The organism is Psychrobacillus antarcticus, assembly GCF_029533155.1.
In the GTDB taxonomy this organism is placed as follows: Bacteria; Bacillota; Bacilli; order Bacillales_A; family Planococcaceae; genus Psychrobacillus; species Psychrobacillus antarcticus.
In genome coordinates this window covers 1-43068 of record NZ_JAIZDB010000026.1, presented here as the reverse complement: position 1 = coordinate 43068, position 43068 = coordinate 1, and the positions used below count along the sequence as shown (strand labels likewise).

Annotated in this window: 38 protein-coding genes, 4 pseudogenes, 1 riboswitch and 1 other annotated feature; of the genes and pseudogenes, 10 read left to right on the top strand and 32 right to left on the bottom strand. The window is 36.7% G+C overall.

Translation table 11 applies throughout. The features are described from left to right. Positions 1-40 precede the first annotated feature (40 nt). From LDK52_RS14560 to LDK52_RS14525, 8 genes are all read right to left on the bottom strand, one after another. On the bottom strand, positions 41-637 hold the full coding sequence (locus tag LDK52_RS14560; RefSeq protein WP_277586684.1) for an XTP/dITP diphosphatase: 597 nt from the start codon (positions 635-637) through the stop codon (positions 41-43). Positions 638-744: 107 nt separating this feature from the next. Beyond that, positions 745-1542: a glutamate racemase gene (racE, locus tag LDK52_RS14555; protein ID WP_277586683.1), complete on the bottom strand. Its 798-nt coding sequence runs from the start codon at positions 1540-1542 to the stop codon at positions 745-747. A gap of 9 nt (positions 1543-1551) precedes the next feature. Beyond that, a complete protein-coding gene (locus LDK52_RS14550) occupies positions 1552-2007 on the bottom strand; it encodes a MarR family winged helix-turn-helix transcriptional regulator (RefSeq protein ID WP_277586682.1) in 456 nt (151 codons plus the stop codon). 78 nt (positions 2008-2085) lie between these two features. Beyond that, on the bottom strand, positions 2086-2310 hold the full coding sequence (locus tag LDK52_RS14545) for a helix-turn-helix domain-containing protein (protein ID WP_277586681.1): 225 nt from the start codon (positions 2308-2310) through the stop codon (positions 2086-2088). A 61-nt stretch (positions 2311-2371) separates the two neighbouring features. Beyond that, positions 2372-2824 carry an acyl-CoA thioesterase gene (locus tag LDK52_RS14540; protein WP_277586680.1) on the bottom strand — a complete coding sequence of 151 codons (453 nt, stop codon included), beginning with the start codon at positions 2822-2824 and terminating at the stop codon, positions 2372-2374. Between the two features lie 105 nt (positions 2825-2929). Then, positions 2930-3706, bottom strand: a complete 777-nt coding sequence (gene sdhB, locus LDK52_RS14535) for a succinate dehydrogenase iron-sulfur subunit (RefSeq protein WP_277586679.1) — start codon at positions 3704-3706, stop codon at positions 2930-2932. Positions 3707-3708: 2 nt separating this feature from the next. Next, positions 3709-5466 (bottom strand): succinate dehydrogenase flavoprotein subunit, encoded by a 1758-nt coding sequence (gene sdhA, locus LDK52_RS14530; protein ID WP_277586678.1) that lies wholly within the window; start codon positions 5464-5466, stop codon positions 3709-3711. A 49-nt stretch (positions 5467-5515) separates the two neighbouring features. Then, the gene (locus LDK52_RS14525) at positions 5516-6127 is read right to left on the bottom strand and encodes a succinate dehydrogenase cytochrome b558 subunit (RefSeq protein ID WP_277586677.1); all 612 of its coding nucleotides are present in this window, start codon (positions 6125-6127) and stop codon (positions 5516-5518) included. Positions 6128-6410: 283 nt separating this feature from the next. On the opposite strand from LDK52_RS14525, the gene LDK52_RS14520 reads away from it, so the two are divergent. Next, on the top strand, positions 6411-6824 hold the full coding sequence (locus LDK52_RS14520; protein ID WP_277586676.1) for a YslB family protein: 414 nt from the start codon (positions 6411-6413) through the stop codon (positions 6822-6824). A 903-nt stretch (positions 6825-7727) separates the two neighbouring features. On the opposite strand, the gene LDK52_RS14515 is transcribed toward LDK52_RS14520, so the two are convergent. From LDK52_RS14515 to zapA, 13 genes and pseudogenes are all read right to left on the bottom strand, one after another. Continuing rightward, positions 7728-8957: an aspartate kinase gene (locus LDK52_RS14515; protein ID WP_277586675.1), complete on the bottom strand. Its 1230-nt coding sequence runs from the start codon at positions 8955-8957 to the stop codon at positions 7728-7730. A 143-nt stretch (positions 8958-9100) separates the two neighbouring features. After that, positions 9101-9280, bottom strand: a riboswitch (Lysine riboswitch). 190 nt (positions 9281-9470) lie between these two features. Next, complete coding sequence (gene uvrC / locus LDK52_RS14510; protein ID WP_277586674.1) at positions 9471-11261, bottom strand: excinuclease ABC subunit UvrC; 1791 nt, start codon at positions 11259-11261, stop codon at positions 9471-9473. 50 nt (positions 11262-11311) lie between these two features. After that, positions 11312-11635 (bottom strand): annotated as a pseudogene (gene trxA / locus LDK52_RS14505) (thioredoxin); the annotation flags it as partial. Between the two features lie 107 nt (positions 11636-11742). Continuing rightward, a complete protein-coding gene (locus LDK52_RS14500; protein ID WP_277586673.1) occupies positions 11743-12720 on the bottom strand; it encodes an electron transfer flavoprotein subunit alpha/FixB family protein in 978 nt (325 codons plus the stop codon). Positions 12721-12808: 88 nt separating this feature from the next. Further along, positions 12809-13582, bottom strand: coding sequence for an electron transfer flavoprotein subunit beta/FixA family protein (locus LDK52_RS14495; RefSeq protein ID WP_277586672.1), 774 nt, complete (start codon positions 13580-13582; stop codon positions 12809-12811). Positions 13583-13607: 25 nt separating this feature from the next. Further along, positions 13608-14381 carry an enoyl-CoA hydratase gene (locus tag LDK52_RS14490; RefSeq protein WP_277586671.1) on the bottom strand — a complete coding sequence of 258 codons (774 nt, stop codon included), beginning with the start codon at positions 14379-14381 and terminating at the stop codon, positions 13608-13610. A 23-nt stretch (positions 14382-14404) separates the two neighbouring features. Continuing rightward, a complete protein-coding gene (locus LDK52_RS14485; RefSeq protein ID WP_277586670.1) occupies positions 14405-14986 on the bottom strand; it encodes a TetR/AcrR family transcriptional regulator in 582 nt (193 codons plus the stop codon). Positions 14987-15112: 126 nt separating this feature from the next. After that, positions 15113-16801 carry an AMP-binding protein gene (locus tag LDK52_RS14480; protein WP_277586669.1) on the bottom strand — a complete coding sequence of 563 codons (1689 nt, stop codon included), beginning with the start codon at positions 16799-16801 and terminating at the stop codon, positions 15113-15115. Between the two features lie 307 nt (positions 16802-17108). Beyond that, entirely contained in the window at positions 17109-17522 is a 414-nt protein-coding gene (locus LDK52_RS14475; RefSeq protein ID WP_277586668.1) for a DUF350 domain-containing protein, read from the bottom strand. A 68-nt stretch (positions 17523-17590) separates the two neighbouring features. Then, positions 17591-19954: an endonuclease MutS2 gene (locus tag LDK52_RS14470; RefSeq protein WP_277586667.1), complete on the bottom strand. Its 2364-nt coding sequence runs from the start codon at positions 19952-19954 to the stop codon at positions 17591-17593. A gap of 16 nt (positions 19955-19970) precedes the next feature. Next, positions 19971-21674 (bottom strand): DNA polymerase/3'-5' exonuclease PolX, encoded by a 1704-nt coding sequence (gene polX, locus LDK52_RS14465; RefSeq protein ID WP_277586666.1) that lies wholly within the window; start codon positions 21672-21674, stop codon positions 19971-19973. 641 nt (positions 21675-22315) lie between these two features. Next, positions 22316-22853, bottom strand: a pseudogene (locus tag LDK52_RS14460) (CvpA family protein). 4 nt (positions 22854-22857) lie between these two features. Further along, entirely contained in the window at positions 22858-23118 is a 261-nt protein-coding gene (gene zapA, locus LDK52_RS14455) for a cell division protein ZapA (protein ID WP_277586665.1), read from the bottom strand. Between the two features lie 77 nt (positions 23119-23195). Here zapA and rnhC point away from each other — a divergent pair, with 77 nt between their 5' ends. Beyond that, the gene (gene rnhC / locus LDK52_RS14450; protein ID WP_277586664.1) at positions 23196-24128 is read left to right on the top strand and encodes a ribonuclease HIII; all 933 of its coding nucleotides are present in this window, start codon (positions 23196-23198) and stop codon (positions 24126-24128) included. Between the two features lie 78 nt (positions 24129-24206). Beyond that, on the top strand, positions 24207-24698 hold the full coding sequence (locus tag LDK52_RS14445) for a hypothetical protein (RefSeq protein WP_277586663.1): 492 nt from the start codon (positions 24207-24209) through the stop codon (positions 24696-24698). Between the two features lie 3 nt (positions 24699-24701). Here LDK52_RS14445 and LDK52_RS14440 read toward each other — a convergent pair whose 3' ends face one another. The 4 genes and pseudogenes from LDK52_RS14440 to LDK52_RS14425 form a co-directional block, all read right to left on the bottom strand. Next, complete coding sequence (locus LDK52_RS14440; RefSeq protein ID WP_277586662.1) at positions 24702-25802, bottom strand: NAD(P)H-dependent flavin oxidoreductase; 1101 nt, start codon at positions 25800-25802, stop codon at positions 24702-24704. 113 nt (positions 25803-25915) lie between these two features. Beyond that, the gene (locus tag LDK52_RS14435) at positions 25916-26437 is read right to left on the bottom strand and encodes an NUDIX hydrolase (RefSeq protein ID WP_277586685.1); all 522 of its coding nucleotides are present in this window, start codon (positions 26435-26437) and stop codon (positions 25916-25918) included. A 3-nt stretch (positions 26438-26440) separates the two neighbouring features. Further along, positions 26441-26914: pseudogene (locus LDK52_RS14430) on the bottom strand (GrpB family protein); the annotation flags it as partial. A 6-nt stretch (positions 26915-26920) separates the two neighbouring features. Continuing rightward, positions 26921-27472 (bottom strand): ribonuclease FAU-1 family protein, encoded by a 552-nt coding sequence (locus LDK52_RS14425; RefSeq protein WP_277586661.1) that lies wholly within the window; start codon positions 27470-27472, stop codon positions 26921-26923. Positions 27473-27712: 240 nt separating this feature from the next. Here LDK52_RS14425 and LDK52_RS14420 point away from each other — a divergent pair, with 240 nt between their 5' ends. The 4 genes from LDK52_RS14420 (at position 27713) to LDK52_RS14405 (ending at position 31240) form a co-directional block, all read left to right on the top strand. Further along, the gene (locus LDK52_RS14420) at positions 27713-28858 is read left to right on the top strand and encodes an MFS transporter (protein WP_277586660.1); all 1146 of its coding nucleotides are present in this window, start codon (positions 27713-27715) and stop codon (positions 28856-28858) included. Positions 28859-28963: 105 nt separating this feature from the next. Next, positions 28964-29158, top strand: a complete 195-nt coding sequence (locus LDK52_RS14415) for a hypothetical protein (RefSeq protein ID WP_277586659.1) — start codon at positions 28964-28966, stop codon at positions 29156-29158. A 185-nt stretch (positions 29159-29343) separates the two neighbouring features. After that, on the top strand, positions 29344-29673 hold the full coding sequence (locus LDK52_RS14410; protein ID WP_277586658.1) for a hypothetical protein: 330 nt from the start codon (positions 29344-29346) through the stop codon (positions 29671-29673). A 49-nt stretch (positions 29674-29722) separates the two neighbouring features. After that, the gene (locus LDK52_RS14405) at positions 29723-31240 is read left to right on the top strand and encodes a CotH kinase family protein (protein WP_277586657.1); all 1518 of its coding nucleotides are present in this window, start codon (positions 29723-29725) and stop codon (positions 31238-31240) included. A gap of 680 nt (positions 31241-31920) precedes the next feature. On the opposite strand, the gene pheT is transcribed toward LDK52_RS14405, so the two are convergent. The 3 genes from pheT to LDK52_RS14390 all read right to left on the bottom strand — a co-directional run bounded on the left by pheT (position 31921) and on the right by LDK52_RS14390 (position 36512). Further along, positions 31921-34332, bottom strand: a complete 2412-nt coding sequence (pheT, locus tag LDK52_RS14400) for a phenylalanine--tRNA ligase subunit beta (RefSeq protein WP_277586656.1) — start codon at positions 34330-34332, stop codon at positions 31921-31923. Positions 34333-34345: 13 nt separating this feature from the next. Further along, on the bottom strand, positions 34346-35383 hold the full coding sequence (gene pheS, locus LDK52_RS14395) for a phenylalanine--tRNA ligase subunit alpha (RefSeq protein ID WP_277586655.1): 1038 nt from the start codon (positions 35381-35383) through the stop codon (positions 34346-34348). Positions 35384-35461: 78 nt separating this feature from the next. Further along, positions 35462-35695: a binding site (T-box leader), on the bottom strand. Positions 35696-35747: 52 nt separating this feature from the next. Continuing rightward, positions 35748-36512 carry a TrmH family RNA methyltransferase gene (locus tag LDK52_RS14390; protein ID WP_277586654.1) on the bottom strand — a complete coding sequence of 255 codons (765 nt, stop codon included), beginning with the start codon at positions 36510-36512 and terminating at the stop codon, positions 35748-35750. A gap of 90 nt (positions 36513-36602) precedes the next feature. Here LDK52_RS14390 and sspI point away from each other — a divergent pair, with 90 nt between their 5' ends. From sspI to LDK52_RS14375, 3 genes are all read left to right on the top strand, one after another. Further along, a complete protein-coding gene (gene sspI / locus LDK52_RS14385) occupies positions 36603-36812 on the top strand; it encodes a small acid-soluble spore protein SspI (RefSeq protein ID WP_277586653.1) in 210 nt (69 codons plus the stop codon). A 251-nt stretch (positions 36813-37063) separates the two neighbouring features. After that, positions 37064-38458 carry an FAD-binding oxidoreductase gene (locus LDK52_RS14380; protein WP_277586652.1) on the top strand — a complete coding sequence of 465 codons (1395 nt, stop codon included), beginning with the start codon at positions 37064-37066 and terminating at the stop codon, positions 38456-38458. Position 38459: 1 nt separating this feature from the next. Next, positions 38460-39440: a bile acid:sodium symporter family protein gene (locus LDK52_RS14375; RefSeq protein ID WP_277586651.1), complete on the top strand. Its 981-nt coding sequence runs from the start codon at positions 38460-38462 to the stop codon at positions 39438-39440. Positions 39441-39562: 122 nt separating this feature from the next. Here LDK52_RS14375 and LDK52_RS14370 read toward each other — a convergent pair whose 3' ends face one another. From LDK52_RS14370 to LDK52_RS14355, 4 genes and pseudogenes are all read right to left on the bottom strand, one after another. Next, entirely contained in the window at positions 39563-40873 is a 1311-nt protein-coding gene (locus tag LDK52_RS14370) for a DUF4179 domain-containing protein (protein WP_277586650.1), read from the bottom strand. Further along, positions 40866-41390, bottom strand: a complete 525-nt coding sequence (locus tag LDK52_RS14365; protein WP_277586649.1) for a sigma-70 family RNA polymerase sigma factor — start codon at positions 41388-41390, stop codon at positions 40866-40868. The genes LDK52_RS14370 and LDK52_RS14365 overlap by 8 nt, the downstream gene beginning before the upstream one ends. Positions 41391-41738: 348 nt before the next feature. Then, the gene (gene argF / locus LDK52_RS14360) at positions 41739-42704 is read right to left on the bottom strand and encodes an ornithine carbamoyltransferase (RefSeq protein ID WP_277586648.1); all 966 of its coding nucleotides are present in this window, start codon (positions 42702-42704) and stop codon (positions 41739-41741) included. 145 nt (positions 42705-42849) lie between these two features. Next, a pseudogene (locus LDK52_RS14355) lies at positions 42850-43068 on the bottom strand (peptidase M28); the annotation flags it as partial.

Genomic DNA, 43068 nt, shown 5'->3' with positions numbered 1-43068 from the left:
ATCACTCATAATTAATAACTTCATTTCCCACACCTATCCTTCAGAAAATTAAATCTTCCAAAACCAAAGAAAGTTTTTTAATAGCATTACCTCGATGAGAAATAGCTCCCTTTTGCTCTGCAGTTAGTTCTGCCATCATTTTTAGTTCAGAAGGAACATAAAAAATGGGGTCATATCCAAATCCATTGGTGCCTTTTCTTTCGGTCCCAATTACACCCTCACATGTTCCTCTGACAGTGTATGGTTCTTTGTTTGGTGATGCAACAGCTATAGCGCATACAAACCGAGCTGTTTTTTCCGATTCTTTCATACCTTCTAGCTCTTTAAGCACTTTATCTATGTTTGCTTCGTCACTTTTCTCTTCTCCTGCATAGCGCGCAGAATAGATGCCTGGGCGTCCATCAAGTCCATCAATCTCTAAACCGCTATCATCCGCAATGACCATTGTTTGTAAATGGTTTGCTAGGGCAGTAGCTTTAAGTAATGCATTTTCTTCAAAAGTGGTCCCTGTCTCTTCCACATCTATATCTTCCGCTACATCATGGAGCGTTTTAACTTCATATCCTAGTGGGTTAAACAAAGCCTCAAAGTCTTTGGCTTTTCCTTTATTTTTAGTTGCTATAATAATCTGTTTCAATTGATATCGCACCCTTCTTCGAAATTTTAGAAGCTAGCAGCTCCTATTAACAATAACTAGTAAGCAAAAGAAGACCCCGCTATTCGAGGATTCTCAAGCTAACAGGGTCAGTTAAATGAAATTGTTCGAACATCTGCACTCGGTATTTCCAGCCACTTCTCTACGATCGTTTTAAATATTGGCACAGAGCCCGTTGTATAAAATATGGGTAATTCTTTTTGTTCCATCGGATTATTAAGTTCATGGTAAGCTAAATACTCTTTTACATCTTGAGCAGTTTCTTCTGCCGATGAAAGTACATTCACATGATTCCCAACTGCCTCTTCTATATGCTTTTGCAAAAGCGGATAATGTGTACAACCTAAAATGACGGTATCAAATTGCTCTTTCTTCAGTGGTGTTAATGTTTCCATTACCATATTTCGAGCAAAATCACCTTCGTATTCATTACTTTCTACCAGTGGCACAAACGTGGGGCATGCCAGAGGAATCACTTTACTAGAAGTATTTAAAGAAGCAATTGCTTTCTCATATGCGCCACTTTTAATAGTACCGCTTGTACCTAGCACTACAATTTCATTACTTTTTGTTGCTTTAATCGCTGCTCTTGCACCCGGAAAAATTACTCCTATAACAGGAAAAGGCATCTTTCTACTTAACGAATTCAGTGCGACTGCAGTTGCGGTATTGCACGCAATTACAAGCATTTTTATGTTCATTTTTGCTAAAGCATTAGCCAATTGCCAGGTAAATTTTCTTACCTCTTCGCTTGTTCTCGGACCATACGGGCATCTGGCTGTATCACCTATATAAATTATTTTTTCATTTGGTAATAATTGCATTATTTCCTTCGCAACCGTTAACCCACCAACTCCAGAGTCTATAACACCAATTGGGGCTTTCACGTCAATTCCTCAGTTCTTCATCTCTTGATGTAGTTTTTCTAATAATATGGATAAATTTGCAACTTCAACTTGATTGAATTGTTGAAGTACATCCTGTAAATACTGTTGTCGTTTATCTATGACTTCTTCTATAATTCGTGCGCCCTCTTCTAACAAATGTATACGAACAACACGACGGTCTTGTTCATCCCTCACACGCTTAACAAGGTCACTTTTTTCCATACGATCGATTAAATCCGTCGTTGTACTAAAAGCTAAATACATTTTATTGGATAAATCTCCGATTGTCATATCACCAAGTTCAAGTAGCCATTGAAGTGCTACAAACTGTGGAGGCGTTATAGTATAGGTACTTAAAATCTGTCGACCCTTTTGTTTAATGATTCCGGATATATGTCGAAGCTCTTTTTCTAAAAAAGCAACTTGATCTTGATCTAATATTTTCTTTTTTATATCCTCTGCCATCTATTCCTTCACTCCTCAACACAATAAGCTTCTTTCTATTATTGTGACGTGTTATGAGGAAAATGGCAAGGATTCATATTAATTCAATGATAGTTCACCTAATCGTAATAATTCTACAATCGCTTGTGACCTACCTGAAACTCCCAGTTTTTGTATTGTATTAGAAATATGGTTCCTAACTGTTTTCTCGCTTATCGTTAACAAAACTGAAATATCTTTCGTAGAATTATCTTCTACTAATAATTGAAAAATTTGACGCTCTCTACTTGTTAAAATCGAACGATGCTGATTATTGTCGTACAATGCCATAGCCCCCTATCCACTCTCCTACTAACGTATGTAGGACGGGGATGGTAGGTGACGGCTAGTTAATACTCTTTTGAAAAACTTCTCGCTCTTCTTCAGACCATTTTGTACCACGACCAGTTTTTTTATCAATTTGAACAATGGATCCACGACCAGTAAAGACAATGTCCCCTTTTTCGTTCTTCGCCATGTAGTGTATATCTACCGAGGACGTGCCGACGGAATTTGCTTTCACATAAATGCGGAGCTTTTCATCAAAGAATACTTGCTTTACATAGTCACATTGCAAATCAGCGACTACTGGGATTTTTTCTCCCTTTGTATTTAACCAGTCATTCATAAGTTGGATATGCTTGAAGTATTCTATTCGCGCGTATTCAAAATAAGCAAATGTAACTGTATTATTCAAATGTCCATACATATCCGTTTCTGAAAAACGTACACTCACTTCTGAATAAAAATGGAAATCCCGCTCCCATAACGCAATATCTTCTATGTATTTAGCTTTCATAAATTAAACTCCCCCTAAATGAATGGATATTCATTTATTGTAACAGAGAAAGAAAAAACCTGCATAGAATAGTAATATTCTAAACAGATTTTCTTACAGCATTTATTAGTCAACCATATGGTCGCTTCCGAAGAAATCTTTGAACATTTGAACAGTAGTATCACGGTTCAATGCTGCGATAGAAGTTGTAAGTGGAATTCCTTTTGGACAAGCAACAACACAGTTTTGTGCGTTACCACAATTCGCAAGGCCACCGTCTCCCATAATTGTATTTAAACGTTCATCCTTGTTCATAGAACCAGTTGGATGTGCGTTAAATAAACGTACTTGTGAAAGTGGTGCTGGTCCCATAAAGTTAGAACCACTGTTTACGTTTGGACAAGCTTCCAGACATACTCCACAAGTCATACATTTAGACAATTCATATGCCCATTGACGTTTGCGTTCTGGCATACGTGGACCTTCTCCAAGATCGTATGATCCATCGATAGGAACCCATGCTTTTACTTTTTTCAAAGAATCAAACATGCGAGAACGGTCCACTTGAAGATCACGAACAACCGGGAACGTTTTCATTGGTGCTAATTGAATCGGTTGTGTTAATTGATCTATCAAAGCAGAACATGATTGACGTGGACGACCATTGATCACCATTGAACATGCTCCACAAACTTCTTCCAAACAGCTCATGTCCCAAGTTACAGGAGTCGTAGCTTTGCCGTCTACATTTACCGGGTTTTGTCGTATTTCCATTAGTGCAGAAATAACGTTCATATTTGGACGATAATTTACTTCAAACTTTTCAAAGTAAGGTTCAGATTCTGGTGTATCTTGACGTAAAATTTCAAACTTTACTTTTTTTGTTTCCGTTGCTGTTACCATTATTAATTGTCCCCTTTCGCAGAATAATCGCGTTTACGAGGTGTAATAATTGACACGTCTACTTCTTCGAAATGGAAAACAGGAGCCCCTGTAGACGGTTCAAATTTAGCCATCGTTGTTTTCAAGAATTCTTCATCATTGCGCTCTGGGAAGTCGGGTTTATAATGCGCTCCACGGCTTTCATTACGATTAAGCGCCCCTAATGTAATAACGCGTGCTAAATATAACATATTTTTGAGCTGACGAGTAAATGATGCACCTTGGTTTGACCATTGTTGTGTATCATCCATATTTATATTCTCATATCGTTCAAGTAATTCTTGGATTTTCTTATCTGTCGCTTCTAGTCTGTCATTATAACGAACAACAGTTACGTTATCTGTCATCCATTCACCTAGTTCTTTATGAAGTAAGTACGCGTTTTCCGTACCTTTCATCGAAATAGTTCTGTCCCATTTCTCTTGCTCTAGTTTCAACTCAGCTTCAAATATAGAATCATCCATATCAATTGCATGGGTTTTTAGTTTGCTCATGTATTTAACTGCATTTGGTCCTGCAACACTTCCGCCGAATACAGCTGAAAGTAGTGAGTTTGCACCTAAACGGTTTGCACCATGTTGTGAGTAATCACACTCACCAGCAGCGAATAATCCAGGAATGTTGGTCATTTGGTGATCATCTACCCATAGTCCGCCCATTGAATAGTGAACTGCCGGGAATATTTTCATCGGTACTTTACGAGGGTCATCACCAGTGAATTTCTCGTAAATTTCAATAATACCACCAAGTTTAACATCTAGTTCATGTGGATCTTTATGTGAAAGATCTAGATAAACCATGTTTTCTCCGTTGATACCCAGTTTTTGGTTAACACATACGTCAAAGATTTCACGTGTCGCAATATCACGTGGAACTAAGTTACCGTATGCAGGATATTTTTCTTCTAGGAAATACCACGGTTTGCCGTCTTTGTAAGTCCAAATACGACCACCCTCACCACGAGCAGACTCGGACATTAGTCTTAGTTTATCGTCACCAGGGATTGCTGTAGGATGAATTTGGATAAATTCCCCGTTTGCATAATAAGCTCCTTGTTGATAGACGATAGATGCAGCAGAACCAGTGTTAATAATAGAATTAGTAGTTTTCCCGAAAATAATCCCAGGGCCACCAGTAGCCATAATAACAGCATCTCCGCGAAATGCACGAATTTCCATTGTTAGAAGGTTTTGCGCTTTAATACCACGACATATGCCTTCGCTATCTTTAATTATTCCAAGGAATTCCCATCCTTCAAATTTTGTCACAAGACCATCTACTTCAAAACGACGAACTTGCTCGTCCAGTGCATAAAGAAGTTGTTGACCAGTTGTTGCACCAGCAAATGCTGTACGATGCATTAGAGTTCCCCCGAAGCGACGGAAGTCTAACAAACCTTCTGGAGTACGGTTGAACATAACACCCATACGGTCAAACAAACTAATAATTCCAGGTGCAGCATCAGCCATTGCTTTTACTGGTTTTTGGTTAGCTAGGAAGTCACCACCGTATACAGTATCATCTAAATGTACTGCTGGAGAATCCCCTTCACCTTTTGTATTTACAGCCCCGTTAATACCGCCTTGTGCACAAACAGAGTGCGAACGTTTTACAGGTACTATTGAAAATAGATCTACATGCGTGCCATCCTCGGAAGCTTTCATTGTTGCCATTAAGCCAGCTAATCCACCGCCGACAACAATCAGTTTACTTTTTGCCATGCTATTCTCACTCCTCAATATAATAGTAGTTGAACGTCTTTAAAGTTTCTTAAACGAATGCTAGAAGAGCTTGAACGCCAACTACAGATAACGCTAAGAAGATTAGTAATGTTACATAAGTTACAATTTGTTGTGATCTTGCTGATTGTGTAATACCCCAGCTAACTAAGAATGACCAAATACCGTTTGCTAAATGGAATGTAGCTGAAATAACCCCTACGATATAGAAACCTAACATCCATGGGTTAGATAAAATCTCTGCCATCATGTTGAAGTTAACTTCTTTTGCTCCAATAGCAGCTTGGAAACGTGTTTCAAAAACATGCCAAACGATGAATACAACTAAGAAAATACCAGTAAAGCGTTGTGCAATGAATAAATAGTTTCTTAAAGTACCAAAGCTTTTCGGATTATTTTTCGCAGTGAATGCAATATAAATTCCGTAAAATGCATGGAACATTAATGGTAGGTAGATTACGAAGATTTCTAACAACAATTTAAATGGGAGACTCTCCATAAAATGAGTTGCATTATTAAATGCTTCTGGACCTCTTGTGGCAAAATGGTTAATTACTAAGTGTTGCGCTAAAAACAGACCTACAGGAACTATTCCCAGTAAGGAATGCAGTCGACGCCAATAAAATTCGCGCTCTTTCGACAAAAAAATTACCCCCTCAAATTTCCGACCAAAAGGTATGAAAACTATGTCAAAAAAACAATTGTTCTCAAAACTTTCACATCATCAAGTTACGTATTTATGACATATCCATTGTACTCTCATCATTTTAGAGCGTCAAGGTATCTTTCTGAATTTTCATTTCGATTCATACCCCTTAACAGGATAATAGATTGAATAATTAATCACAATCTAATCGGGTCCTTATTACTATTATTTATGCTAAAATAAATAGGCATTAATGATTTTTGGAAAGAAGGGTTGCTACTTGAATGAAAAGGAACATTCACATGTAACTTCCTTTGGATATGAGTTAATAAGAGATCACGTGCTTACTTCTATTCTCGGAAAACATGAAAAAGATATATTATATTGGGCTGGAAAAGATTTAGCTCGTAAATTCCCCCTTTATTCAATGGAAGAAGCTGTCACGTTTTTCAATGAAGCTGGATGGGGCACTTTACATTTAGAAAGGACGACAAAAGATTCGACTTTCTATTTATTAAGTACATATAATCTACCTCAGAGTGGACAAAGTAGAAGTCATCGATTAGAAGCAGGTTTTTTAGCAGAACAACAACAAAAGATTACTGGATATTTAACCGAATGTTACGACGAAGAAGTTAAAAAGAACGGAATAGTTTCTTTGCAAATAAAATGGGATGCTAAAACTAAGGGGTAACGGGATAGTCAGCTATTGACTTTTCCTGTTACCCTTTTTGAAAAGTAAGTATATGGGTTATCATGCCTCGACCTCGGCGTCCATAGTATATAAAAAATTTAAATATACCTACTGATTTCCGTTTCAGGTGGGGTACAAAGGCTAAGAACGCCACATCGCAAAAGGAAGGCAATCTAAGTTCGCCGCGTCCTGCGGTAACGATTGCATAACCCACCTCCTGTGGGCCTCAACGCCTTCGTGACCAACATCCTATTGGCATCCTCGGATTAGTACAATGCTAGTTACGAATTGTCGACACATGATGTGAAGTTCTTGTCCTTCGTCTCTAATACGCTGCCTGCGGGGTCTCGACTTTCTCGCTTATCCTGCTGGAGTCGCCACCTTCCACTGCAATCAATATTACGTGTAGTACTTAACTATTTGATATATTATAGCTTATCGCTTGGATAATAAAATTGGTATAAGTTAATATAGTGATAAATTCATCTTTTGATTAAGAAATACTATGTTGTAATGAGGAAGAAAAAGTAAATTTTCTTTTATTCAAGTGGAAATAAAAGAAATACTAAATGTTCCCTAAATAAAGAAGCGAGAAAGCGAACGAAATTTCATCTTCGTGAGCTTCTATTATGAATAGGAAAGGTCCTTATCTCTAGTTTTCCAAAACGCACTTACCTGTTTCTAAGAGTTGTAGGAGGGTGATGGACAGACAACTACCGTAAGATTACAAAAAAAACAGTGATATTGGTTGTGACGGATGTCACAACCAATATCACTGAAAATTCACTTGGTAATCATATAGTAAAATGTCTGTCAAAGCACTGCGAAAACTACAGAAACAGGCTTTATCCTTAATGAACGGCATCTTTTTACATGGTTTTTCTTAACTATTAGGACAAATATCTACACTTGTTGGTGGGATAACGCAAGCTCGAATTCGTCATGCAATGCATTGGCAGCAACTATCATATGTTGCTGAGGAATAACTACCGACACTTTTATCTCAGATGTACTTACCATCTTCACAGGAATATTTTCTTTTCTTAATCGGTCAAACATTTGAGCAGCAACCCCTGGGTTCGATACCATCCCTGAACCAACAATAGAAACCTTTGAAAGGCCAACTTCAAAATCTGCAAACGTAAAGCCAAGGTCTTGTTTATGTGTTTCTAAAACTGTTATCGCTTCAGCCAAAGATTCCTTTTTAATAGAAAAAGAAACTGCTGGTTTAACTCCATCTACTATTGACTGAACTATTATATCCACATTTATATGATTTTTAGCTAAAGTTGTGAAAATAGAAGCTAAAGAACCATTAAATGGCACTTCGTATTCTATCGTTAATCGGACGATATCGGATTCAAATGCTACCCCACGAACTACTAAATTATTTTCCACGTCTACTTCCTCCTTCAAAATCGTTCCTTCTCCATCTTTATAGCTCGGACGTACTCTTAACGGCACTTTATAATTTTTAGCAAATTCAACTGCACGTGGATGCAATACCCCTGCACCCAAATTAGCTAGCTCTAACATTTCGTCATATTCAAGCTGCTCCAGTTTTCGCGCATTCTCAATATAGCGCGGATCGGACGTATAAATACCATCAACATCCGTATAAATATCACAAATTTCGGCTTCGATGGAAGCAGCAATAGCTACAGCAGTTGTGTCAGACCCCCCTCTTCCAAGAGTTGTTATCTCTCCTGCTTCGGATATACCCTGGAAACCTGCTACAATAACGACTTTGTTTGTTGCTAGTAAATCATCAATTTTAGAAGGATCAAGTTTCATTATTTTTGCGTTTCTATGTACACCATCTGTTATGAGACCTGCCTGAGCACCTGTTAGAGAAATTGCATCTATCCCCAATGCGTTTAACTTAATAGAAAGTAAAGCCATCGTAACTTGCTCCCCATTAGATAAAAGCATATCCATTTCTCGTTTTGATGGTGATTCCGTTAATTCGAAAGCAAGGTTAGATAATTCGTCCGTTGTTTTCCCCATTGCAGATACAACAACTACAATATCATGCCCTTTATCTTTCTCACATTTTACCCGATTCGCAACTTCCGTAATTTTTTCAGTTGATCCAACTGAAGTACCACCAAATTTCATTACAATTTTAGTCATGATTATCCGCTCCCTATTTTATCCCGCTTTAACGCGCAGTAAAACTCCCAACGAGTGAAGTTTCTCTTTTCTGTAAGGATTAAAAAATGCTTTCCACATATTGTGAAAAGCATTGTCTCATACACGGCTCAAAAAATCTGTCCATCTGAGATAGCCCTCCAGAATAACAAATTCTGACAATTCTACATCTATTAAATGCAGAACCAACAATAGAATAGGAAAAGCTATTCCATGTTTCGGCGAAAAACCCTTTCCTCAGCCATTCTAGGAACTTTCCTTCCTCCTGCTGAGTACTAATGTCTAATCGCACCTCTATCTTCACTATTAATCAGTGAATATTAAATTACGCCTCGGCGTAATTACGTCCAGATTTTGAATTGCGATTGCGCAATTAACTCCTTTCAAAATCTGTGAAATCCGCCGGAGGCTTAACTTGAATCAACAGTTTCTATTTGCATATTTGCAACGTTCTTGTGTTGATTCAAGTTAAATTCAATTAACCTTAACATATGATTATTCAGAAGACAATATATTTTTCTGATAATTGTTAATAACTAAATCCGCTTGCTTACTTGGTAATCCCGCCGCTATTAACTCATCTTTGGTGGCAGCTTGTATTTTCTTTACGGAACCAAAATGCTTTAACAATAGCTTTTTTCGCTGAGGTCCGATACCTTCAATACCATCTAACGAAGATGCAATTGTATGCTTTCCACGCTGTTGTCTATGGAATGTAATAGCAAAACGATGGACTTCATCTTGAATTCGTTGGAGCAAATAAAAACCTTCACTAGTCCGCTTCATCGGTATTAGCTCCAAAGGGTCACCGTAAATTAGCTGAGAAGTTTGATGCTTGCCATCCTTTGCTAGACCTGCAATCGGAATATCAAGCCCAAGTTCATCCTCTATAATTTCGCGTGCGGCCTCAATTTGCCCTTTCCCTCCATCAATGATTATTAAATCAGGTAGGGGCAAATTTTCCTTGAGGACACGAGTATATCTTCTACGTACAACTTCACGCATTGCTCCGTAATCATCATGTTTAGCTGCAGTTTTTGTTTTATATTTACGATAATCCTTTTTACTTGCCCTGCCATCAATAAAAACAACCATTGCAGAAACAGCATCTGTCCCATGTATATGCGAGTTGTCAAAAGCTTCAATACGCATGGGCGTTGCGATCCCCATCGAATCTCCTAGCTGCTCTACTGCTCCAATCGTCCGTTCCTCTTGTCTTTCGATTAAGTGGAATTTCTCCGTCAGGGCTATTTTGGCATTTTTTTCTGCTAATTCGACTAGATTTTTCTTCGTACCTCTTTGTGGAACGAAAATCTTCATCTCCAAAAGGCTGGAAGCCAAGTCGATGTCCGTACTTAATGGAACATAAATTTCTTTTGGTTTTATATGCTCTGATTTCGCATAAAATTGCCCTAAAAACGTGATAAATTCCTCTTCAGGATCCCGGAAAATAGGAAACAACGAAACATCTCTTTCAATCAGTTTCCCTTGCCTTATAAAGAATACTTGAACACACATCCAGCCCTTATCTACATGGAAACCAAAAATATCTCTGCTTGTGAAATCATTCATCGTCATTTTTTGTTTTTCCATTACTTGTTCGATATGTGAAATTTGATCACGATACTCTGTTGCTCGTTCAAATTCAAGTGTTTCTGCAGCTGAATTCATTTTCGCAACCAATTCTTTCTTCACCTGGGTATGCCCGCCATTCAAAAAACTAACTATTTCATGAATGATTGTGTCATAGGCATTCTCTTCAATCTTTTTCACACATGGAGCTAAACATTGTCCCAAATGATAGTACAGACATACTCTATTAGGCATTTTTTGACATTTACGAAGTGGATATAAACGATCTAACAGTTTTTTCGTTTCATGTGCTGCATGGGAATTCGGATAAGGTCCAAAGTATTTCCCTTTATCCTTTTTTACCTGTCTTGTAATGATTAATCGAGGATCTTTTTCAGCGGTAATTTTTATATATGGATACGTCTTATCATCTTTTAACATAATATTATATTTTGGATCATGCTTTTTAATAAGGTGGAGCTCTAGTATTAAAGCTTCCAGCTCAGATGATGTGACGATATATTCAAAGTCAACAATTTCTTGCACTAATCGGAGCGTTTTTCCATCATGTGCTCCTTTGAAATAAGAGCGCACTCGATTTTTTAATATCTTTGCTTTGCCGACGTAGATTATAGTTCCTTGTCGGTCTTTCATTAAGTAACATCCAGGCTCATCTGGTAGGATGGCACATTTTTGTTCGATCAACTCATTCATATTATCACCTGTTTAAAAAAACCGGGCACTCTGTAGCACCCGGTTTTATATTATACGTTTTTTTCTACAAATTGTACTAAAGCTTCTTTTGGTTGGAAACCTACTGCTTTGTCCACAGGTTTACCATCTTTAAATAATACTAGGGTTGGGATAGACATAATACCGAATTCACTTGCAGTAGCTTGGTTTTCATCAACATCTACTTTTACGATTTTAACTTTGTCGCTCATTTCAGCGTCCATTTCTTCTAAAACAGGAGCAATCATTTTACAAGGTCCGCACCATGTTGCCCAAAAATCTACTAATACTAAACCTTCTTCTATATCCGTGCTGAATGTTTGATCTGTTGCGTGAACTATTGCCATTTTAAAATTCCTCCTTTGTCTACTATGTACTGATTATAACAGACAGAAATATCAACATCTACAAATTAGCTTGAGAGAAAAAACTCGACTCCTTCATAGGAGTCGAGCACATATTATTAAGCGTTTACTTTAAGTTTTTTGAACTCTTCTGTAAGCATTGGAATTACTTCGAACAAGTCTCCAACAATACCGTAGTCTGCCACTTTGAAAATGTTTGCTTCTGGATCTTTATTGATTGCTACAATTATTTTCGAGTTAGACATACCAGCTAAATGCTGAATTGCTCCTGAAATACCAGCTGCTATATAAAGGTCCGGAGTTACCACTTTACCAGTTTGACCGATTTGCAATGAATAATCACAATAATCCGCGTCACAAGCTCCACGAGAAGCTCCAACAGCTCCACCAAGTACGTCTGCAAGCTCTTTTAAAGGTGCGAACCCTTCTTCACTCTTCACGCCACGACCACCAGCAATAACCACTTTTGCCTCTGATAAGTCTACGCCTTCTGTAGTTTTACGTACTACTTCTTTAATAATTGTACGAAGGTTTGTAATATCTACTGACAAGGAAGAAACGACCGCTGACTTACTGTCATCTTTTGCAAGAGGCGCAATATTGTTTGGACGGATCGTGATAAATTCAATACCAGCCTTCACTTTAACTTTTTCAAAAGCTTTACCAGAATAGATTGGACGGATAAATACAGCTGAATCGCCTTCACCTTCAATAGAAGTTACGTCGGATACTAAACCAATTTGCAATTTACTCGCAATTTTTGGAGATAAATCTTTCCCAAGTGCTGTATGACCAAATACGATTGCATCTGGATTCTCTTGCTCAATTACAGCTAACAAAGCTTGTCCATAACCATCTGAAGTATATTGCTTTAAATGTGGATGCTCCACAGTAATTACGCGATCTGCTCCATATTTCCCAAGCTCAGTAGCTAACTCTCCCACTGAATCTCCTAATAGAACACTAACAACTTCTCCGCCGCTTGAAATTTGTTTAGCAGCAGCGATTGCTTCATATGATACATTACGAAGAGCACCTTCACGCGCTTCTCCTAATACTAATACTTTTTTAGACATGTATTTTCCTCCTAATAATAAAATTAATTCGGATCAAATATGCTTAGGCATATCTGATTCTGTGGATAAATAATCTTTTCTGAATAAGTTAAACGACTTTCGCTTCCGAATGTAGTAAATGAACTAACTCTTTTACTTGATCAGCTAGCTCGCCTTCTAATACTTTTCCAGCTTCCTTTTTAGGAGGTAAATAAATTTCGATTGTTTCTGTTTTTGCTACTACATCATCTTCATCTATATCTAAATCATCTAATTCAACTTCTTCTAAAGGCTTTTTCTTTGCCTTCATAATTCCTGGAAGAGATGGATAACGTGGTTCATTTAGACCTTGTTGAGCAGTAACTAATAGTGGCAATGAAGTTTCTAATACTTCCGTATCTCCTTCCACATCACGTTTAATAGTTACTGTAGTGCCATTAATCTCTAAGTTTGTAATAGTAGTAACATAGTTAATACCTAAGCTTTCAGCAACACGTGGTCCAACTTGTCCTGATCCACCATCAATTGCTACATTTCCTGCCAATATTAAATCAGGATTTTTGTCTTTTAAGTATTCAGAGATAACATGTGCAGCTGTAAATTGATCCATCTCTTCTACATCATCTTCAATGTTAATAAGGACCGCTTTATCGGCACCCATCGCTAGTGCTGTACGAAGTTGTTTCTCAGCGTCTTCTCCACCCATTGTAAGGACGGTTACTTCTCCACCTTGAGCGTCACGGACTTGGATTGCTTCTTCAATTGCATACTCATCGTATGGATTAATGATGAATTCTGCACCATCTTCTTGAATTTTACCCCCGCTTACTACGATTTTCTCCTCAGTATCAAACGTACGTTTTACTAATACATAAATGTTCATTTAGATATCCTCCCAATGTAAAATATTATTTCCCTTTAAATATAGGCTCTCTTTTTTCAATAAATGCAGAAATACCTTCTTTAGCATCTTCTGAAACAAAAACTGTTCCAAAAGCATTTGCTTCTGCCTTCACACCTTCATGATAAGAAGCTGGTTTAGAATACTGCAGCATCTCTAAAGCATTTTTTACAGCAATAGGACCCTTCTTCGCAATCTTAACTGATAGCTTATTGGCCTGTTCAAATAATTCTTCTTCCGGGTAAGCATGATTAGCAAGTCCTAATCTGGCTGCCTCTTTTCCACTAATCGGATCACTTGTTAACAGCATTTCTGCCGCTTTTGCAAATCCAACATAACGTGGTAGTCGTTGAGTACCAGCAAACCCTGGTATTAAACCTAATTGTAACTCCGGTAACCCTAGCTTTGCATTCTCTGATACAAGGCGGATATGACAACTCATTGCAAGTTCAAGTCCTCCACCAAGTGCAGCACCATGAATTGCAGCGATTACGGGTTTGGAGAAAGTTTCCACTCGTTCGAAAATTGCTTGCCCACTTGCTGCAAGCTCTGAGAATGCAGCTCCCGATGTAATGGAAGTGAACTCTTTTATATCTGCCCCTGCGGAGAAAAATCTACCTTCTCCTTTTAACAAGACTACTCGAACTGCATCATCATTTTCTACTGCATCAAGTAACTCATTTACTTCTAAAATAACCCCTCTTGCCAAAGCGTTTGCTGGTGGACGATTAAGTGTAACAGTAGCTACACCATCTTCTACAGTCCATGACAGAAATTCCATTTCTCCCTCTCCCCCTTTGTAAACTAAACTTTTATACCATTTAATAATAGACGATGTACTTTACCTGTTAGACCAACAAGATCGTATTTATGCTCGTTCATGACCCAAGTAGTAGTCGTCTCATCAATTGTACCAAAAACCATTTGTCTTGCTAAGCGGATATCGATCTTTTGATCAAATTCTCCTTGCTCAATTCCTTCTTTTAAAATTGTATCTAATAAAACTAAATAATTTCTTAAAATTGCATTAATTCGTAATCTCAATGCTAAATTAGCTTGTCTTAATTCCAATTGCGTAACTGTCGCTAAATGATGATCGCCTGCTAGCACCACAAAATGATTTTCAATCATTTTATATAGCTTTTCCGAGGAACTAATGTCTTGTTGAATAATTTCTTTCAAGTTTTCTGCAAATATCTCCATTTTTTCTTCAAAAACCGAGACTAAAATTTCTTCTTTGTTCTTAAAATATAAGTAAATTGTCCCGTCAGCTACTCCAGCTTGTTTCGCTATTTTAGAAACCTGTGACTGATGATATCCATTTTCGGCAATAACAATAATTGCTGCATCAATGATTTGCTTATATTTTGGTTTGTCCTTCTTCATATGAATTCACCACCAATTAATCGATTCGGCCTGCATTTTACCCTTGGCTGAATAAAATAAAAATATGAATGACGATTCATTCATATTTTTATATTATATTTAATTTTATTGAATGTCAATAATCAATTAACTTTGTACTGCTTGTTTTGCCTTTTCTTCATCTATTAACTTTCTTCTTAAAATTTTGCCTACCGCGGTTTTCGGAAGTTCTGCTCTGAATTCATAGATTCTCGGCACTTTAAACGCCGCCAGGTTTTCACGACAAAAAGTATTTAACTCTTCTTCTGTCACAGATGCTCCTTCTTTAACTACTATATATGCTTTTACTGTTTCTCCTCTGTAAGCATCTGGAACTCCAGCAACAACACATTCCTGAATTGCCGGGTGTTCATATAGTACTTCTTCGACATCCCGAGGATAAATATTAAATCCGCCAGCAATGATTAAATCTTTTTTACGATCGACCACATAGAAGGAACCGCTTTCATCCATATACCCCAAATCACCAGTTAAAAACCAACCATCACGCATTGTCATTTCCGTATCTTCTGGTCGATTCCAATAACCTTTCATCACTTGAGGTCCTTTAACTACAATTTCACCAATTTCACCAAATGGTAATGGCGTTGTGGAATCAACTCCAAAAATAGCTGCATCCGTATCTGGCCATGGAATACCTACCGATCCTTTAACCCGATCTTCTACATATATCAAGTTCGCATGTGTTACTGGAGAGGTTTCGGTCAAGCCATAACCCTCTACTAATCTACCACCAGTAACTTTTTCAAACTTTTCTTGTACTTCTAATGGTAATGGAGCAGATCCACTTAAACAAGCTACAATGGAAGATAAATCATACTTTTGGATATCTGGATGATTCAATAACCCAATATAAATTGTAGGAGCCCCCGGGAATATAGTTGGTTTTTGCTTATCTATCGTTTTTAATGCAGTTTCCACATCAAATTTAGGTAATAATACCATTCTATTACCTAGCATAACAGAAAATATTAATACAGTAGTCATTCCATATACATGGAAGAAAGGTAGAACTCCTAAAATACTTTCTTCCCCTTCTACTGCTTTATAGTTCCACGCTGTACACATAGTAGTATTCGATACTAAATTTTTATGTGTAAGCATTACTCCTTTTGGAAATCCTGTTGTACCACCTGTATATTGTAACAGTGCAATATCCTCTTCAAAATCAAAAGGAATAGTAATCGACTCCGCTTTTCCAATTTTCATAATTTCAGGAAACAAGTGATTAATACCACGATGCTCTACTTTAACGCTAAATCCATATTGTTTCTTTTGTATAAAAGGATAAACAAGATTTTTAGGAAAAGGTAGGTAATCTTTTATACCAGTAACGATGATATTCTCTAAATCTGTTTCTTTTATAATTTTTGTAACACGTGGATATAATATATCCATTGCTAAAATAACTTTTGCTCCTGAGTCCTTCATTTGATAAGCAATTTCTCTTTCTGTATATAGAGGATTTGTCTGAACAACAATTGCCCCCGCATATAATGCACCATAGTAGCCTATTACCCCTTGTGGACAGTTTGGTAACATAATCGCAACTCTATCACCCTTTTGGATACCAATCGATTGTAAATAGTTTGCAAACTTCAAAGACGATTCGTAAAGCTCTTTGTACGATAAATCTCTCCCCATGAAATGTATCGCAATCTTTGTTGGAAATTTCTTATACGCCCTAGTCAAATATTCTTGAACAGGAATGTGTTCATAGTCAAGCGTATGCGGAATTTCTGGTGGATATTGTGCTAACCACGGCCTTTCAGTCATGTTAACGCCCCCTTTGTTTCTAATAGCGTGAATATTCCTATTTTTAATTATAGAGAAAAATGAATGACAATTCAATTCTTTAATGAAAAGAGTTTTAAAAAGTTTACTAGTAACCATTAAGAGCTAGAAATAAAAAGACTGCAACGCTCACTTCCTCATCAATAAGATTAAAAGTGCGACGTTGCAGTCTCCAAATACGCTATTCATTTAGTATATTAATTTGTAACGATATATATTATACCAACTACGACAAATAGTACGCCAACAGCCAATAAAATTTTCGACAACTTTTCCATTATTATCGCTCCTAAGAAATACTTGCACCAATAACAAATGATAATCCGACAGAAATAACTAGTGAAATAAACCCTATTGAACGATTATCATTTTCGATTTCCTGATCAACATTGAAAGTTGGCGTTAAAAATTCAAATAACCAATATGCAATAATTAATAGAGTAAAACCAAATAAACCCCAACCAACCATTTGAAATAATGAATTATGTTGTTCAATGGAATACCTGAAAATATTACAAATACCAAAAATTTTCCCACCTGTAGCAAGTGCAACTGCTACATTGCCTTTTCTTATTTCTTCCCAATTATTATATTTCGTTACTATTTCAAAAATAACCATCGAAACGAGTAAGCATAAAATAACAACACTGAAGTAACCAGCAGACTCTACAAGTGGGTTTGACCAGAAACTAGACTGAAGCATACTTAAAACCCCTTTTACACTTTTCCTTCTATACGGTGAGCACGATAAAAAGTTTCATAATTTATTAATTATTTTAGTTCCACAACTGTTACTCCGTGTCCACCTTCACCAGCCTCACCGAAACGATAGCTCTTCACACGAGAATGGTTTTTCAGAAACTGTTGGATAGCTTGTCTTAATACTCCAGTACCTTTTCCATGAATAATAGAGATTCTTGGATAATTTGAGAGAATCGCATCATCTAAATACTTTTCTGTTCGGATTATCGCATCCTCATAACGTTCTCCACGAAGATCTAACTCTAATTTGACATTGGAGTCTCTTCCACGTATTGAATGGACAGAAACAGTTTGTTTTTCTTTCTCTGGTTTCACAAATTCGAGATCAGATTCATCTAGTTTCATTTTTAACATACCAATCTGAACAGACCACTCCGTCTTAGACAGCTTTTCAAGTAGAGTCCCTTTTTGACCGAAGCTTACTACTTTCACTTCATCCCCAGATTTCAACTCTTTAGAGATTTCATTTAATTTCTTTTGCTTTTTCAATACTGGATTATCTGGCAAAGCAGCATCTAGACGTTTTTTAGCATCGATCAACTCATGTTCCTTTACAAGCACATGTGTATTGGATTGCATTTTACGCAGTTCACTAATAATATCATCTGCTTCTCGGCGAGCATCATCTACAATTTTCTTTGCTTTGTCTTTGGCCTTTTGTTCTAGTTTTTCTTTACTCTGTTCCAATTCAGCTAATCGTAGTTCTACATCTTCTTTTACTTTACGAGCTTCCGTCAAGTGGACTTCCGTTTCTTCTGCATCTCTTTCTGCTTGTCGACGACTGTTCTCCAAAGATGCAATCATGGAATTCACTTCTCCGCGATCAGTCCCTGTATAGGTTTCTGCTTGGCTAATTATATATTGTGGTAGTCCAAGTCGCTCGGAAATCTCAAAAGCATTACTTCTACCAGGTACTCCTATTAACAATTTATAAGTTGGACTTAACGTTTCAATATCGAATTCAACACTTGCATTCGTAACTCCAGGTCTATTGTAACCATATGCCTTTAGTTCAGGATAATGTGTCGTAGCCATCACTCGGGCTCCAGTCCCATGTACTGCATCCAATATAGAAATTGCGAGTGCCGCACCTTCTTGTGGATCGGTTCCTGCTCCAAGCTCATCGAATATGATTAATGATTTATCGTCATATTTTTTTAGTATATCGACAATATTAACCATGTGAGAAGAAAAGGTACTAAGACTTTGCTCAATAGATTGCTCATCTCCGATATCTGCAAATACAGATTCAAATAATGCCACTTCAGAGCCATCCAAAGCAGGAATAGGAATTCCACTTTGTGCCATTAATGTACAAAGGCCAACTGTTTTCAGTGTAACTGTTTTACCACCTGTATTCGGTCCAGTGATTACAATAGTTGTAATGTCTTTCCCGAATTCTATTGTATTTGGCACAGCTGTCTCAATTGGAATAAGTGGATGTCTTGCTTTCACTAAACGAATATATCCTTTGTTGTTAATGAGTGGCATCGTGCATTTTTGAGCTTGTCCATATTTTGCTTTAGCTAAAATTACATCAACTTCTCCCAGGACACTTACTAGAAGAAAAATGTCATGCCCTACTATTTCTACCTCAGCTGTCAACCTGATCAGGATACGATTAATCTCTTCCTGTTCCTTCACCTTTAAGCTTCGTATATCATTGTTTATTTGCACAACTGCAGAAGGCTCAACGAATAATGTTTGTCCCGAAGAGGATTGGTCGTGAATTATCCCACCATAGTGACTGCGATATTCCGACTTAACCGGAATCACATAACGATCGTTCCGGATGGTAATAATCGAATCTGAAAGCATTTTTGCAGCATTAGCCCCTCTAGTATAGCTTTCTAGTTTTTCACGTACACGACTAACCTGAATACGTAATTGTTGGCGAATAGAGCGTAATGTACTACTAGCGCTATCTAACACGGAACCATTTTCATCTATACAATCATTAATCTCATGTTCAAGTGCAGTTAAAATCGGAATATCCTCTTTGATTCTTAGGAAGTGAGGAATATTAACATCCTCCGATTCTGATACATTTTCTAAAAATTGGCGTAATATTTTACTTGCACGAATGGTACTTGCAATCTCCATTAATTCCGTAGGGCTAAGCATACCTCCAATTTGGGCACGTTTAGCATGAGGTCGGATATCTGTCATTCCTCCCATAGGAACATTTCCTCGTAAACGAAGAATTGCCATCCCTTCATCCATTTCCTCCAACAGCTTCGTCACTTCTGAAAAGTCAACGGAAGGAATGAGGCTATCTATATGGCTTTTTCCAATTGAAGAAGTACAGTAATTTGAAACTTCTTCTCGAATTTTATAATACTCTAAAGTTCTCAGTGCTCTTTCAGCTATCAACCGAGGCACCTCCTAATTATTTCTGTATATATTCCTTAAACTTATCAAAAGACCAAGTGTTCACGATATTGTCTTTGTGCAACCAGGCTTTTTGAGCGTATCGTACACCAATATCCATATATTTCAGCTGATCGATATGATGAGCATCCGTATTAATGGCTATTGGAACACCTTTTACTTGCGCTAACTTTAAATACTCTGTGTTCAAATCGAGACGATATGGATTGGCATTTAACTCCAAAATTTTGCCATACTCTTTCGCCCATTCTATGAGAGTTGGAACATGTGGATTATAACCATCTCTTTGTTCAATTATTCTGCCCGTAGGATGTGCAATCATATGTACATACGGATTTTTCACAGCTGTTAATAGTCTTTCCATAATCTTTTCTTGTGGTTGGCTAAAACTAGAATGAATAGAAGCTATAACAAAATCTAATTGCGAAAGCACATCATCTTCAAAATCTAGCGAGCCATCTGGTAGTATATCCATCTCAGTACCAGTAAGGATTTCAATATCTGTATATTTTTCATTTAGTTCATGTATGATTTCTATCTGGTTCATTAATCGTTCCTTAGAAAGCCCATTAGCTACTTTTAAATAATTGGAATGATCCGTAATAACCATATGTGAATAGCCTTTCGAACGGCAAGCTTCTACCATTTCTTCTATAGAGTGAGCCCCATCCGACCAAGTACTATGCATATGAAAATCGCCTTGAATATCCTCTAGTTTTACTAATAAAGGCAATTGATCTAGCTTGGAAAACTCCGATCCGTCTTCTCGAACAGTTGGTGGTATAAAAGGCAAGTCAAAATAAGCATAAAAATCTTCTTCTGATTCAAAATGCTCCACACTTCCATCTGCTAGCTCCACACCATATTCACTGATTTTCTTCCCTTGGTCTTTCGCAATCTGACGCATTTTAATATTATGGTCTTTCGAGCCGGTAAAATGATTTAATGCAGATGCATACTGGTTTAGCTCTACCAGTCTGAAATCGACATCAATTTCTACATCCACATCTAAAGTTACGGAAACCTTTGTATCCCCTGCTGCAATTATGTTCTTTATTGGAAGTACTTTTAATAATTCTTCTCTAACTACTTGGGGAGAACTTGTAGCGATGATAAAGTCGATATCTTTACTCGCTTCTTTAACCCTTCTGTACGATCCCGCAACAGAAAATTTATCTATCAATGAAATAGTAGCAAGTTTTTGCTCGATAAGCTCCACTATAGGCTCAATTTGCCATACTGCAGTTCTTTCTGGCTTAGATTGAAGGTTTACTATTTCTACTAATATTTTCTCTTCTGTCTTTTTTGCAAATCCGGGTAGGCTTTGGACTTTCCCTTCTTCACAAGCAAGCTTCAGTGCTTCTATTGAGTCAATCTTTAATTCCTTATAGAGCTTAGCAATTTTTTTGCCGCCAAGCCCTGGGATCTTAAGCATCGGTAGTAATCCATTAGGAACATTCACTTGTAATTCTTTAAGCAATGAAGATTCACCAGTAGTGATTAAATCCTCTATTACAGCCCCCGTTGCTGATCCAATTCCTTTTAATGATGCAATATTATCCATTTCAGACAAACTTCTGTCATCCAGCTCTAGCACTTGTGCAGCTTTTCGAAAAGCGGATACTTTAAAAGGATTTTCCCCTTGTAATTCCATATATAACGCAATTTTTTCCAATGTTTTTATAATCGTCTTCTTATCCATCGATAACACACCTCTTTCATTAGATTTCGAATAGTAAGAAAAACCAGGCAAAAAGACGCCAGGTCCTTTAAGAACAAGAACCTAGATATGCCGTTGATTTCCGCTCCGGTCGGACGCTTTCCGTGGGCACGGCTCGAGCCTGTAGTCTCTCCCTCGTGCTGTCCCACAGGAGTCGCCGACCTGCGCTTCAATCAACAATAACCACTTAAAAATAAGTAAAGTGAATACAATATTACATAAATAAACGGTCTTTCTCTATCTTCATCATATAAATTAAAGCCTGTTTTCTACAACTATCATTAGACGGCAACCCTAATTCAAAAAAGACTACAAGTAATTTGAATTGATTACTAAAATTTTCCAAATCATTTTATGTTAGCGATAAGCTATGCCAAATCTTTTCGTGTAGTAATTACACACTAATTGATTGTAGTGCAAGGTGGCGTCTCCAGCGGGAAAAGCGTTAGGCGAAGACCCCGCAGCGAAGCGAGGAGGCTGAGGCAACGCCCGCGGAAAGCGTCCACCTGAAACGGAAATCATTGGATTATTCGTTCTTACAAGTCTCTTAAATCTAGTGTTGACTGGATATTTTTATATGCTTTCTTATTATTTTTAAAAAAACTTCCCTCTATCGAGAGAAGTTATTTTTCAATATAAATATACCACCATTTTTTTACCATTTCCGATAGGATTGGCGTGTGATCTAACATCCAACCCGTTAAAACGGAACCTGATATTAAGTTTTGGATAAAATCAATCGGTAACAGAGCAAATACATATAGTAGTACAAATAAAATAAAATTCGATAACTCCTAAAATTGCTCCTACCATATTGCTTACAAAACCTAAAATAGGTAAATACTTTAAAAAATCAAACATAGATGCAATCATTTGCAAGGCAAATTTCACCACTATAAAAATAAGTGCAAATGCAATAATTCGATAAAATGTCTGAGCCAAATCCAAGCTATCCACTGCAATTGTCAACTTAGAACCAGCAGTTACAGCAGGAAATGGAATCCATAAAACAAATTTATCCGCAAGTGGTTTATAATAAGAGTAAGCTACTATGAGGGCGATTATAAAACCAGTCATGTGGATTAGTTGAACAATCAACCCACGCTTTGCGCCAGTTATTAATCCGCCTACAAGTAATATTAATATAATTATATCTAACATATTTTCAGTCCTTTAACCTTTTCAATTCTTCTTCTAAAAGCTCTAATTGTTCTTTTACTTTTATGTAGTCATTTACAGCATTTACAGCTGTGAGCACAGCTAGCTTTGCAATATCTAGTTGACTATTATGTGAACTTATCTCTCTCATTTTATCATCCACCATTGATGCTACTAATCTCATATGGCCTGATGATTCAGAACCTACCATTTTGTAATTCTGTCCGTATATATCAACCGAAATTCGTGTTTTTTCTTGTTCTGACAAAGCCATACCCTCCTCAGAAAATCCTAATACTAATAATAACACGAAATAGATTACGATGTGAAGAAAGGAACGAACGAATGTCAAACACTGTCTTATTAATGAAGTCAAATGAAATGGAAAAAGTAAAAGCCCACTATATTAAATTTAAGGTAGAACGCTCTGCTCCTGGCGTTATTTTCGCAGCAAAGCTAGCAGATACAGCCATTACTATGTATAAATCTGGCAAGGTTATGTTTCAAGGAAATGGTGCTGAACGGGAGTCCTCTCTGTGGGGAACAAGTTCGACCAAAACAACTTCCACAAGTGTAGCGAAAGGAGATATTTTACCTCCCAACTTTTCTACTTTATCTGTACTAGGTTCCGATGAAACAGGAACTGGTGACTATTTTGGCCCTATTACAGTTGCAGCTTGTTTTGTAAGTAGCGAACAAGTAGAACTAGTCAAAGAACTAGGTGTCAAGGATTCCAAGATGCTTACAGACGATGTGATGCGTAAAATGGCACCTGACTTAATGGCGACTTTAACACATAGCGTCCTAGTATTGAAAAATGAAAAATACAATGACATACAATCTCGTGGATCGTCCCAAGGAAAAATAAAAGCACTTATGCATAACCAAGCACTTAAGCATGTGTTGACAAAAATGGGGGCAGAAAAACCCGCATATATATTAATAGATCAGTTTGCAGAGCGTGGTATTTACTACAATCATATTAAAACAGAAAAAGAAATCATCCGAGAAAATGTTTTGTTTTCTACAAAAGCGGAGCAGATCCATGTTTCTGTTGCAGCGGCATCTATTATAGCAAGATATGCTTTCTTAATAGAAATGGACCGTCTAACTGAAATAGCGGGTACAACAATACCAAAAGGTGCAAGCGCTAAAGTCGATGAAATTGCCGCTAAGATTTATGTGAAGCACGGTGAAGAATTTCTAAAGTCGATAACAAAATGGCATTTTGCTAATACACAAAAAGCAATTAAGTTAGTAAACAAGAGAAGATTTTAACATAACACAAAGCATTATAAATGCATAACATGTAAAACATGTATAATCACATGTTTAAATAGCGATGGAGGTTTGAGTATGGTAAATTTTCAAGGTTTTCAGGGTACCGTTACCATGATTAGTGATTTTATGATAGGGGTCAATGGTGAAGGAGAAGGTTGTTATACCTTAATGGCCGTAGATAACGGGAACGGAAATTCAGTAAATTTTGTGGTGTCCCCCACTACTTATTTTGTAGATCATGCCATGGTAGTTGTAGGCGATAGGGTTACTGGATACTATGATGGAGATGCACCTGTTCCTCTTATTTTCCCACCACAGTACCGGGCACTTGTGATAGTAGAAGAAAATCCAAATCGGAATGTCAAAGTAGACTACTTTAATAGCCAATTGGAGAGTAGTGATGGTCAATTAAGACTAAATATATCACCATATACTCCAATATTATTAACAAATGGGCAGCCTTTTACAAAAAGTCCTGCAAACCGAAATCTAATTGTTATTTATGGTCCAACCACAAGAAGTATCCCAGCCCAAACTACTCCCTATGAAATTATTGTTTGGTGTTAGAACTTAAGGAAAAACATTAGTGGGGGGTTCATCCCCCCCACTTACTTTTCTTGTTTCATCCATAACCCTTTTAACTAGTTGTTCAACAGTCTCGATCCTAGCAAGTGTGGCACTTTGACCTGACCAAAGTGACATATATTCTTTGTTATTTTGGTTGGCAGAGGCTTTTCGAATCGATTGTGTTAGAGCATTTTGTATTGGAAAGATTGGAACAGTCTCAACATGTTCTTCCATTTCCATTGTAAATATATTTTTAATACCTCTTGCCCATTTCCCAGAAAATGCTCGTGTTAATGTCGTATCCCCATTTTTTGAATACATAACTGCTTCTTTGTGTAAAGGATGCGCACCACTTTCTTCACAAGTCAAAAAAGCAGTGCCCATTTGAACAGCTTTTGCTCCCAAACATAAAGCAGCCGTTAATCCTCTTCCATCCATTATTCCACCAGCCGCAATAATTGGTACACTAACATTGTCTGAAACTTGCGGAATCAAAGACATCAAACCAATTAAGCCTTCCTCATGACTGCTTATGAAGTTTCCTCTGTGACCTCCAGCTTCACTTCCTTGTAAAACCACTGCATCCATTCCCAGTTTTTCAATATAAATTGCCTCTTCCACAGTAGTAGCTGTTCCAATTGTAGTTACATTATGTTGTTTAAATTTTCCCATCTCATCAGCAGTTGGAACTCCAAATGTAAACGAACATATAGGTACCTTTTCTTCTATTACTACTCGTATTTGTTCCTTATATGAGTAAGACGCATCTTCCGTGTTAGGAAGAGTGGTCTCTTCTTCATGTATGTTTAATTGCTCACGATATCGGTTTAATAAACTATTCGCCATTTCTACTTTGTTTTCTGAGATTTCAAATTTGCTCGGAACAAATAGATTTACACCAAAATTATTGGTAGTTAGCTGCTTTACTTCTCTAATCTGCTCTCGCAATTGAATAGGACTCATATATCCAGCTGCGATCATTCCAAGTGCTCCATTATTTGAAGCAGTAGCTACTAATTCCGAAGTGGTAATTCCTCCTGCCATTGGAGCTTGAATGATTGGAAATTCTATTTTCAATAGGTTGGTAAGATCATTAGTAATCATATTTCCCCTCCATATTCATCTAAAAACTACATTAATGGAATTTCTCCTATTTTACATAGTATAATTTGAATTGATGTAATACAAATCTATTAATTTCCTATCTGTGATTCATATTAACTATCAAGTTTAACTTTCCAATTATAGTAATTGATATCTAATCCCAAATCATTTGTTCTAAGCCATTCAAATGCTTTCAACACTAATGGCGAAGCATTTTCAACCGAAACCTCTTCTTCTAAAATCCACTCCGCTCCAAGTGAGTCTTGCCCTTCAAATTGATCGGGAACTCCTATAACTCCACCTATTTGTTTTACTAAATAATATACTGCAATATGATGAACATCCGTCAAACCTCTCCAGTCAGTTGAAATCATAAAATCGGTAGTTCCAATGCTTTTAATAATTTCAATTTCAAGACCTGTTTCTTCCAGAAATTCTCTTCTCATCGCATTTACTAAACTTTCTTTATCTTCTAAACTACCACCTGGTAAATCGAAACGATTAATGTAAGGTCCTCCACTTTTATTAATCACGAGCAGTTTTCCATCTTGGACACAGATACCATAAACTCCAAATGCTCTATGGAAATTACGTCCTCCTAATTTTTTTACCCAATGGAGTGCTTGTTGTTCAATCTCTTTGGCTAATTCTTCTTTTCCATTAATATAGGCCTCCATACTATAGGGAAATTGCTTTGCTAGTGCTTCTTTTAATTCTCCGTACTTTCTTGCATTAATAGGATGAACTCTCAAAAAATCTCTGAATAACAGATGCCGTTCAATCTCAGGATTACCCATTTCATACATATGTACATGGTGAGTCCGATTGTCTCCACCTTTTTGAAAGTATCTACGACCAGGAAGTCCATTTTCACCTCTGGGTTCATAGCCAATTGCAATCATCGCATTGTTAAATGCATCAATTTTATTTATATCTCGAACAATTGGCATTATATCAATTATTGGTTTTGCACTCAAACCATTTACAGATGTGCTTCCAATATGATGAATCATTTGAATTTCTAAACCGAAAACCTTTTGAAGCAGTATTGCTTCTTCATCAAACTTTTTCTCCCACTCCTCTGAAAATGCTACAACTTCAACTTTACGCATTTCAATCTATCTCCCCAATTTTAAAAATGTCGTTAAGAGCTCCTTATGAACCGCAGAATAATTAAGTAAACCGAAATCTCCCTGCATAATACTAGCAGTAATTTCAGTTGCTTGAGTCCGCGCCAAGTTATACACACTTTGATCAATCCAACCGTTTACTAGAGCCTCTTCCAGTTCATCTTCATCCTGTTGAATAATCTCTCCTGTAGGCAATACGATAATATCTAAAAACAAATCATCCCACCAAGGCACATTATTTTCTGTTCCTATTTCGTTGCAAATATCAATATACCACTGAATCACTTCGCCATTTGCATCAAACATAGTAGTTACAGTATAATTTTTCTCATTTGGAAAGTGCTGTAGCCACATATATCCATCATCTACAATGCAGATACTTTTTTCATCATACTTTACCCATAAAGGCTCCGTTACTTGAACTAAGTTTAATAGAGTTATATATCCAGTAAATTCCTCCTTCTCAATAAAAGATTGTGCATACTCCCTTTTCAATATTCGCTTCCAATCCGAACGGTCCCCAAACCTTCTTTTTAACATATCTAGTCCCCCACTCTCAACACTTTTTTCTAAACGAATACAACCGTGAGATTAAGAAATTTCATTTTTTGAATCCTAAATATAAACCCTTCTCTTATACTAAAAATTATAACAGATTTACTATTTACACTAATCAGTAATTTTAAAAGTGCTTGTTTATTCCACTAAAAACTGCTAATCAATATTAAAATCAGTTACAATATAAGGAACTATTTCAGTTTTACTTAAGGAGAATTTTAATTGAAGACTCATGTTTTATTAAAAGGATATAATTTTTTGTTTTTTGGTTTACTCGCACTCTTTATTCCTTTTTTACCTGTGTATTTAGGGGAACAAGGACTATCCACTAGTGAAATCGGAATAATCATTGGGACCGGAGGGTTTGTCACTTTAATCGCACAGCCTTTATGGGGGTTCATCAGTGATAAAACAAAAACAATTCGTAAAGTTATGCTATTACTTGTTTGTTTGACTGCAGTTTCCGGTTATTTTTTATTTAACTTCGATAGCTTTGTGTTACTCATTACTTTTGCCTTGCTCGTGTATTTTTTCCTCATGCCACTTGATCCATTAACAGAGAGCTTGAATTTTACTGTTTCGGAAATGGCTCGAATTAGCTATGGTTCCATTCGAACATACGGAGCACTTGGATATGCAGTTGTGGCATTAGTTGCTGGATTTGCGATGGATTATTTTGGGGTGAGCAGTCTATCCATTTTATTTGTTATATTGGGAATTCTTTCGTTCGGAATTGTTTGGTTCATGCCTGATGTACAAGCCTCAGCAAAACCTATAACGATGGACGGGTTAAAAACAGTATTGCGAAACAAAGAAATGCTGCTATTTTTAGCATTAGTTTTTATAAGCTCTGTACCTGCTCGTATGAACGATACTTTTTTAGGCATTCATATTAAAGCTTTAGGTGGAGATACATCCCTAGTGGGAATTGCCTTTTTCTTGGCCGCTACAAGTGAAATCATTATTTTTGCTCTAAGTTTTTGGTGGCTTCGAAAAGGTAAAGAGTTGGAGATTATTACGATTGCTACTTTTTTTTACTTTTTACGTTTTTTTATATCAGGCTATGTAACAAGTCCTGTTACTCTAACTATCTTACAAGTATTACAAATGCTAACATTCCCCATTTTTTACACCGCTGCTATTCAGTATTTGTATAACATAATGCCAAAGGAATGGCGAGCTACGGGACAAACTGTTCTAGCATTACTATTCTTCGGATTATCTAGTATTATCGCCTCCTATGCAGGTGGTTTCCTCTACAAAGAGTTTGGTGGTCAAATATTTTACTTTATCCTTTCAGGGATGTCCTTCATCGGAGTTCTATTTGGAATAATTTTATCATTTCGAAAGCAAAAAATTAATGCATGAATATTATCTCGAAAAATGGGTATTAAATATATATAGTCCTTAAATTAGTACCTTTTACTAAGCTTTCTTCAACTATAGGAAGAGATTTTGGTGGAAGGTGATTAATTGAGGAGAGCCTATGGAGTAAAAAAACTATCATTATATTTAGATACAGTAGGGTATCCACTTACGGAAGAGGAAATTGTTGATTTGATCACAAAAAAAGAAATTCCGCATTTAAAACCGATGGCAAATATGATCGTCTTCAATTTGGATCATGTAGATTGGTGGATTAGTAACACACAAATTACTCCAAAATGAAATGCCCTGCTAATTGCAGGGCTTTTCATTTTGCATATCATTTTTTTGCCATCGAAATGTTCCTATCTGTAAGAAGAAGACTAAACTATTTTCTACCTTGACGTTTTCTTGACATATTAATTTTATATTATATGGTAAAACGCTAGGGGGAAGACGTCATACAGGTTAAAAAAAATTGGTTTATATTGCCGATAGTAAGTGCAATTTTATTAGTTATAGGTTCTGTTTATATTATTCAGGTACTTGAATTAGATGAAGACAATTCAGTTTATTCTTACGAAGGAAAACTATTTAACGAAGATGCGGTGACTACTATTGAAGTAACAATTGATGAGGAAGATTTTGCTGATATCCTTGCTAATCCATTAGATGAAGAGTACAAAGAAGCAGCAGTTACTATAAATGGTGAAACGGTTGAGAGGGTTGCTATTCGTACGAAAGGAAACTCTTCATTAACATCCGTTGCTCAAAGTGATTCTGAGCGCTATAGTTTGAAAATCGATTTCAATTACTGATTCAAATCAATCATTCTATGGATTAACAAAATTAAATCTAAATAATAATATGAGTGATTCTACGCAAATGAAAGAATATGTATCGTATGAATTAATGGAGCAAATTGGAATTGAAACACCGGCTCATTCTTTTATGAAAGTTATGATAAACGGTGAATATTACGGACTAATGCTTGGTGTCGAAGCAATTAATGAGACATTTGTTGCTCAAAATTATAAAACTACGGAAGGCTATTTATACAAACCTGATGGTACAGGGAGTGATTTAATATATATTAGCGATTCTTTAGACGACTATGAAGGAATCGAAGTAAAAATGAATGAGAACAGTACCGAGAAGTCTAACTTGATTTCCATGATTAAAGCAATTAATGATGGAGAAGGATATGAAGAATATCTAAATACAGATGAAATGATTCGTTATTTTGCTATGAATACAGCATTAGTAAGTCTCGATAGTTATCAAGGTCAGATGAAACATAACTATTATTTATATGAAGATGAAAATGGTGTATTTTCAATTTTGCCTTGGGATTATAATATGGCCTTTGGAGGATTTGGTATAGGTATGGGTGGAGGTAGTCTGGCTCCTATGTCTCCTAATGCAGATACATCTGATGTCTCGGTGAATGATAAGGATGCTACGCAGGATTCGGCACAAACAGCAGAAAATCCACAGATTAACGAAGGAAAGAAACAAGATAATAGTCAATTCTTAGAGAGAGAAAAAGTTCCTATGCCCCAAGGAGGAGACCGGCAAAATGGTGGTATGATGGATTCAGGAGAGCTACTGTCTGATGATGCAATTAATTTTAGTATTTATGAGCCAGTTTCAGGGACTACATTAACCGATCGTCCATTATTAAATGTGTTATTAAGTGATGAAACCATACTTTCACAGTATGAAAAATATCTGGAACAAATCTCAACAGAAATCTTAACAGAAGAAAATGTTACATCGATTACAATGAAGCTAGGAGATTTGTTAACACCTTATATTGAAGAGGATCCGTCAAAGTTTTATACAACAGAAGAATTCTTAGGAGGGGTTAGCGGTGAAAATAGCTTATCTGAATTCGCAAAACAGCGTAGTGAGTCTATCCTGGCACAACTTTCTGGTGAACTTGTGGTCGAATCAGACCAGACATCGTCTATGATGCCCCCAATGGGTGGTGAATCAGATGAGGAAGATGCCAATGGAGAGCCGTTCCAAAACGGCAATGTCCCACAAATGAATGAAGAAATGCAAGGTGGTTTTGACATCCTTTCTATGACAGATGAGGAATTTGAGCAATTTTTAGAGAGAATCCAATCTAACAATTCCCCTATTGCACTACCATTTAATTTTGACTCTATGACATTAGAAGAGAAAAAAGCATATTTGACTAAACAAATGGATAATCTACAAATGCCAGGCGGTGCAGGTGACAGACCAATGATGAATAATGAGGCAAATGGTAAAGAAGAATCAACTGGTGAATTCACAAAAGAGGATATTTATACAAACTTAATCTATCTAGCAGTTTTACTGATTGTAATATTTGCTTTTCGTCGAATAGGTAAATAAGAATATAGTTAATTAATTCAAGAAATTAGAAAGGAACAATTTTATTTAGGGAATAAAATAATTGTTTGAAGGGATATACTTACCCCCCTAGCCCAAACGATTTGTAGAAAGAGCACTGAGAGTGGATGATAGTTTTTATTTACATCCTGCTCGTTAACTAAAAGGGTATAAAATTATTAGAAGATAACAATCAATATTTCGAAATATACCCAAAAAGAAGTGATTTTAAAGAATGGATACAGGTAGATTAAGAACTGTATTCAAATGGAGCTGAGGCAGAATAAAATAATCTCTGTTCTTCCGCTAACGGGTGCGTTCGTATTATAAGGTTAACCAGTTTTTACTGGTTGACCTTATTTTTATAGGATTTAATATATCAGTAGCCAGGGTAGGACGTACGGGTGCATGGGACAATGATCCCGTGAACTAAACTGTCCACCCCCTACTTGTTATAACATGTTTAGTTGAATATTCGATTTCCGAAATAATCAATATAATTACTTCGGATTTTAAAGTTAAAACCGTAACATTGAGTTACTAACTATAATGTAAAAACCTAAAAGTAAGATTGGATGGGTTACCAACTATAATGTAACTGGACACATTTATCTCAGTTTGATTAAAAACCAAATTATAAGAAAAGAGCAGCACCATATTTGGCACTGCTCTAGATTTATTCATTATCCCCTTAACTCTGCTCCTGCTTGCTCAGCTAGTGCTTTTAATACTTTATTATGCGCGTTTACAACTTCTTCGTCCGTAAGTGTACGCTCTGGATCGAAGTATGTTAGAGAGAATGCAACCGACTTTTTACCTTGTTCCATTTTTTCTCCTTCGTATAAATCGAACAAATGTACATTTTTCAGTAATCTTCCACCTGAAAGTTGGATAATTGCTTGAAGTTCGCCAGTCGCTTTTTCACTGTCTACAACTAATGCAATATCACGAGAAATGGAAGGGAATTTAGAAACTGGAGCATAGTACAATGCTTCTACTTCTTTGTTTAATACTTGCGCTAAGTTCAATTCCATTACATATGTCTCTTTCAAATCACGATCTTTTTGCTCAGATGGATGTAATTGAGCGATAAGCCCGATTTCCTCTCCAGCTAATTGGATCGAAGCCGTACGTCCAGGATGTAAGCCGTCTACAACAGTACGTTCAAAAGTAATTTCTTTTGAAAGCCCAAGAAGCTCCATTAATCCTTCTACAATTCCTTTTAATACGAAGAAATCGACTGCTTTTTTCTCACCTTGCCAGCTATGATCTAACCATTTACCAGATATTACTGCTGCTAAATGCTCTTGCTCATGTGGCAATCCTGATTCTGTTTCACCTAAGAAAACAGATCCTACTTCATAAAGAGCTACCGTATCTGCTTGTCGAGCTGTGTTATATGTTACTGCCTCCAGTAAATGTGGTATTAAGCTTTGGCGAAGGATACTGCGATCTTCGCTCATCGGCATTAATAATTCCGTAACAGGAGCAGTTTCTAATGCAAATTTCTGAGACATTTCTTTTGAAGTCAATGAATACGTAATTGCTTGGTAAAGACCTGCACCTTCTAAGAAAGCACGTACTTGACGACGTTTTGCTTGATAGGATGTTAGACCACCTGGTTTTGATTCTTCCACTGGCAATGTCATTGGAATTTCATCATAGCCATACATACGAGCAATTTCTTCGATTATATCTTCTTCGATCTTAATATCTTGGCGACGAGTCGGTGCTTTAATATACAAAAGACCATTTGCAGCTTGGTAATCAAATTTTAGTCTAGTTAAAATAGATGTCATATCTTCTAAAGAAATCTTCATCCCTAAACGATTATTGATAAAATCTGGAGATACAACGACTTCAGCAGGAGTCTTGTCTAACTCATCAACAATTACAGAACCTGCTAGCACTTCTCCTCCTGCAAGTTCTGCAAGAAGACTTGCTGCACGCTCAGCTGCAAGAATAACGCGATTTGGGTCGACACCTTTTTCAAAGCGAGCACTTGCGTCACTGCGTAGGTTATGATCTTTCGATGTTTGACGAACAGATCCACCCGCAAAGTATGCTGACTCGATAACAACAGTTGTCGTGCCATCATGAACTTCCGAATTAGCTCCACCCATAACTCCAGCAATTGCAACTGGCCCGTTGCCATTTGTAATAACTAGGTGATTCGATTTCAATGTGCGTTCTTGATCATCAAGGGTTACAATTTTCTCCCCTTCATTTGCAAGACGAACAACAATTTCCTTTGTTTCAAGACGGTCATAGTCAAATGCATGAAGTGGTTGACCATATTCCATAAGTACATAGTTCGTAATATCTACAACATTATTATGCGGACGAACTCCAGCAGCCATTAGACGATGCTGTAACCAAAGTGGTGATTCTTTTACTTGAATATTTTTCACAACTTTAGCAATATACATCGGATTTTCTTCGATTGCATCTATTTTTAAGCTCAAATAATCTGAGGCTTTTTCATTACTTTCAGTATAAGTCGCTTCTGGATACTTCATATCTTCGGATAAAATTGCACCAACTTCATACGCAACTCCAAGCATACTTAATGCATCAGAACGGTTTGGTGTTAATCCAAGCTCTAAAACAACATCATCCAACCCTAGTAATGGAAGAACACTCTCTCCAGGAACTGCTGTTTCCGGAAGAACATAAATCCCATCGGCGTAAGCTTTAGAAACAAGGCGACCTTCAATTCCTAATTCTTGAAGAGAACAAATCATACCGTTCGATTCTTCCCCGCGAAGCTTCGCTTTTTTAATCTTCATACCGCCCGGAAGTACTGCTCCTGGACGAGCAACGATTACTTTTTGACCTGCTTCTACATTAGGTGCTCCACAAATAATTTGTGTAGTTTCATCCCCTACATCTACCTGACAAATATTCAGTTTATCAGCTTCTGGATGCTTCACTTTTTCTTTTACATATCCAACGACAACATTTGTCATTCCATGAGAACGATCAATCACTGCATCTACTTCAATACCTGCACGTGTGATTTTTTCACCTAAATCTTTTGGATCTAAACCTTGTGTATTTACATATTCTGCTAACCATTTCGTCGATACTAACATGTCAAATTCCTCCTCACACTTCTGTTCGGTGGAATTGCGATAAGAAACGCACATCATTTGTATAGAAATGACGAATATCTTCCACTCCATATTTCAACATTGCAATACGTTCTGGACCCATACCAAATGCAAATCCAGAAAGCTTTTTAGAATCATAACCAGCCATCTCTAACACGTTTGGATGAACCATACCAGCACCTAAAATTTCAATCCAGCCTGTTTTTTTACAAACATTACAGCCATCTCCACCACATTTAAAGCAAGAAATATCCATTTCTACAGAAGGCTCTGTGAATGGGAAAAAGCTTGGGCGTAGACGAATTTCACGCTCGTCACCGAACATCTTCTTCGCAAATACAGAAAGCGTACCTTTTAGATCACTCATACGAATATTTTCACCAATTACAAGTCCCTCAATTTGTGTAAACTGATGTGAATGTGTGGCATCATCATTATCACGACGATACACTTTACCAGGACAAATAATTTTAATCGGTTGACCTTCTTTTGCTTCCATCGTACGCGCTTGAACTGGAGACGTATGTGTACGCAGTAGAATATCCTCTGAAATATAGAACGAATCCTGCATATCACGAGCTGGATGACCTTTTGGTAAATTCAACGCTTCGAAATTATAATAGTCTTTCTCTACTTCAGGGCCTTCTGCAATTTCATACCCCATACCGATAAATAGATCTTCAATTTCCTCTACTACTCGAGTAAGTGGATGATGATTTCCTGTTTTCACAGGGCGGCCTGGTAATGTTACATCAATTGATTCTTTTTCTAGCTGTTCATTTATAGCTTGTTCTTGAAGTAATGTCATACGAGCTTCTAAAACTGTCGTTACCTCTTCACGCACGACATTTACTAGTGCACCCATTTTCGGACGTTCTTCTGCAGGAAGGTTACCCATTCCTTTTAGTAAATCCGTAATCGGTCCTTTTTTCCCTAAATAGGCAACACGCACATCGTTTAATTCTTTGACATTTACTGAAGCTGTAATTTTTTGTAACGCTTCTTCTTTTAACTGTTGAAGTTGTGCTTCCATGTTTTTATAATCTCCTTTTCATTCAAATTCACCTGTTTTGGCTGATTGAAATTAAACAACAAAAAACCCCGCCCCTATAAAAGGGACGAGGACTAATTTCGCGGTACCACCCTGATTACTGCACAAGAATAAGTGCAATCACTCAATTCGACTAACGGCTCTACACCGGCACACCTTTACAGCAATTGCTGGTCCCGGTGGCAGCTAGCGGGGTGAACTTCTATATGCATTCTCCATTTACACTTTCAGTCAAGGTGTAAAATCCCTCTATTTCGAATGAACATATATACTTTTCCCGATTACAGCTTTTATATATCATATTATGTCCATTATACGGACTTTTGTATTTTTGTTCAAGTCTGATTTATTTTAAAGTAAGTCCATATAACAGAATTCCTGTTGCTACTGCGACGTTTAATGATTCTGCTTGTCCCAATAACGGAACGATAATATTTTGGTCAGTTTGTCCGAGAAGTTCCTTATTAATACCGCTTCCTTCATTACCTACGATTAACGCAAATGATTCTTCTTTTTTAACCTCATTAAAAGGGGTAGAATTTTCAAAAGCTGTACCATATACGGTGACGTTTCGTTCTTTCAACTTCTCCACCCAATAAGAGAGATCTCCTTTAATGACTGGCAAATGAAAGTGAGATCCTTGTGCCGAACGCAACGTTTTCGAATTATAAGCATCCGCTGAGCCTTTTCCAAGAATAACAGCGTCAATTCCAGCCGCATCTGCAGTTCGAATCATTGTACCGATATTTCCTGGATCCTGCACAGCATCTATTAATAATAGACGATTCCAGTGAACTTGCGCTTCTTCACCCACAGTTTGTTGTTTGCAGTGCGCAAATATACCTTGCGTATGCTCTGTTTCTGCTAGCTCTTTTTTTATCACATCATTAATTTCTACAACTTCTATATTTTCTATATCCCAATTTTCCGGAACTTTCGCTGTGTCACTGATCATAATGGTCAGTACATTTTCTTTTTGTTTTATCGCTTCTTCTACCAAATGATAACCTTCCATAATGAACTCGCCTGTTTTATCACGTTCTTTTCTGACACTTAATAATTTTTTCCAATGCTTTACTAAAGCATTTTGTGGTGATTCAATTCGTTTCATATATATGTAACCGCCTTTTTTATATAAGTGTAACAAAAACATGTATAGCTTGCGAGAGTTTGGAGAAGATAATTACAAGGAGTGATGAAAATGGATTTTCAAATTAGAGAAGCGATAGCCGCTAATATGAAAGGTCATACGGCAACAGATATTCGAGGTGTAGTAGAAGATGCTATTCAAAAAGGCGAGGAACATTTACTACCTGGGCTCGGTGTGTTTTTCGAGAAATGGTGGAACATGACAGACGAATCAAACAAACAATCCGTATTAAGTGAATTAGAAACTGCATTTGCAAAATGAAAGAAATTCCGTGGAGACTAAAATCTTCACGGAATTTTGAATTTAATAAAAATATATCCCGAAAACTGTTAACCGCTTACAACGTTATCAAATGGGTCTCCCATGCAAATATGCAATATATCAAAATACTTTTATAACCAGAAAATACAATAATATAGTTTACCTTTTTATTATTACTGCTTATAATTGTTTTATTGGAATCGTTCCAAATATTCTAATAAATATATTATTATACTAAAGAGGCGAATAGAGTGAGGAAATCCAGCGAAAGTATTTTATTGGAATTAAAGAAGTTTTTAGACGATGAACAGGTTTCGGTCAATCTAACCGTGAGAGAATTACATAGTAAAGATGAGTCGTATCATCAAGGAGGTATTCCAGATATAGTTGTATTTCCTAAAAGCACGAATGAGGTTAGTGAAATTATGAAACTAGCTAATAATTTTCAGATCCCAGTTATCCCTTTTGGACGTGGCACCAGTTTAGAAGGTCATATAATTCCGAATGATAACGGGATTACGATAGATTTTTCGTTAATGGATAAAATATTACAGGTCCGAGAAAATGACCTACTTGTAAAAGTGCAACCTGGTGTAACACGTACTCAATTAAATAAAGAGCTTAAAAAGTATGGATTATTCTTCTCCGTAGATCCAGGCGCAGATGCAACACTCGGCGGAATGGCTGCCACTAATGCAAGTGGGACAACAACTGTTAAATATGGCGTGATGCGTGATCAGGTTCGTGATTTAGAAGTTGTCCTCGCAGATGGGACTATTATCCACACGGGAAGCCTAGCGGCAAAATCGGCGTCTGGATATCATTTAAATGGATTATTTGTTGGTTCTGAAGGGACACTTGGGTGTTTTACAGAACTGACATTAAGAGTATATGGCATACCTGAATTTACTACAGCAGCTCGGGCAGTTTTCCCTTCTGTTCAAAGCGCGGTAGAAGCCGTTACTTCTATTTTACAAGCTGGAATTCCAATTGCTCGTGTGGAATTGGTCGATGAAGAATCCATCCGCCAAGTAAATCGCTTTAGCGAAACGAATTACGCTGAAAGACCGACCTTATTTTTAGAGTTTGATGGCAATGAAGCAGGTTTAAAACAGGATGTCGAGTTTACAAAAGAAATAATGGAAGACCAAGGCTGTGAGGAAATTCAGTTTGAAACGGATAACACAGCACGCACGAAGCTTTGGGATGCAAGACATAATTTAGCCTATGCTTATATTCATAGCAATGTTGGGAAAAAAATGATGGTGACAGATGTTTGTGTTCCTATATCCGAGCTAGCTGATGCAGTGGTATATGCACGAAATGAGTTAAACTCTAATGGTCTTATTGGTGGACTTACTGGACATGTCGGAGATGGTAATTTCCATGCGATTATAATGATTGATATGAATGATGCGGAAGAAGTAGAGAAAGCAGATTCTTTCAATGAAAAAATAGTGCATTATGCGCTGGATCGCAACGGAACTTGTACAGGTGAACATGGGGTTGGAATTGGTAAACAAAAATACCAAACTTTGGAACACGGTGCTGCCTTACAAGTGATGGAAAAAATTAAAATTGCACTTGATCCTAACAATATTTTAAATCCACAAAAAATCGTAAAAATAGAAAGTCCAGGTGTATAACATGAAATTGTTAGAATCAATTAGTAATTTTGCAGGTAAGTATTTTGCTTTTCTCGTTATTATCGTTGCAGTAGTAGCATTTTTTATTCCGGAAACGTTTTTACCATTTGGTGAGTATATTACGATTTTACTAGGTATTGTTATGTTTGGTATGGGTCTTACATTGAAGGCTGTCGATTTCAAATTAATCTTAACAAACCCTAAACCTGTAATCTTCGGTGTCATTGCACAATTTGTCATCATGCCCATTACAGCTTTTACCATTGCTTATATATTAAATTTGCCTGCCGAATTAGCAGCCGGCCTTGTATTACTTGGTTCTGTTCCTGGAGGAACTGCTTCCAATGTGATGGTTTATTTAGCTAAAGGGAATGTTCCGCTGTCTATAACGATGACATCATTCTCTACTCTGCTAGCTCCTCTATTAACACCAGCATTATTGCTTTTATTTGCTGGACAATGGATGCCTGTAAATGCAATTGCTATGTTTACGTCAATCATGCAAGTAATTATTATTCCAATCGTACTTGGATTATTAGTGAAAAAATTGTTCCCTACTGTTGTAGAGAAAAGTTTAAACGTGGTACCGTTAATTTCTGTATTAGCAATTATAACGATTGTTTCTGCCGTTGTAGCTGGCAATGTAAATAATATTGCTTCTGCTGGTTTGTTAGTGTTTTTAGGAGTATTCTTGCATAATGGAGCAGGTTTATTGTTAGGGTATTATGCGGCAAAATTCATGGGTTTATCCGTGCAAGACCGCCGCGCTATCTCTATTGAAGTTGGGATGCAAAATTCTGGTTTAGGTGTTGCACTTGCAACTGCACATTTAGGGCCACTTGCAGCCTTACCAAGTGCATTAGGAGCTGTATGGCATAATATTTCTGGACCGATTTTAGCAACTTACTGGTCTAAACGTCCAGTGATAGAAAAGGTTAATAAGGAAGTTATTATCTCAGATAACACTCAGTCTCAAGTATAACTTAGAAAAATTCTTAATAATGTTTACTTAATAAATGCTCAGTGGCTTTATATAAAAATAAAACTGCTTTACTAGTCATAAATGACAGTAAGGCAGTTTTATTTTTCACCTTTTTTTGTTTACTATTGAGGTAATTCTATTTCAAATGCTTCGTATGTTATTGGTTTTGGATACTCAAATGTAACTAGCTGCAGACCTTTTTTCTCACTCATTTTAAATACTTGTTTAAAGCTGTTGCCTTCTATTTTTTCTGCAAAAGGAGCGTCCTCTAGCATTAAATTATGTCCACTTGCATCCTCAAGCGCTATTGGATTTCTAGATAGTCTGTTATCATAAATTTCATCACTTTGTACGTCAAAGTAGACAATTATTTGATCTTTTTTATACTGAATATCTTTAATAATAATATCTCCGAAATCACCTTGACTCAACGTAAAAGGAAATTCTTGTTGATTTACATCCACCTTCACCATTTCAGATCCACCAAGTGGTTCTGAAAATGTATAAGGAATAACGCTCACTTTTTTTACTCCTTCTTTCAGAGGATTAAAAAGAAAATCAAGTGTAGCTTTTATCATTCCATCTTCTGTATCCCCATGACCACTACCGCTAACTGCATCTAACACATTGTTATGTTCATCTACTACAAAAAAGTTCAAATCAAATGGATCTACCTTCGACTCTTCTTCCCTCGCGATTACTTGAACAGCAAGATCAGTACCAGCAGGACCAAGTTTCAGCGATGATATTTTGACTTCTGCCTTATCTATCATTATTACTTTCTCCGGTCTAATCACTGTTACTTCATTTGATTGTTCCACTGGAAAGTTAAATTCCCACTTTCCTGCAACAATACCAATTGCGTCGATTATAATACTGATCTCAAATTCTTCTGGCAGTTCTTCTGTTGGATTTATATCGATCATTCCCTTGTACTTCTGTGGCGTAATAAAATCTCCTGAAGAGCTAGAACTAAAGTTAATTTCTTTTCCGTTCACTTTAATATTCGGTCTTTCTAGTTCACCAATGGCGAATAACGATTCTTGGGTGTATCCAAAGGTTAGTCTGGTTCCATCATAAAAGATTTCATTCATCGTTAAGGTAATACCGTTATCTTTTGACGATTGATCTACAACCTGTGTTAATCCTTTTTGCCCTGCTATTTTTAACCCTTCATCCTGCACGTCATTAAAAAATGTACCTATAATTGGAACTTGTGCAGCAATCTTTGCCATAGCAGGAGAGACACTAGCTGTACTTATAAAAATTCCAATAATTAAAATTGCTGCACTAACAAAATAGAATGTCATTTTCTTAAAAGGTTTTTTCTTTTTATTAGGTTTAAGCGTACTAGAAATGATGGAATCGAGCTTATCCATTGGAACTGATATTTTGTCCATTTCTTTTTTTAGATCTGGCCATTGTTTACTCATTTACACATTCCTCCTTCAGCTTTTCTCGTAATTGATTAATTCCTCGATGTATATTAGTCTTCACTGTACCTTCCGGGTATTCTAAAAAATCCGCTATTTGCTTAATGGTATAATCTCTATAAAACCGTAAGATAAGTACGGTTTTATATTTTTCTTCTAGCTTCATAACCGCTTGAAGTAAATCTGGATCTTTTTCAGGTGTTATATAAGGATTTACTTTACTCTCTAAAGTCTCTCTATCCATAGGAATTACTCGGCTCTTCTTTTTTATTAGATCTAAGGCTGTATTAATAAGAATACGAGTCAGCCAAGTGGCAAAGTAACGTTCGTCCTTCAAGTTTTTTATAGAAATAAAAGACTTATAAACGGTTTCCTGAAAAACCTCCAACGCATCCTCTTCGTTCTTCATGTACATATAGGCCATTTTGTAAAGCTTCACTTTTTCTATATCAATCAGTTCTTGAAATGCCTTATGATTCCCCTTCTTAGCTCGTTGTACTTTCTTTATATCGGACAATTTATAGACCCCTCCTTTCTTCTTATAACCATTAGATAAAGCAAGCATGAAAAACGTTTCAATTATTTTCTTTTATGTAGTTTAACTTAGAAATGGACGGCCTTAAAATTTCCGTTGACTTAAGCCCGGAAAGAAGAGTATTGGAGATTTCATCTTGTGGAGATGCAACATAGCTTTGAAAATAACTATAGATAATTTTAGACAAATAATAAAGAGTGATTCAGCGTCTCCCGAATCACTCTTCCTATGTAGTGATGAAGTTATCCATCTTGATAAACGACATCACGGAAATATTTATCATGTCAAATGACAAAACAAACCCTGTCTTGGCCATTTGGTGAAACTACTTTAAGCCATAACTGATGCAAGTACTGCTTTTTGTGCATGCAAGCGATTTTCTGCTTGTTGGAAAATATACGAATTCGGACCATCAATGACAGAACTTGCAACCTCTTCTTCACGATGAGCTGGTAAGCAATGTAAAAACATATAATCTTGTTTTGCATATGCGACTAACTTATCATTGATTTGGAAATCTTTAAAATCAGTGAGTCTTTTAGCTGCTTCCTCTTCTTGCCCCATCGACGTCCATACATCTGTATAAACAACATCTGCATTTACAGCCGCTTCAACAGGATCATTAGATACGAATAACGAACCACCGTTTTTTAGGGCAATAGTTTTAGCTTTTTCTAGTATTTGCACATCAGCTTCATAGCCAACAGGAGTTGCTACAGAAATATGCATACCCATATAGGCTGCAGCTATAACTAATGAATGCGCGACATTATTTCCATCACCGATATAGGCAAGCTTCAGTCCAAAAGTGTCCCCTTTTACTTCATGAATCGTTAAGATGTCTGCAAGTGCTTGGCATGGATGAAAAATGTCTGTTAATCCATTAATGACAGGAATACTAGCATGCTCGGCAAGCTCTTTAACCATCTCATGTGAGTTGGCACGGATCATGATTCCATCTAAATAACCGGACAATACATGAGCTGTATCGTATACAGATTCACCGCGACCGATTTGTAAATCACGTGCATTCATGAACATACCATTACCACCTAATTGCTTCATACCTACTTCAAAGGAGATTCTTGTACGCGTAGAATGTTTTTCAAAAATCATACCTAACGTTTTCCCTTCTAGTAAAGGAGGACATTTTCCAACCTTTGTCAACGTCTTCAACGCAACAGCCAACTGTATTAAGTCGTTTACCTCTTCCTTTGAGTAATCTAACAGCGTCAATAAGTCTTTCCCCTTCAAACTATCTACTACTTTTAAATTCGCCCATTCTATTAATTTCATTTATAAAAACTCCTTTTTCCGTATATTTATGTAATAATAATTATATGTTTGAATAATTATAAAGTCAAGTGAATTTATATACATTAATTAAAATAATAAAAACGTTTAAAGGAAATTATGCTTAGAATCCTTTAAACGCTAGTATTTAACCGAAGGTGATTTTGTTTACAGCATCACGATCTAATTTTTTTATCACTTCTACAATCAGTTTTACCGTGTTTTCATAGTCGTCTCTATGCAGTATTCCTGCATGCGAATGTATATAGCGAGTTGCAACACCAATCGCAAGAGAAGGTACACCATTTACAGAAATATGCATAGAACCTGCATCAGTTCCTCCACCTGGGATCATTTCATATTGATA

Bases quoted from the DNA above. Each gene is read 5' to 3' on its own strand.
- LDK52_RS14485 (WP_277586670.1), bottom strand. From the start codon at position 14,986: ATGAAGAAGGACAAACCAAAATATAAGCAAATCATTGATGCAGCAATT.
- sdhB (WP_277586679.1), bottom strand. From the start codon at position 3,706: ATGGTAACAGCAACGGAAACAAAAAAAGTAAAGTTTGAAATTTTACGT.
- argF (WP_277586648.1), bottom strand. From the start codon at position 42,704: ATGAAATTAATAGAATGGGCGAATTTAAAAGTAGTAGATAGTTTGAAG.
- LDK52_RS14500 (WP_277586673.1), bottom strand. From the start codon at position 12,720: ATGTCTAAAAAAGTATTAGTATTAGGAGAAGCGCGTGAAGGTGCTCTT.
- LDK52_RS14490 (WP_277586671.1), bottom strand. From the start codon at position 14,381: ATGGAATTTCTGTCATGGACTGTAGAAGATGGTGTAGCTACTGTTACA.
- LDK52_RS14390 (WP_277586654.1), bottom strand. From the start codon at position 36,512: ATGAAACGAATTGAATCACCACAAAATGCTTTAGTAAAGCATTGGAAA.
- LDK52_RS14480 (WP_277586669.1), bottom strand. From the start codon at position 16,801: ATGACTGAAAGGCCGTGGTTAGCACAATATCCACCAGAAATTCCGCAT.
- LDK52_RS14515 (WP_277586675.1), bottom strand. From the start codon at position 8,957: ATGACTAAAATTGTAATGAAATTTGGTGGTACTTCAGTTGGATCAACT.
- sdhA (WP_277586678.1), bottom strand. From the start codon at position 5,466: ATGGCAAAAAGTAAACTGATTGTTGTCGGCGGTGGATTAGCTGGCTTA.
- LDK52_RS14540 (WP_277586680.1), bottom strand. From the start codon at position 2,824: ATGAAAGCTAAATACATAGAAGATATTGCGTTATGGGAGCGGGATTTC.
- LDK52_RS14445 (WP_277586663.1), top strand. From the start codon at position 24,207: ATGGTAAATTTTCAAGGTTTTCAGGGTACCGTTACCATGATTAGTGAT.
- rnhC (WP_277586664.1), top strand. From the start codon at position 23,196: ATGTCAAACACTGTCTTATTAATGAAGTCAAATGAAATGGAAAAAGTA.
- polX (WP_277586666.1), bottom strand. From the start codon at position 21,674: ATGGATAAGAAGACGATTATAAAAACATTGGAAAAAATTGCGTTATAT.
- LDK52_RS14375 (WP_277586651.1), top strand. From the start codon at position 38,460: ATGAAATTGTTAGAATCAATTAGTAATTTTGCAGGTAAGTATTTTGCT.
- uvrC (WP_277586674.1), bottom strand. From the start codon at position 11,261: ATGAATGAGTTGATCGAACAAAAATGTGCCATCCTACCAGATGAGCCT.
- LDK52_RS14440 (WP_277586662.1), bottom strand. From the start codon at position 25,802: ATGATTACTAATGATCTTACCAACCTATTGAAAATAGAATTTCCAATC.
- LDK52_RS14370 (WP_277586650.1), bottom strand. From the start codon at position 40,873: ATGAGTAAACAATGGCCAGATCTAAAAAAAGAAATGGACAAAATATCA.
- LDK52_RS14405 (WP_277586657.1), top strand. From the start codon at position 29,723: ATGAGTGATTCTACGCAAATGAAAGAATATGTATCGTATGAATTAATG.
- LDK52_RS14550 (WP_277586682.1), bottom strand. From the start codon at position 2,007: ATGGCAGAGGATATAAAAAAGAAAATATTAGATCAAGATCAAGTTGCT.
- sspI (WP_277586653.1), top strand. From the start codon at position 36,603: ATGGATTTTCAAATTAGAGAAGCGATAGCCGCTAATATGAAAGGTCAT.
- pheS (WP_277586655.1), bottom strand. From the start codon at position 35,383: ATGGAAGCACAACTTCAACAGTTAAAAGAAGAAGCGTTACAAAAAATT.
- LDK52_RS14495 (WP_277586672.1), bottom strand. From the start codon at position 13,582: ATGAACATTTATGTATTAGTAAAACGTACGTTTGATACTGAGGAGAAA.
- pheT (WP_277586656.1), bottom strand. From the start codon at position 34,332: ATGTTAGTATCGACGAAATGGTTAGCAGAATATGTAAATACACAAGGT.
- LDK52_RS14475 (WP_277586668.1), bottom strand. From the start codon at position 17,522: ATGCTTCAGTCTAGTTTCTGGTCAAACCCACTTGTAGAGTCTGCTGGT.
- LDK52_RS14425 (WP_277586661.1), bottom strand. From the start codon at position 27,472: ATGTTAAAAAGAAGGTTTGGGGACCGTTCGGATTGGAAGCGAATATTG.